Origin of the sequence: Enterobacter cloacae complex sp. P12RS, from assembly GCF_014895875.1 — a bacterium.
In the GTDB taxonomy this organism is placed as follows: domain Bacteria; phylum Pseudomonadota; class Gammaproteobacteria; order Enterobacterales; family Enterobacteriaceae; genus Enterobacter; species Enterobacter bugandensis.
In genome coordinates this window covers 1-53,623 of record NZ_JADBQO010000035.1, presented here as the reverse complement: position 1 = coordinate 53,623, position 53,623 = coordinate 1, and the positions used below count along the sequence as shown (strand labels likewise).

At 55.6% G+C, this 53,623-nt stretch carries 43 protein-coding genes and 1 pseudogene; 20 read left to right on the top strand and 24 right to left on the bottom strand.

Annotated features, from left to right (window positions below):
- Positions 1-307: 307 nt before the first annotated feature.
- Entirely contained in the window at positions 308-2,938 is a 2,631-nt protein-coding gene (gene mngB / locus IM284_RS18560) for a mannosylglycerate hydrolase (RefSeq protein ID WP_047367749.1), read from the bottom strand.
- 24 nt (positions 2,939-2,962) lie between these two features.
- Complete coding sequence (mngA, locus tag IM284_RS18555; RefSeq protein ID WP_047367748.1) at positions 2,963-4,879, bottom strand: PTS 2-O-a-mannosyl-D-glycerate transporter subunit IIABC; 1,917 nt, start codon at positions 4,877-4,879, stop codon at positions 2,963-2,965.
- Positions 4,880-5,050: 171 nt separating this feature from the next.
- Here mngA and IM284_RS18550 point away from each other — a divergent pair, with 171 nt between their 5' ends.
- Complete coding sequence (locus tag IM284_RS18550) at positions 5,051-5,770, top strand: GntR family transcriptional regulator (protein WP_028012382.1); 720 nt, start codon at positions 5,051-5,053, stop codon at positions 5,768-5,770.
- Positions 5,771-5,853: 83 nt separating this feature from the next.
- Here the strand turns inward: IM284_RS18550 and sucD are convergent, their stop codons facing one another.
- The 8 genes from sucD to sdhC form a co-directional block, all read right to left on the bottom strand.
- Complete coding sequence (sucD, locus tag IM284_RS18545; RefSeq protein ID WP_008501094.1) at positions 5,854-6,723, bottom strand: succinate--CoA ligase subunit alpha; 870 nt, start codon at positions 6,721-6,723, stop codon at positions 5,854-5,856.
- Positions 6,723-7,889 (bottom strand): ADP-forming succinate--CoA ligase subunit beta, encoded by a 1,167-nt coding sequence (sucC, locus tag IM284_RS18540; RefSeq protein ID WP_006809579.1) that lies wholly within the window; start codon positions 7,887-7,889, stop codon positions 6,723-6,725. Before sucC ends, sucD begins: the two co-directional genes overlap by 1 nt.
- 95 nt (positions 7,890-7,984) lie before the next feature.
- Positions 7,985-9,205: a 2-oxoglutarate dehydrogenase complex dihydrolipoyllysine-residue succinyltransferase gene (gene odhB, locus IM284_RS18535; protein ID WP_047367747.1), complete on the bottom strand. Its 1,221-nt coding sequence runs from the start codon at positions 9,203-9,205 to the stop codon at positions 7,985-7,987.
- Between the two features lie 14 nt (positions 9,206-9,219).
- On the bottom strand, positions 9,220-12,027 hold the full coding sequence (sucA, locus tag IM284_RS18530) for a 2-oxoglutarate dehydrogenase E1 component (protein WP_193055862.1): 2,808 nt from the start codon (positions 12,025-12,027) through the stop codon (positions 9,220-9,222).
- A gap of 223 nt (positions 12,028-12,250) precedes the next feature.
- A complete protein-coding gene (gene sdhB / locus IM284_RS18525; protein ID WP_008501090.1) occupies positions 12,251-12,967 on the bottom strand; it encodes a succinate dehydrogenase iron-sulfur subunit SdhB in 717 nt (238 codons plus the stop codon).
- A gap of 15 nt (positions 12,968-12,982) precedes the next feature.
- Entirely contained in the window at positions 12,983-14,749 is a 1,767-nt protein-coding gene (gene sdhA, locus IM284_RS18520) for a succinate dehydrogenase flavoprotein subunit (protein WP_041910764.1), read from the bottom strand.
- Positions 14,749-15,096 (bottom strand): succinate dehydrogenase membrane anchor subunit, encoded by a 348-nt coding sequence (sdhD, locus tag IM284_RS18515; RefSeq protein WP_003858621.1) that lies wholly within the window; start codon positions 15,094-15,096, stop codon positions 14,749-14,751. Before sdhD ends, sdhA begins: the two co-directional genes overlap by 1 nt.
- Positions 15,090-15,494: a succinate dehydrogenase cytochrome b556 subunit gene (sdhC, locus tag IM284_RS18510; RefSeq protein ID WP_026080740.1), complete on the bottom strand. Its 405-nt coding sequence runs from the start codon at positions 15,492-15,494 to the stop codon at positions 15,090-15,092. Before sdhC ends, sdhD begins: the two co-directional genes overlap by 7 nt.
- A gap of 638 nt (positions 15,495-16,132) precedes the next feature.
- Between sdhC and IM284_RS18505 the strand changes: the two genes are divergently transcribed.
- Positions 16,133-17,416, top strand: a complete 1,284-nt coding sequence (locus tag IM284_RS18505) for a citrate synthase (protein ID WP_028012378.1) — start codon at positions 16,133-16,135, stop codon at positions 17,414-17,416.
- Positions 17,417-17,535: 119 nt separating this feature from the next.
- On the opposite strand, the gene nei is transcribed toward IM284_RS18505, so the two are convergent.
- From nei to IM284_RS18470, 7 genes are all read right to left on the bottom strand, one after another.
- Positions 17,536-18,327: an endonuclease VIII gene (gene nei, locus IM284_RS18500; RefSeq protein ID WP_047367746.1), complete on the bottom strand. Its 792-nt coding sequence runs from the start codon at positions 18,325-18,327 to the stop codon at positions 17,536-17,538.
- Between the two features lie 18 nt (positions 18,328-18,345).
- Positions 18,346-19,086, bottom strand: coding sequence for a 5-oxoprolinase subunit PxpA (pxpA, locus tag IM284_RS18495; protein WP_047367775.1), 741 nt, complete (start codon positions 19,084-19,086; stop codon positions 18,346-18,348).
- Positions 19,073-20,005 (bottom strand): 5-oxoprolinase subunit PxpC, encoded by a 933-nt coding sequence (pxpC, locus tag IM284_RS18490; RefSeq protein WP_047367745.1) that lies wholly within the window; start codon positions 20,003-20,005, stop codon positions 19,073-19,075. The genes pxpA and pxpC overlap by 14 nt, the downstream gene beginning before the upstream one ends.
- Entirely contained in the window at positions 19,999-20,655 is a 657-nt protein-coding gene (pxpB, locus tag IM284_RS18485; protein WP_047367744.1) for a 5-oxoprolinase subunit PxpB, read from the bottom strand. Before pxpB ends, pxpC begins: the two co-directional genes overlap by 7 nt.
- Before the next feature lie 14 nt (positions 20,656-20,669).
- Positions 20,670-21,413: a type 2 GTP cyclohydrolase I gene (locus tag IM284_RS18480; protein ID WP_047367774.1), complete on the bottom strand. Its 744-nt coding sequence runs from the start codon at positions 21,411-21,413 to the stop codon at positions 20,670-20,672.
- Between the two features lie 10 nt (positions 21,414-21,423).
- On the bottom strand, positions 21,424-22,836 hold the full coding sequence (gene phrB, locus IM284_RS18475) for a deoxyribodipyrimidine photo-lyase (RefSeq protein WP_047367743.1): 1,413 nt from the start codon (positions 22,834-22,836) through the stop codon (positions 21,424-21,426).
- A gap of 599 nt (positions 22,837-23,435) precedes the next feature.
- Positions 23,436-23,642 (bottom strand): YbfA family protein, encoded by a 207-nt coding sequence (locus tag IM284_RS18470; RefSeq protein WP_014069366.1) that lies wholly within the window; start codon positions 23,640-23,642, stop codon positions 23,436-23,438.
- Positions 23,643-23,951: 309 nt separating this feature from the next.
- Between IM284_RS18470 and kdpF the strand changes: the two genes are divergently transcribed.
- From kdpF to potE, 9 genes are all read left to right on the top strand, one after another.
- Complete coding sequence (kdpF, locus tag IM284_RS18465; RefSeq protein WP_014069365.1) at positions 23,952-24,041, top strand: K(+)-transporting ATPase subunit F; 90 nt, start codon at positions 23,952-23,954, stop codon at positions 24,039-24,041.
- Positions 24,041-25,720, top strand: a complete 1,680-nt coding sequence (kdpA, locus tag IM284_RS18460) for a potassium-transporting ATPase subunit KdpA (RefSeq protein ID WP_047367742.1) — start codon at positions 24,041-24,043, stop codon at positions 25,718-25,720. Before kdpF ends, kdpA begins: the two co-directional genes overlap by 1 nt.
- Before the next feature lie 18 nt (positions 25,721-25,738).
- Positions 25,739-27,787 carry a potassium-transporting ATPase subunit KdpB gene (gene kdpB / locus IM284_RS18455; RefSeq protein WP_028012370.1) on the top strand — a complete coding sequence of 683 codons (2,049 nt, stop codon included), beginning with the start codon at positions 25,739-25,741 and terminating at the stop codon, positions 27,785-27,787.
- A 12-nt stretch (positions 27,788-27,799) separates the two neighbouring features.
- Positions 27,800-28,375: a potassium-transporting ATPase subunit KdpC gene (gene kdpC, locus IM284_RS18450; RefSeq protein WP_045261086.1), complete on the top strand. Its 576-nt coding sequence runs from the start codon at positions 27,800-27,802 to the stop codon at positions 28,373-28,375.
- Positions 28,376-31,063, top strand: coding sequence for a two-component system sensor histidine kinase KdpD (gene kdpD, locus IM284_RS18445; protein WP_193055861.1), 2,688 nt, complete (start codon positions 28,376-28,378; stop codon positions 31,061-31,063).
- Complete coding sequence (gene kdpE / locus IM284_RS18440) at positions 31,060-31,737, top strand: two-component system response regulator KdpE (protein WP_047367740.1); 678 nt, start codon at positions 31,060-31,062, stop codon at positions 31,735-31,737. Before kdpD ends, kdpE begins: the two co-directional genes overlap by 4 nt.
- A 278-nt stretch (positions 31,738-32,015) precedes the next feature.
- The gene (gene speFL / locus IM284_RS18435) at positions 32,016-32,120 is read left to right on the top strand and encodes a leader peptide SpeFL (RefSeq protein WP_003858645.1); all 105 of its coding nucleotides are present in this window, start codon (positions 32,016-32,018) and stop codon (positions 32,118-32,120) included.
- Between the two features lie 254 nt (positions 32,121-32,374).
- Positions 32,375-34,573, top strand: a complete 2,199-nt coding sequence (speF, locus tag IM284_RS18430) for an ornithine decarboxylase SpeF (protein WP_047367739.1) — start codon at positions 32,375-32,377, stop codon at positions 34,571-34,573.
- A complete protein-coding gene (gene potE, locus IM284_RS18425) occupies positions 34,570-35,883 on the top strand; it encodes a putrescine-ornithine antiporter (protein ID WP_045630860.1) in 1,314 nt (437 codons plus the stop codon). The genes speF and potE overlap by 4 nt, the downstream gene beginning before the upstream one ends.
- 101 nt (positions 35,884-35,984) lie before the next feature.
- Here the strand turns inward: potE and pgm are convergent, their stop codons facing one another.
- Both pgm and seqA read right to left on the bottom strand, forming a co-directional pair.
- Positions 35,985-37,625 carry a phosphoglucomutase (alpha-D-glucose-1,6-bisphosphate-dependent) gene (gene pgm / locus IM284_RS18420; protein WP_047367738.1) on the bottom strand — a complete coding sequence of 547 codons (1,641 nt, stop codon included), beginning with the start codon at positions 37,623-37,625 and terminating at the stop codon, positions 35,985-35,987.
- Positions 37,626-37,649: 24 nt separating this feature from the next.
- On the bottom strand, positions 37,650-38,198 hold the full coding sequence (gene seqA / locus IM284_RS18415) for a replication initiation negative regulator SeqA (RefSeq protein WP_041910775.1): 549 nt from the start codon (positions 38,196-38,198) through the stop codon (positions 37,650-37,652).
- A 183-nt stretch (positions 38,199-38,381) separates the two neighbouring features.
- Here seqA and ybfF point away from each other — a divergent pair, with 183 nt between their 5' ends.
- From ybfF to fur, 4 genes are all read left to right on the top strand, one after another.
- Positions 38,382-39,155, top strand: a complete 774-nt coding sequence (gene ybfF, locus IM284_RS18410) for an esterase (protein ID WP_047367737.1) — start codon at positions 38,382-38,384, stop codon at positions 39,153-39,155.
- 128 nt (positions 39,156-39,283) lie between these two features.
- Positions 39,284-39,571, top strand: coding sequence for a LexA regulated protein (gene ybfE / locus IM284_RS18405; RefSeq protein ID WP_014883017.1), 288 nt, complete (start codon positions 39,284-39,286; stop codon positions 39,569-39,571).
- Positions 39,572-39,726: 155 nt separating this feature from the next.
- A complete protein-coding gene (gene fldA / locus IM284_RS18400) occupies positions 39,727-40,257 on the top strand; it encodes a flavodoxin FldA (protein ID WP_008501067.1) in 531 nt (176 codons plus the stop codon).
- A 288-nt stretch (positions 40,258-40,545) separates the two neighbouring features.
- On the top strand, positions 40,546-40,992 hold the full coding sequence (fur, locus tag IM284_RS18395; RefSeq protein ID WP_028012361.1) for a ferric iron uptake transcriptional regulator: 447 nt from the start codon (positions 40,546-40,548) through the stop codon (positions 40,990-40,992).
- A 92-nt stretch (positions 40,993-41,084) separates the two neighbouring features.
- On the opposite strand, the gene chiQ is transcribed toward fur, so the two are convergent.
- The 4 genes from chiQ to nagE form a co-directional block, all read right to left on the bottom strand.
- Positions 41,085-41,411 carry a ChiQ/YbfN family lipoprotein gene (gene chiQ / locus IM284_RS18390; RefSeq protein WP_028012360.1) on the bottom strand — a complete coding sequence of 109 codons (327 nt, stop codon included), beginning with the start codon at positions 41,409-41,411 and terminating at the stop codon, positions 41,085-41,087.
- A gap of 47 nt (positions 41,412-41,458) precedes the next feature.
- Positions 41,459-42,856 carry a chitoporin gene (gene chiP / locus IM284_RS18385; RefSeq protein WP_193055860.1) on the bottom strand — a complete coding sequence of 466 codons (1,398 nt, stop codon included), beginning with the start codon at positions 42,854-42,856 and terminating at the stop codon, positions 41,459-41,461.
- A 447-nt stretch (positions 42,857-43,303) separates the two neighbouring features.
- On the bottom strand, positions 43,304-44,971 hold the full coding sequence (glnS, locus tag IM284_RS18380) for a glutamine--tRNA ligase (RefSeq protein WP_041910779.1): 1,668 nt from the start codon (positions 44,969-44,971) through the stop codon (positions 43,304-43,306).
- Positions 44,972-45,149: 178 nt separating this feature from the next.
- Positions 45,150-47,102: a PTS N-acetyl glucosamine transporter subunit IIABC gene (gene nagE / locus IM284_RS18375; RefSeq protein WP_047367736.1), complete on the bottom strand. Its 1,953-nt coding sequence runs from the start codon at positions 47,100-47,102 to the stop codon at positions 45,150-45,152.
- 328 nt (positions 47,103-47,430) lie between these two features.
- Here nagE and nagB point away from each other — a divergent pair, with 328 nt between their 5' ends.
- The 5 genes from nagB to asnB all read left to right on the top strand — a co-directional run bounded on the left by nagB (position 47,431) and on the right by asnB (position 53,377).
- Positions 47,431-48,231, top strand: a complete 801-nt coding sequence (gene nagB, locus IM284_RS18370) for a glucosamine-6-phosphate deaminase (RefSeq protein WP_028012356.1) — start codon at positions 47,431-47,433, stop codon at positions 48,229-48,231.
- Positions 48,232-48,286: 55 nt separating this feature from the next.
- Positions 48,287-49,435: an N-acetylglucosamine-6-phosphate deacetylase gene (gene nagA, locus IM284_RS18365; protein ID WP_193055859.1), complete on the top strand. Its 1,149-nt coding sequence runs from the start codon at positions 48,287-48,289 to the stop codon at positions 49,433-49,435.
- Between the two features lie 8 nt (positions 49,436-49,443).
- Positions 49,444-50,664, top strand: coding sequence for an N-acetylglucosamine repressor (locus tag IM284_RS18360; protein WP_028012354.1), 1,221 nt, complete (start codon positions 49,444-49,446; stop codon positions 50,662-50,664).
- A gap of 45 nt (positions 50,665-50,709) precedes the next feature.
- On the top strand, positions 50,710-51,462 hold the full coding sequence (gene nagD, locus IM284_RS18355; protein WP_028012353.1) for a ribonucleotide monophosphatase NagD: 753 nt from the start codon (positions 50,710-50,712) through the stop codon (positions 51,460-51,462).
- 250 nt (positions 51,463-51,712) lie between these two features.
- Complete coding sequence (gene asnB, locus IM284_RS18350; RefSeq protein WP_028012352.1) at positions 51,713-53,377, top strand: asparagine synthase B; 1,665 nt, start codon at positions 51,713-51,715, stop codon at positions 53,375-53,377.
- A 53-nt stretch (positions 53,378-53,430) separates the two neighbouring features.
- Here asnB and IM284_RS23410 read toward each other — a convergent pair.
- Positions 53,431-53,623 (bottom strand): annotated as a pseudogene (locus IM284_RS23410) (hypothetical protein); the annotation flags it as partial.

Genomic DNA, 53,623 nt, shown 5'->3' with positions numbered 1-53,623 from the left:
TGTTTAGCTGCGGTGAGAATGGTAAAAACCATGTTAATGATATGTGCATGCAAAGATGCGATTGGTTATCGAAGACCAAAAAAAATATAAACAGAAGTGATTTTAATTAACGCGAGAGAAAAATGCCCTGTCGAAGCGGGACAAACAATAAGCGTAGCTGGGCCAGTTTATTTTTCCATTCTGTTTTTGCAACTCTTAGAAATTACATTTGATTTACTTTTATTATCCCGGAAGTTAACACCGAAGCGTGACTATCTAATGAAAAAAGGCCGCAAACTCTGCGGCCTTTTGATCGTGTCAGCGGTTTTCAGGCAAGAAGAATGCTGAAGGTTCGTGACTGTCCCGGTCTGAACGCCCCGACGATGCCCTCTTCTTCACGATTGTCTATTATCCGTTCATTCATGTCCGTTTCGCAGCACCGTTTCACGGTCGGATCCACGGATAACGTCGCGTCACATGCGCTGGATTCGGAAGGGTTAAACAGACGAAGAATGAGCTCGTCTCGATCTTCAGCCTTTTTGAGCGTACTGAGCACGCATCCCGTGGGCGAAAGCGCCAGCAGGCTGTAACTTTCCGGCGTGGTAAACGACGAGCGATTGAGCTTCATCGCGTCCCAGGGAATTTTGTTATAGCACTGCACCGGCGTTAACCACGATTTAGCCTGCTGCGCGACGCCCGCGTTTTCCGGCGTTCCACTGAAGCTGAAGAGGCTAAAGCGACAGCTTAACGAACCGCGCACCTGGGAGTCAGGAACAGGCATTTTGATTCCTGAAGGCCTACCGGGGCGCAACAGCAAATCTTCTTTGCCGAGTAACCCCACGCCGCGCAGCAGGGTCAGGGCAAAGGCTTTTTTATCCTCGCCTACTACTTCAAACTCGCGTAGTCCTTCGGTGAACAGCGCAAGCCCGTTTCGTTTTTCCTGCAGGACGGCATAGTTGAGTAAATTCCAGACGGGAACCGGCGCTTCTTTCCACCCCTCCTCCTGCCAGTTTTCCATCGCCGCGTCCTGCACCGGACGAGTGAGGGTGCCAAACTGGGTATCCGCTAACACGTCCTCTGTCATAAACGGCGTAGGGATCAGCACGCGGACGCGGTGGTCGTCAGCCTGATTATCCAGACGCACCGCCACATCAATACGTCTGCTGTGGTGGCTAAGCGTGATTTCAACCTCAGCGCCGAGAGACCCGCTTCGCTGACGCGCCGCGCGTTCGGCCAGATTAGCCGGTACCGCGATCTGATGGCGAATCACCGCCCTGCTCTGCCAGCCTTCGTGTATAACCTCGACCTGATGCTCGCCCTGCGCTGAAGTGAGTCTCCACTCTTCCCGCGAAGGCGAGTAGTCGTACTCATCGCCATCATCCGAACTCTCTTCGATTTCCAGCACCCGGTCATAAATCAGCCCGGTTTCTTTGTCGCGCAGGCGCAGCGTACCGTCGTTATTTAAATCAATCTGCCAGAAGGCGTTTTCGAGCAAGGATTCGGTGTTTATCACCGGAGAGATCACCTTCCCGGCCACGTTTGGCTCGATAAACAGCGTACGGTAGCCCATCGACGGCAGTATCTGGCTGAGCTGAATATCAAACTCCATAAACGGCTCATAATTACCGTAATGGACAATTTGCCGGTCAATGAGACCAGGGTCCAGCTCGCGCGCGCTGCGAATGAAATACGGGATCTCGTTGCCTTTATCATCCAACAGACGGAACTGGCTGGCGCGCAGTCGAATCGTGGTGTTCATCACCTCTTCACGCGGCCAGGGCATCAGGTTGAACATCACCAGTTTGTCGGCGTCGCTTTGCGGCATGTTGTCGACAATCTTGCGCATATAGAAACGCACCAGGTTATCTGCCATGTCTTCAGCCAGTTCAAAACGAGAGACAATCTCACGATGCACCTTGTCGCTGCAGCAGCAGCCGATGCTGTCGTGAGCGTGGTTTTTAAGAATCTCTTTCCACATCTTCTCCAGCAGGCCGTGGTGATAATCGAAGCCCAGCGTCCATGCAAGCGTCGCCAGCGGTTCGAGGATGTTGACAATTTTGTTCTCAATACGCGCATGGGCAATTTTGATATCCATGCGCGTGGAGCCGATTGTCCGGTGCACGCGCATGTATTTCCCGTCGATAAACTCCCCTTTCAGGGTCGCCAGTTCATCGCGGCGTGCCTCAATGTGGTCAAACACCTCTTCAAAGCGGCTCATTACAAATTGACGCTGCGGATAGATTTCACGCAGCTTATCCATCACGGAGAAAATGTTCTGCTGCAGCGGCATCTGATCGTGACCGTTGGGCAGCAAAATCTCTTTGGTGACAGAGGCCTTTTCCAGAACGTCGAAATAGCTGTCGAGCCGTTTTCGCAGCCCGGCTTCGTCCTCCGGTAAGTACTTACCAATCGCGTAGCCCAGCGGCAGCACCTGTGCCGTGACTTCACTGCCGTCCTGGCTCTGCCAGAGAAATTCGGTTTTATCGGTCCCGTGTCGTTCCGAGCAGCCGCGCCAGAACATCGTCCGGGTAATGCCAAATCCGTTATAGATATGCGGAAGCTGGCCGGACATACCAAACGAATCCGGCAGATAGCCGATCTTCATCGGCTCGCCGAACGCCATACAGTCCCGGATGCCGTACATCAGGTTGCGGACAATCGACTCGCCGCTGACAATCGTGGTATCGGTCTGGGTATACCAGGGGCCGATAATCAGTTTTCCGCGCTCCACAAGCGCCTTTACCCGCGCGCGGTTTTCGGGCACGACGGCAAAATAATCTTCCAGCACCGCCGTCTGGCCATCAAGGACGTAATATTTATACTCGTCGTCCTGCTCCAGGCGGGTCAGGATCTCTTCCATATTATTGACCAGAAGAATGCGCGACTCTTCAGTGGTGAAGTACCACTCACGGTCCCAGTGCATATGCGGCGTGATATGAACGCGAGATACAGCTTTCATCTTCGTTTCCTGTTTTGTGAGTTTTTACGGTATGGCGTCTTCTGTGAGGTACTTGCCCTTTTTTACCGCCTGACGTCGCCAGAGCAGCAGAACAAACGTGGAGACAGCGGTCCCCGCCAGCGCCGCGCCAAACCAGCCCGCCGCCGCAACCACACCGCCCAACCCGGCATCGTGAAGTAAAAAGAGAGAGAAAATCCCGGCCCCCGGGGTAGACAACCCGATCCCCATCGCACCGACAGCCGCGCCTGTTACCATGGAGCCGAGCACAAATGAGCCAATGACGCGAAGCGGATCTTCAATCGCCATCGGGATCGCCCCTTCGGTAATGCCCGCCAGGCCGAGCAGCCACGTTGATTTACCGGTTTCAATTTCAAACGGTTTAAACAGCTTCGGCGCCAGCATCGTCGACGCTGTCACGGTGAAGGCTGAGACCATTTTGACGGAGGCAAAGATTGCGTAAGGACCATAAACGCCGTTCGCCATCGCCCCCAGGCAAAACGCGTAAGAGGCTTTGTTGACCGGGCCACCCAAGTCGAATGAGCACATAAACCCGAGGATTGCCCCCAGAAGCAGCGCATTCGCGCCGGAGAGACCGTTAAGCCAGACGGTGAGCGTGTTATTGAGCCAGGCCACCGGTTCGCCAATCACAAACAGCATCAGGCTGCCCGCGCCCAGCACGCCAATTACCGGATAGAGATAAAAGGTCAGAAAGCCGTTGTAGCGGCTACTGAGCCGGATGTGGTTTTTCACCCAGCGCATCAGATAGCCCGCGATCAGCCCACCGACGATAGCGCCCAGAAAACCGGAGCCGATCATATTGGCAGCAAGACCGGCCGCAAAGCCCGGCGTCAGCGCGGGTTTATCCGCCAGCGAGTAGGCGGTGTAGGCCGACAGGACAGGCACCATCAAAATGCCGAGCATGCCGCCGCCAAGCTTGCGGTACATCCACAGCCACGAGTTTTCCTGGTCAAACAGGTGCTGCAGGCCCAGTATTTGCGCCAGCAGTACCGACACGGCCAGCACCGTACCACCAGCGACGATCAGCGGCACCGCAAAAGAGATACCGCTGAGAAGTGCCTGCTTGAGTTCAGTTTTAACGCTCTTTTTCGTTTCGGTATCGACATGCGCAGGACGCGCATCGGATGCAGGCTGCAGCGCCAGCGCGCGCTCAATCAGCGCATCAGCATGGCGCAGAGGCTCCGCGACGGGCACGGAGATAGCGGGGATCCCCTGAAAACGCTCGCTCTCTTTGATCGCCACTTCTGCGGCAAAAATGCATGCTTTGGCCTCACGAAGCTGCTGCGCGGTGATGCGCCCCTCAATGCCGTTCGCCCCCTGCTTTTCGACCACCACGTTGACGCCAAGCTTGCGTCCCGCTTTTTCCAGGTACTCTGCGGCCATATAGGTATGCGCGATCCCGGCCGGACAGGCGGTCACGCAGACGATTGTCGGGGCATTCAGCGCGACGGCTGCCTCTTCCGTGTCAGGGGCAGCTTCAAGCGCAGCAAGCACGTCTTCCGCCGTGGTAGCAGCCATCACGCGCGCCCTGAGATCGTCATCCGCCAGGCGAGACGTCAGCTCCGTCAGCACCTGAATATGGGTCGAACCCGCTTCTGCTGGCGGAATGGCGAGCAGAAAAACCAGCTCAACCTCTTCCGGCCCGTCCACGCCTTCCCATGCAAGCGGTTCTCGCAGAGTTGCCACGGCAAAAGCCGCCTCCTTCACGACGGCTGATTTACCGTGAGGAACGGCCAGTCCTTCACCCAGCGCGGTCGGCCCAAGCGATTCCCGATGAAACACCTCCTCCAGAAACGCATCGGCATCAGCGATTTTGCCCAGCGCCACCAGCCGCGCCGTAAGCTGACGGATTGCCTCATCCCGGCGGGTAAACTGCGCCTGAACGCAAACAGCACGCGGATCGGTCAGAGTCGTCAGGTTCATAAAGATCCTCACCTATACAGAGTTATTGTCTGGGGAGGATTCTGGCAGACCTGATAATACATTTATGTGATCACTTTCACTAAAAGCCAAATTTGTATTTTAATTGTCTTATTTACAAATCATCAGTTGAATGCATAATTCCCTGAAAAGGTATTAAGCAGGCGCGATAAAATGGGCAACAAACCGATGTACCGGCAGATAGCCGATGCGTTCCGCGAGAAAATCAACGCCGGGGAATTAAAACCCGGAGACGCGCTGCCGACGGAGTCCAGTCTTCAGGAGGCGTTTCGCGTCAGCCGCGTCACCGTGCGGCAGGCCCTGAAACTGCTCGCCGATGAGCAGATCATCGAAAGTATTCAGGGCAGCGGCTCTTATGTAAAAAAAGAGGAGCGCGTTAATTACGATATTTATCAGCTCACCGGCTTTTACGAAAAGCTGGCGGATCGTCATGTCGATACGCACAGTGATGTCAAAATCTTTGAAGTGGTGAAAGCCGATGCGCGGCTGGCGGCAACATTAGCGGTTGGCGTGGAAGATAAGGTCTGGCACGTTAAGCGCGTGCGTTTCATCAAGCAGAAGCCGGTGAACCTGGAGGAGACATGGATGCCGCTGGCCATGTTTCCCGACCTCACCTGGGAAGTGATGGAGAATTCGAAATATCACTACGTTGAGCAGATCAAAAAGCTGGTTATCGATCGCAGCGAGCAGGAGCTGATGCCGATCATGCCGTCAGAGGAGGCGATCGCCGCGCTGTCGCTCGATCCGGCAAAGCCGATCCTGGAAAAAGTCTCCCGTGGGTTCCTGAAAGACGGACGGGTGTTTGAATACAGCCGCAACGTGTTCAATACCGACGACTACAAGTTCACTCTTGTCGCCAGACGCAGGCAATAAAAAAGGCCGCTTTACAGCGGCCAACCATGTCGAAACGGACATTTTTATACTTCATCGCTCCCCGTTCGGGGAGCAGAGAGGACTTACTTAATGATGGATTTCAGTGCTTCGCCGATATCCGCCAGGCTGCGAACGGTCTTCACGCCTGCGGCTTCCAGCGCGGCAAACTTCTCATCAGCCGTACCTTTACCACCGGCGATGATCGCGCCCGCGTGACCCATACGCTTGCCTTTCGGCGCGGTCACGCCCGCGATGTAGCCCACGACTGGCTTGGTCACGTGTTCTTTGATGTAAGCAGCCGCTTCTTCTTCCGCGCTACCGCCGATCTCACCGATCATCACGATCGCTTCGGTCTGCGGATCTTCCTGGAACAGCTTCAGGATGTCGATGAAGTTAGATCCCGGGATTGGGTCACCGCCGATGCCCACGCAGGTGGACTGGCCGAAGCCGTAGTCGGTGGTCTGCTTAACCGCTTCATAGGTCAGGGTACCGGAACGGGAAACGATGCCCACTTTGCCCGGCTTGTGAATGTGGCCAGGCATGATGCCGATTTTGCATTCGCCCGGAGTGATCACGCCTGGGCAGTTCGGGCCGATCATGCGCACGCCTGCTTCGTCCAGCTTCACCTTCACGGTCAGCATATCCAGGGTCGGGATGCCTTCGGTGATGGTGATGATCAGCTTGATGCCTGCGTCGATCGCTTCCAGAATGGAGTCTTTGCAGAACGGTGCCGGAACGTAGATCACGGTCGCGGTTGCGCCCGTCGCTTCTACCGCTTCACGCACGGTGTTGAACACCGGCAGGCCCAGGTGCGTGGTGCCGCCTTTACCTGGCGTTACGCCGCCAACCATCTGCGTGCCGTAGGCAATCGCCTGTTCGGAGTGGAAAGTCCCCTGGCTACCGGTGAAGCCCTGGCAGATAACCTTGGTATCTTTATTAATTAAAACTGACATTATTTCCCCTCCACTGCGGCAACAACCTGCTGAGCTGCATCCGTCAGACTTTTCGCTGCAATAATATTCAGGCCGCTGTCAGCCAGTTTTTTCGCGCCGAGTTCAGCGTTGTTACCTTCCAGACGCACAACCACCGGAACGTTAACACCCACTTCTTCTACCGCACCGATGATGCCGTCAGCAATCAGGTCGCAACGGACGATGCCGCCGAAGATGTTAACCAGTACCGCTTTAACGTTGTCGTCAGAGAGGATGATTTTGAACGCTTCGGTTACGCGCTCTTTGGTTGCGCCACCGCCCACGTCGAGGAAGTTTGCCGGCTCACCGCCGTGCAGCTTAACGATGTCCATGGTGCCCATCGCCAGGCCCGCACCGTTAACCATGCAGCCGATGTTGCCATCCAGCGCCACGTAGTTCAGCTCCCACTGAGCAGCCTGTGCTTCACGCGGATCTTCCTGAGACTGGTCGCGCATTTCGCGCAGATCCGGCTGGCGGAACAGCGCGTTGCCGTCAGCGCCCAGCTTGCCGTCGAGGCAGATCAGGTCGCCCTGGGTGGTGATCACCAGCGGGTTGATCTCGATCAGCGCCAGATCGCGCTCAAGGAAGATAGTCGCCAGGCCCATGAAGATCTTGGTGAACTGCTGAACCAGTTTGCCTTCCAGACCCAGCTTGAACGCCAGCTCGCGACCCTGATAAGGCATTGGGCCCGCCAGCGGATCGATAGCCACTTTGTGGATCAGGTGTGGGGTCTCTTCCGCCACTTTTTCAATTTCCACGCCGCCTTCGGTAGACGCCATGAACACCACGCGACGGGAGCTACGGTCAACCACCGCGCCCAGGTACAGCTCTTTCGCGATGTCGGTCGCCGCTTCGACCAGGATCTGGTTAACCGGCTGGCCGTTCGCATCTGTCTGGTAGGTCACCAGACGCTTGCCGAGCCAATGTTCAGCAAACGCACGAATCTCTTCTTTGCTCTTAACAACCTTCACACCGCCCGCTTTACCACGGCCACCAGCGTGAACCTGACATTTAACTACCCATGGGCCGGAACCGATTTTAGATGCGGCTTCTTCTGCTTCACGCGGGGTAGTACAGGCATAACCCACCGGAGCCGGTAAGCCATACCGGGCAAACAGCTGTTTGGCCTGATATTCATGTAAGTTCATGTGTTCTATCCATCCTTCAGGGTAATCGTTATCTTCAAACCTGTAGACCGGCGCAGCGTGTGCCGGTCCACGGGGCAGGTGATGCTAAATCGTTACTAGACGTCCAGCAGCAGACGCGTTGGATCTTCCAGCAGCTCTTTAATGGCTACCAGGAAGCCCACGGACTCGCGGCCGTCGATCAGGCGGTGGTCGTAAGAGAGCGCCAGGTACATCATCGGCAGGATCTCAACTTTACCGTCAACTGCCATCGGGCGATCTTTAATGGCATGCATACCCAGGATCGCGCTCTGCGGCGGGTTAATGATCGGGGTAGACATCAGCGAGCCGAATACGCCGCCGTTGGTAATGGTGAAGTTACCGCCGGTCAGGTCGTCTACGGTCAGCTTGCCGTCGCGGCCTTTCACGGCCAGCTCTTTGATTTTCTTCTCGATGTCAGCCATACCCAGGGTATCCACATCACGCAGAACCGGGGTCACCAGGCCGCGTGGGGTAGAAACCGCCATGCTGACGTCGAAGTAGTTGTGGTAAACCACGTCATCGCCATCGATAGACGCGTTCACTTCCGGGTAGCGTTTCAGCGCTTCAACCACCGCCTTCACGTAGAAGGACATGAAGCCCAGACGGATACCGTGACGTTTTTCAAACGCGTCACCGTACTGCTTACGCAGATCCATGATTGGCTTCATGTTCACTTCGTTGAAGGTGGTCAGCATCGCGGTGGAGTTTTTCGCTTCCAGCAGACGCTCGGCCACGCGCTTACGCAGGCGCGTCATCGGTACGCGTTTTTCGCTGCGGGCACCCAGAGCAGGCTGAGCTGCCGGCGCGGCCACAGGGGCTTTCGCTTCCGCCTGAGCAGGCGCTTTCGCCAGGTGCTTGTCGATGTCTTCGCGGGTCAGACGACCGCCCACACCAGTGCCTTTGATGGCTGCCGGGTCAAGGCTGTGTTCAGCCAGCAGGCGACGGATCGCCGGGCTGAGGGCGTCGTTAGACTGTTCTTCCAGAGAAGCCTGCTGGCGCTGAGCCGGCGTAGAAGCTTTCTCTTCAGACTTCGCGCTGGACTCTTTGCCCGCGCTGTTGCCTTCACGCAGGCGCCCCAGGATCTGACGAGAGGTGACGGTGGTGCCTTCATCTTCCAGCACCGCGTCCAGAACGCCATCCGCCGAAGCCGGTACTTCCAGTACCACTTTGTCAGTTTCGATTTCTACCAGCACTTCATCGCGCTTAACGGCATCGCCTGGTTTTTTGTGCCAGGTAGCGACGGTCGCATCTGCTACGGATTCAGGCAGGTCGGGAACAAGAATATCTACGCTACTCATTATGTATCCTTTAATTAATCGACGTTCAGCGCGTCATTGACCAGATCATGTTGCTGCTTCTGGTGAACGGACATATACCCTACCGCCGGAGAGGCGGAGGCCGGGCGACCTGCATAGCGCAGGGCTGACCCAAATGGAATCACTTCACGGAAATGATGCTGGCTGCAGTACCATGCGCCCTGGTTGAGCGGCTCTTCCTGGCACCAGACAAAATCATGTACGTGAGCGTACTGTTTCAGCACTTCCTGCATCGCCTGATGCGGGAACGGATAAAGCTGTTCGATACGCACGATGGCGACATCTTTCTGATCGTTCTTACGGCGCTGTTCCAGCAGGTCGTAATAAACCTTACCAGAACACATCACCACACGCTTCACGGCCTGCGGATCCAGCTCGTCAATTTCACCGATGGCCGGCAGGAAGGTACCGTTCGCCAGTTCTTCCAGGCTGGAGACCGCCAGCGGATGACGCAGCAGGGATTTCGGCGACATCACCACCAGCGGACGGCGCATACCGCGCAGCGCCTGACGACGCAGCATGTGGTAGACCTGCGCCGGGGTGGACGGCACGCAGACCTGCATGTTCTGCTCGGCGCAGAGTTGCAGATAACGTTCCAGACGCGCGGAGGAGTGCTCCGGACCCTGACCTTCATAACCGTGCGGCAGGAGCATCACCAGGCCACACATGCGGCCCCACTTCTGCTCGCCGGAGGAGATGAACTGGTCGATAACGACCTGCGCACCGTTGGCGAAGTCGCCGAACTGCGCTTCCCAGATGGTCAGGGTGCGCGGTTCCGCCGTGGCGTAGCCGTATTCGAATGCCAGGACCGCTTCTTCAGACAGCACGGAGTCCCAGACCTTGAACTGGCCCTGACCGTTATGCACGTGCTGCAGCGGAGTGTAGGTTGAACCGTTAGACTGGTTGTGAACCACTGCGTGACGGTGGAAGAAGGTCCCACGGCCCGCATCTTCACCGGACAGACGAACAGGAATGCCTTCGTCAACCAGCGTTGCGTAGGCCAGCGTTTCCGCCCCGCCCCAGTCGAACAGCTTCTCGCCTGCCGCCATGGACTGACGGTCGGCGTAGATTTTCGCCACGCGAGACTGCATCTCGATAGCGTCCGGCACGGTGCTGATGCGTTTAGCCAGCTCCTGCAGGCGCTTCATCTCAACCTTGTTCGGGTAGCTCTCATCCCACTCGTGGTTGAGGTACGGCGACCAGGTAAAGGAGTGCATGTTCATCGGACGCAGCTCTTTCACCACGCATTCACCCGCGTCCAGCGCGTCGCGGTAGAGGTTGACCATTTCGGTCGCATCTTCCAGCGTCGCCACCTTGTCGCTTTCCAGCTTGTCAGCATAGATTTTGCGCGGGGTCGGGTGTTTTTTGATTTTCTGGTACATCAGCGGCTGGGTTGCACTTGGCTCATCCGCTTCGTTGTGGCCGTGACGGCGGTAGCAGAAGAGGTCAATGAACACATCGCGCTTAAAGGTATTACGGAAGTCCAGCGCCAGACGGGTAACGAACGCAACGGCTTCCGGGTCATCCGCGTTAACGTGGAAGATTGGCGCCTGTACCATCTTACCGATGTCGGTGCAATATGGAGTAGAACGGGCATCCAGCGGGTTAGAGGTGGTGAAGCCCACCTGGTTGTTGATCACGATGCGAACGGTACCGCCCACTTCATAACCACGCGCTTTCGACATGTTCAGGGTTTCCTGAACCACGCCCTGCCCTGTGACCGCCGCATCACCGTGAATGGTGATTGGCAGCACTTTATTGCTGCTCGGCTCGTCCAGACGATCCAGACGCGCGCGCACGGAACCGATAACCACCGGGCTGACGATTTCCAGGTGTGACGGGTTGAACGCCAGCGCCAGGTGAACCAGACCGCCTTCGGTTTCGATATCTGACGAGAAGCCCATGTGGTACTTCACGTCGCCGGTGCCGAGGTGTTCTTTATGTTTGCCCGCGAATTCGTCGAACAGGTCCTGCGGTTTTTTACCCAGCACGTTGACCAGCACGTTCAGACGACCACGGTGCGCCATGCCGAGCACCACTTCACGGGTGCCGCTCTTGCCTGCGTGGCGAATCAGCTCTTTCAGCATCGGCACCAGCGCGTCGCCGCCTTCCAGCGAGAAGCGTTTTGCGCCCGGGAACTTCGCGCCCAGATAGCGCTCAAGCCCTTCCGCTGCGGTCAGTTCGCTGAGGAAGCGTTTCTTCTCGTCGGCCGAGAAGGTCGCGTGGCCCGCTACGGATTCGATGCGCTGCTGGATCCAGCGTTTCTCTTCAGTAGAGGTAATGTGCATATATTCCGCGCCGATGGAGCCGCAGTAGGTTTGCTTGAGCGCGTCAATCAGATCGCCCAGCTTCATCGTGTCTTTGCCGATGGCAAAGGAACCTACGTTAAAGCTTTCCTGGAAATCGGCCTCGGTCAGATCGTGATACGCCGGATCGAGATCGGCCACACGTTCCTGCTGCCACAGTCCCAGCGGATCGAGATTCGCATGCTGGTGACCGCGGAAGCGATAAGCGTTGATAAGCTGCAGGACTTTAACCTGCTTCGCATTGGTGTCAGGGTCGGAAATCGCAGAAGAGTAACGTGAGGCATCCTTCGCCAGACGACGGAAATAATCACGTGTTTTGGAATGGAATTGATCCGGTTTGACCCCTGTACCAGGCAACTGCTGGAACATGGAACGCCAGTTTGCGTCCACTGAGTCAGGATCGGTTAAGAAGTCTTCATAGAGCTGTTCTATCCAGCTCTGGTTGGCACCAGAGAGGTAAGAAGAGTCCAGCCAGGCTTTCATTGCGCCGTTCTGCATCGTGATCCCTTAAGCATTTTTATGCTTACTTTCGCCGTAGAAACTACCACGCACACCGCGTGTACGTGCCGGGGTTCACCTGCGAGCTCTTTTCATTTGGCCCGCGAAGGAACCTTTAGAAACTGTCTAGACTTCAGGGCAGTTTTTAAAGGTTTCTGCAATTTATTCCCTCTCCCTTTGGGAGAGGGTTAGGGTGAGGGGAACAGCGCTCCCCTCTCACTACTTACGCACTGCGCTGCAGCAGCATCGACTTAATATGGCCGATGGCGCGCGTCGGGTTCAGCCCCTTCGGACACACACTGACGCAGTTCATGATGCTATGGCAGCGGAATACGCTGAAAGCGTCACTTAATCCTTCCAGACGGCTGTCGGTTTCGGTGTCGCGGCTGTCGATCAGGAAGCGATAGGCAGCCAGCAGACCCGCAGGGCCGATAAACTTGTCCGGGTTCCACCAGAACGACGGGCAGGACGTTGAACAGCATGCGCAGAGAATACACTCGTACAGACCATCGAGTTTTTCACGCTGCTCAGGAGACTGTAAGTGCTCGCGAGCGGGTGGATTTTGCCCATTATTCAATAAGTAAGGCTTAATCTTCTCATATTGTGCATAGAATTGCCCCATGTCTACCACCAAATCACGCACGACCGGCAGGCCTGGCAGAGGACGGATAACAATTTTCTGACCAGGACGCTGCAGCGCTGAAATTGGCGTGATACAGGCCAGGCCGTTTTTGCCGTTCATGTTCACACCGTCAGAGCCACATACCCCTTCACGGCAGGAGCGGCGGAACGACAGCGTAGGATCTTTTTCTTTCAGCTGGATTAAGGCATCCAGCAGCATCATGTCACGACCTTCTTCCGCTTCGAGGGTATAGTCCTGCATGCGCGGAGCGTCATCAACATCCGGGTTATAACGATAAACTGAGAATTCGAGTTTCATTATCCTGTCTCCGCATTAGTAAGTACGAATCTTCGGCGGGAACGCCGGACGCAGTTTCGGTTCCATGTTGACGTTACGACGCGTCATGGTTTCCGACTCTGGCAGATACAGGGAATGGCACAGCCAGTTTTCATCGTCACGATCCGGGAAGTCGAAGCGGCTATGGGCGCCACGGCTTTCGGTACGGAAGTTTGCCGACATCGCGGTTGCGAATGCGGTTTCCATCAGGTTATCCAGCTCCAGGCACTCAACGCGCTGGGTGTTGAACTCGCTGGAGGTGTCGTCCAGACGGGCATTTTTCAGACGCTCGCGGATCGCCTTCAGCTGCTCAAGGCCTTTGGCCATCGCATCGCCTTCACGGAATACCGAGAAGTTGTGCTGCATGCACTCCTGCAGCGCTTTACGGATTTCCACCGGATCTTCGCCATTACGGTTACCGTTCCAGCGGTTGAGGCGTTCAAGAGAGGCGTCGATTTCGTCGTCGGTTGCATCACGCAGCGCGCCCTGCTCGGCAATGGACTCCTGCAGATGCAGACCCACCGCACGACCAAATACCACCAGGTCCAGCAGGGAGTTGCCGCCCAGACGGTTGGCGCCGTGTACGGATACGCAGGCGATTTCGCCTACCGCGAACAGGCCAGGAATGACCACGTCTTCGCCCTGCTCGTTCACGGTCAGCGCCTGACCGGTCACTTTGGTCGGAATACCGCCCATCATATAGTGGCAGGTTGGGATAACCGGAATCGGCTCTTTCACCGGATCGACGTGCGCGAAAGTACGGGACAGTTCCAGGATGCCCGGCAGACGGGATTCCAGCACTTCTTTACCCAGATGGTCGAGCTTCAGCTTCGCGTGTGGACCCCATGGGCCATCGCAGCCGCGGCCTTCACGGATTTCGATCATGATGGAACGCGCCACCACGTCACGACCCGCCAGGTCTTTCGCATTCGGGGCATAACGCTCCATGAAGCGCTCGCCGTGTTTGTTCAGCAGGTAGCCACCTTCACCGCGGCAGCCTTCGGTGACCAGCACGCCCGCACCGGCGATACCGGTTGGGTGGAACTGCCACATCTCCATGTCCTGCACCGGTACGCCGGCGCGAATAGCCATACCGACACCGTCACCGGTGTTGATGTGGGCGTTGGTGGTGGATTGGTAAATACGGCCTGCACCGCCGGTCGCCAGCACGGTCGCGCGGGCTTTGAAGTAAACCACTTCACCGGTTTCGATGCACAGCGCGGTACAGCCAACAATTGCGCCATCGGCGTTTTTCACCAGATCCAGCGCATACCACTCGGAGAAGATGGTGGTGTGGTTTTTCAGGTTCTGCTGATACAGGGTGTGCAGCAGTGCGTGACCGGTACGGTCAGCCGCCGCCGCGGTGCGTGCCGCCTGCTCGCCGCCGAAGTTTTTCGACTGGCCACCAAACGGACGCTGATAGATAGTGCCGTTTTCCAGACGGGAGAACGGCAGACCCATGTGATCCAGCTCCAGAATCGCTTCCGGGCCGGTTTTACACATATATTCGATGGCATCCTGGTCGCCGATATAGTCGGAACCTTTTACCGTGTCGTACATGTGCCATTCCCAGTTATCTTCATGGGAGTTACCCAGCGCAACGGTAATACCGCCCTGCGCGGACACAGTGTGGGAACGGGTCGGGAACACTTTAGAGAGCAGCGCACAGGTCTGGCCGCTCTGGGAAATTTGCAGTGCGGCGCGCATACCTGCGCCACCCGCACCAATCACAACAGCATCAAATTCTCTGACTGGCAGTTTCATTACACACCCCACACCACAACAAATCCATAAATGACGTAAACCAGCAGCGCAACAACAATAATCAGTTGCAGCGGAAGGCGAATCGCCAGCGGTTTAACGTAATCGGTCAACACCTGCCACATGCCGATCCAGGCATGGATAAGGATGGAGAACAGGGCCAGAAGGGTGAACACTTTGGTGAAGGCCGATCCGAAGAAACCACTCCAGATTTCCCACGTCAGCGTGCCGCTGGTCGCGAAGAAACCGATCATATAGATGATGTAAAGCGTGAGGACGATGGCGGTAGCGCGGACCAGAATGAAGTCATGTACGCCGTTGCGTCCTAATGCGGAGGCGTTGCTTACCATACGAGAACTCCTGCGAGAAGTGAAAGCACGACAGTGATCACAAATGAAATGTTCGCGGTACGTTTCCCGGCCTCGAACGTCTCTTCCAGATAGCCAAAGTCCATCAGCATGTGGCGTACGCCGCCAACAACGTGATAGGCCAGCGCGGTGAGAATGCCCCACATGATAAATTTCACGAAGAAGCTATTCATGATGGCCGAGGCCTGGAGGAATCCTTCAGGGGAAGAGAGGCTGGTGCCCAGTAACCACAGCAAAATACCGACCGCCACAAACGTAATCACACCAGAAACACGGTGCAGAATGGACGCTATTGCTGTTACGGGGAACCGGATCGTTTTGAGATCCAGATTGACAGGTCTTTGTTTTTTCACATTTCTTATCATGAATAACGCCCACATGCTGTTCTTATTGTTTCCTTCCTCCGGACTGCGATGCGGGTCAAGCAGCGTTCCTTTTCTATAACTGCGCGTCATGCAAAACATTGCTTCCAAATGCTAAAACGACACGTTACAACGCTGGGTGGCTCGGGATTGCAGGGTGTTCCGGAGACCTGGCGGCAGTATAGGCCGTTCACAAAATCATTACAATTAACCTACATACAGTTTGTTGGGTTTTCTCTGGAACAGTGATCAGGGTCACGATAACAACATCTTTTTAATTTTTAATCATCTGATTTGACAAATGTTAAACATTATTGTTACAAACGTCATCAGAAAAGGCATATAATGCGCAAAAGTTATGAGGTCTCTCTTTCACCTGACAAATAGTTATGTAACAGTGTGATGGTATTGACCGAAGTTATCAGGACAGTTATTAGTGATATACAGGTTTGAATAATTCGGACTGCAAAAACGCTGATTTGCTGTTGTTTCACTGATATTTCATTCGTTTACCTGCAAGGCGCCATAGCTCTGTACCCTGGTTACTCCTCGTGAGCTGAGCGGTAAGCCAAATAACAATCTGGTAACGGTGATTAACAGCTGAAGGCAAATCCGGTAAAAGCAGTCTTAAGCATAAGGCGCTAAGGAGACCGTAAATGGCTGATACAAAGGCAAAACTCACCCTAAATGGTGATGATGCTATTGAACTGGATGTGCTAAAAGGCACGCTCGGTCAGGATGTTATTGATATCCGTACGCTGGGTTCCAAAGGAGTATTTACCTTTGACCCTGGATTTACCTCTACCGCATCTTGCGAATCCAAAATCACCTACATTGACGGTGACGAAGGTATCCTGCTCCATCGCGGCTTCCCCATCGATCAGTTAGCCACCGAATCCAACTATCTGGAAGTGTGCTACATCCTGCTGAACGGCGAAAAGCCGACGCAGGCGCAGTACGATGAATTCAAAACCACCGTAACCCGTCACACCATGATCCATGAGCAGATTACCCGTCTGTTCCATGCGTTCCGTCGTGACTCTCACCCAATGGCGGTGATGTGCGGGATTACCGGTGCGCTGGCGGCGTTCTACCACGACTCACTTGACGTGAATAACCCGCGTCACCGTGATATCGCGGCGTTCCGCCTGCTGTCCAAAATGCCGACCATGGCGGCGATGTGCTACAAATACTCCATCGGCCAGCCGTTTGTGTACCCACGTAACGACCTCTCCTACGCCGGCAACTTCCTGCGCATGATGTTCTCCACACCGTGCGAAGAGTATGAAGTGAATCCGGTGCTGGAACGTGCGATGGACCGTATTCTGATCCTGCACGCTGACCACGAGCAGAACGCCTCTACCTCTACCGTCCGTACCGCAGGCTCTTCAGGCGCGAACCCGTTCGCCTGTATCGCTGCGGGCATCGCCTCCCTGTGGGGACCGGCGCACGGCGGCGCGAACGAAGCGGCGCTGAAGATGCTGGAAGAGATCAGCACCGTTGAGCACATTCCAGAGTTCGTGCGTCGCGCGAAAGACAAGAATGACTCCTTCCGCCTGATGGGCTTCGGTCACCGTGTTTACAAAAACTACGACCCGCGCGCAACCGTTATGCGTGAGACCTGCCATGAAGTGCTGAAAGAGCTGGGCACCAAAGACGATCTGCTGGAAGTGGCGATGGAGCTGGAACACATCGCGCTGAACGACCCGTACTTCATCGAGAAGAAACTCTACCCGAACGTCGATTTCTACTCTGGCATTATTCTGAAAGCGATGGGCATTCCGTCTTCCATGTTCACCGTGATCTTCGCCATGGCGCGTACCGTGGGCTGGATTGCGCACTGGAACGAAATGCACAGCGAAGGCATGAAAATCGCCCGTCCTCGTCAGCTGTACACCGGCTACGAGCAGCGTGATTTTAAGTCTGACCTGAAGCGCTAAAAAACGTTGGGTGCGGCCTGATGCCCTCCCCCCGGCCCTCTCCCACAGGGAGAGGGTGAAAACATTAAAAACGGCAACTTTCGTTGCCGTTTTGCTTTTACCTCCGCCACCCGGCTTTTTTACATCTGGCACCGAGGGCACCAGTAAAACGGTCTGGAAGAGATCGTAGCCTTCTCAATCAACCCACCACAACGCTCGCACTTTTTCCCCGCCCGATGGAATACCTTAAAGCGGAACAGTGCCCCATGATGTTTGTTCTCATCCACCAGGCCGCGCGTGTTGTACGACAGCCGCGGAATATCCAGCAGCGCGTGAGACAGCGCGTCCAGCTGTTCCTCGCTAAGCTGAGAGGCCTTGCGCTGCGGCGCCAGCCCCACTTGCCAAAGGATTTCCACCCGCAGATAGTTGCCTAATCCCGCAAGAAAAGCCTGATCGAGCAACAATCCGGAAAACTGGCGGTTGCGGAATTTGGGCGATAACAGTCGGGCCTTCACGTCGCTCGCCGTCAGGCGCATGTCCAGCACGTCCGGCCCGACGCGCTGTAAGAACGGATGCGTCAGCAGTTGCTCCGGCGTTAACATTTCGATATCAGAGGCGCTGTAGAGCAAGATCGCCTTATCCGCCGTTTGTAACCGGACGCGCAGCACGCGCGTCGTTTGCGGCTGCTCGTCCGCATCGACGACGCACCACACACCGTAGAGCTGGTTATGGCTATATAACGTCAGGTTATGGGAAAAATGCGTGAGCAACGCTTTGCCGCGCGTTTCAATATGGGTCACCGTCTGTCCCACCAGCTCTGTTTCAAACGGCTTAAGTTGAGGAAAGGCAAACCAGACATCGGTCAGGGGTTTGCCCTTTATCGCCGCCTCCAGGCTATCCGCCGCGCGGCGGATCTCCGGACCTTCAGGCATGTCATTGTCCTTTTATAATCAATCTGCGCTGACGAGAATGCCCTCTTCAGAGAACGCCGCCCGCAGGCGTCGCGCAAACTGGAGCGCATGCTCCCCGTCGCCGTGTAAACACACCGTATCGGCCTGAACATTTGCGGATATTCCATCCACGGCGATCACCCGCCCGAAGCGCACCATCTCCAGCGTCTGCGCCAGCGCTTTATTTTCGTCAGTAATCAGCGCACCGGCCTGCGTGCGCGGCACCAGGCTGCCGTCCGGCATGTATCCCCGATCGGCAAAGACTTCCTGCCGCGTCGTCAGCCCCAGCCGTTCTCCGGCACGAATAAGCTCGCTACCCGCCAGGCCAACCAGAATCAGCTGCGGATTGCAGTCCCGCACCGCGCGGGCAATCGCCTCCGCCAGCGCCGGATCTTTCGCTGCCTGGTTATAGAGCATGCCGTGCGGTTTGACGTGACGCAGCACGCCATGCTCAGCGCGCACTATCGCCTCCAGCGCGCCGATCTGGTAGAGCACCTGAGCGTAGACCGTCTCAGGGGGCAGATCCATCGCCGTACGGCCAAAGTTGTCCCGGTCCGGGAAGCTCGGGTGAGCGCCAATCGCCACGCCGTTTTTAATGGCATTACGCACGCTCTCCAGCATGGTTTGCGCATCGCCCGCGTGAAAACCGCAGGCGATGTTGACCGAGGAGACCAGGGTCATCAGTTCCGCATCGGCGCTGCTGCCCTCCCCCAGATCGGCGTTTAAATCAATCTTTACCATCGAGCCTCCACGCCAGCTGTTCGAGATAGCGCTGCCGATCCTGCCGGGCCTTCAGCGCCTCCTCCAGCGTACACTGCACAAAATGTATCGGCTGACCGAGAGGGATTTGCGCCAGATGGTAGCGATCCGCTTCGATAATGCAGGCAATACGCGGATAGCCGCCGGTGGTTTGCGCGTCGTTCATCAGTACGATGGGCTGCCCGTTGCCCGGCACCTGAATCACCCCCGGCAGCAGCCCGTGGGACAGCAGCTCCCGGTCAGTCGTGCGGGTCAGCGGCTGCCCCTGAAGCCGGTAACCCATACGGTTACTCTGCGGGCTGATCTTCCACGGCGAGCGCCAGAAAGACTCTTTTGAGGCTTCATCAAACTCCTGATATTCCGGTCCCGGCAAGGCGCGGATCACGTTCCCCCACAGCAGCTGCTTCACGCCCTGCGTGGTGGTGAAATGGCGCGTTGATGGCTTAATCGCAAGACGATCGCCGTCGCGCAGCAGCCGTCCCTCATGGCCGCCCATTCCCGCTTTCTGGTCAGTGCTAGATGAGCCCAACACCTCCGGCACGTCGATGCCCCCCGCCACGGCAAGATAGCTGCGCACGCCGTGCAGAGGACGATTAAGCGTCAGACGCTGCCCGGCTTTCGCCCGCAATCGCCAGCCGGTCCACACCGCTTTGCCGTCCAGCGTCGCGTCACAGCCCGCGCCGGTTAAGGCGAACCAGGTCTCCTCACAAAATTCAATAACGCACTGACCCAGCGTAATTTCTAACGCCGCCGTGCTGCCCGCGTTGCCTACCAGCAGGTTGGCAATCTCCAGCGAAGGACGATCGAGCGCACCGCAGTAGCTCACGCCGGACTGGCGCATGCCAAAGCGTCCGGCATCCTGAACGGAGGTATAAAGCCCCGCGCGAATAAGCGTTAACATACCCCCTCCTTCTGCGGGATAAAGCGCAGAGTATCACCCGGACGCAGGAGGATCGGTGCCTCCTGCCCCGGTTTAAATAGTGGCATAGAGGTGTGCCCGATAAGCTGCCAGCCGCCCGGTGAAGTAAGCGGATAAATTCCGGTTTGTTCACCGCCAATCGCCACCGTTCCTGCGGATACGCTCAGGCGCGGCTCAGCCCGACGCGGGGTATGCAGCCGGGGAGATAATCCGCCCAGATACGGAAAGCCCGGCTGAAAACCCAGAAACCAGACGACGTAATCCACCGAGCTGTGCAGCTCCACAACCTGCTTTACTGTTAATCCACAGTGTTCGGCCACCACGCCAAGGTCAGGGCCACCTTTGCCGCCATAGACAACCGGGATCTCAATCGCCCGCGATTCCGGCTCCAGCGCCTCGCTCTCCTCCCACCAGCGTTGCAGACGCTCAATGGCATCCAGCGCCCCGGTGTGCGGATCGCGTAGCACCACGGTGATATTATTCATACCCGGAATAGCTTCAACCACGCCGGGTAGCTCGGGCAGCCGCTGAGCCAGGCGCCAGATACGCTTTTGCGTGGCAAGCGTCACGGGAGGCTCAAGCTCCAGAACTACCGCGGTTTCACCCAGAAGATAACAACGCGCTCGCTGCACTTAACTACCTCTCATCAGGCCGGATTAGGGATATCAATAAAGGTCACATCCAGATCGGTATTTTCCGTCAGCCACTCGCTGAGGGCGCGAATACCGCCGCGCTCGGTAGCGTGGTGGCCTGCCGCGTAAAAATGCAGCCCCTGCTCGCGGGCAGAGTGAACCGTCTGTTCGGAGACTTCGCCGGTAATAAACGCATCAACACCAAAGCGCGCGGCGCTGTCGATAAAGCCCTGGCCGCCGCCGGTACACCACGCCACGCGCTTCACGGTATCCGGCCCGGTATCTCCGCACCACAGCGGACGACGCCCCAGCCGCGCTTCGATCCACGATGCCAGCTCCAGCCCCGGTACCGGCATCGACAGTTCGCCCCACGGCACCAGCGGCTCGATTTCACCCATCATGGTAATCCCTAACAGCTGTGCCAGCTGGACGTTATTTCCCAGTTCAGGATGCGCATCCAGCGGCAGATGGTAACCGTACAGGTTGATATCATTCGACAGCAGCGTTTTGAGGCGGTTGCGCTTCATGCCGCGGATAATCGGCGATTCGTTTTTCCAGAAGTAACCGTGATGGACAATCACCGCGTCGGCTTCCTGACGCACCGCCTCATCCAGCAGCGCCTGGCTTGCCGTCACGCCGGTGATGATTTTCTGCACCGTTTCGCGCCCTTCGACCTGCAGGCCATTCGGGCCATAGTCGCTAAAGGAGGCGGTAATAAGTTTTTCGTTAATCAGGCGTTCCAGTTCACTGTTTTTCATCATCATTCTCTCAAACTTTTCGTGCGGCTTCGTACGCCGCCAGCGTGGCGACGCGCGCCTGTTTATGGTCGACAATCGGGCGGGGATAATCGAGCTTTACGCCCTGTTTATCCGCCCATGCCCACGGGTCATGGATCGCTTTTTCAGGAACGTTCCTGAGCGCGGGCAACCAGCGGCGAATAAAGTCGCCGTTGGCATCAAATTTTTGCCCCTGAGTGGTCGGATTAAAAATCCTGAAATAGGGAGCCGCATCGGTGCCGGTAGAGGCCGCCCACTGCCAGCCACCGTTATTCGCAGCCAGATCGCCATCTATCAGATGAGAAATAAAATAGCGCTCTCCGATTCGCCAGTCGATAAGCAGATCTTTCACCAGGAAGCTCGCGGTAATCATTCGCAGACGATTGTGCATCCACCCGGTTTCATTTAGCTGGCGCATAGCGGCGTCCACAATCGGATAGCCCGTCTCCCCTTTTTGCCAGGCCTGTAAAAGTGCCTCATCGTGCTGCCATTTTACGCTGTCGGTCCACGGAATGAACGGACGATGCTTGCAGAGATTGGGATGGTACGTCATCAGATGGCGGTAGAATTCACGCCAGATAAGTTCGTTCAGCCACACCGAGCCCGCACCACCGTCCAGCGCCTGCGGCTGTTCGGCCAGAAGACGATGCAAACACTGGCGAGGAGAGAGCACGCCCAGCGCCAGGCAGGCCGATAACCGGCTTGTCCCTTCAATTGCCGGGAAATCCCTGCGCGCGTCGTATTCTCCCGCGCCCTGCTTGCAAAACTGGCGCAGCTTCGCAATAGCGGCCTTCTCACTGGCAGGGAACAGAAGTTCATCAAATGCCCGTTGGGGATAGTTGAACGTTAATTCGGGGAGATCGGTTATAGCCTCTCCTCTGGCGGCGGGCGCGGGTACGCACTCCGGCAGCGCCTCTTTCAGGCGCTTAACAAAAGCATTTTTAAACGGCGTAAACACTTTATACATTTCGTGACCGCCGGTCATAACGCTGCCCGGAGCCAGCATCACGCTGTCATCAAATCCCTCACAAACCACCTCTTCCAGCATTTTCTCCAGCTGGCGGTCCCGTTGTTGTTCGTTCAATTCGTACTGGTAGTTATAAAAAAGATGCGTGACGCCGTTCTGCTGGCATATCTCCTGCAGCATATGAAGCTGCGCGGTAAAATCGCTGACCTCTTTGTAGATCAGCGGAATGCCTTTCTCGGCAAGCGCGTGCTGCAGTTCGTTCAGGTGTGATTTGAGGTAAGCCGCCTGCCGCGGAGCCATATCATGCTGCTGCCACTGCTCAGGCGTGGCGATAAATAGCGCCAGTACGCTGGCGTCATCAGAGCGGCAGGCTGCCGCGAGAGCGATGTTGTCATGTACGCGCAAATCCGCGCGAAACCAAACCAGATGGGTGGGCATAAAACTCCAGGCTATTGTCCATTATGTCCATAAGGGCATGCCGTACAAGGAAAAAGCATGCATTGAACTACTTTGCCATGAAGTGTAGACGGGATGAAATAAAAAAGGCCGCCCGGGGCGGCCTTAACGCTACTTGTCCTGCGCTATCGTGGTTAAAGCAACAAACGCATTAGGTTCATCACTCTTTACAACGAGTACGCTGGCGACAATGAACGCGATGCATATATAGCGTTTCACTATGCGGTCCCTGCTGCTAACCGCTCCACCGTTCACCACCGGTGATAAGTCGGTGGACACAAGCCCTGACGAGAGCCTGACTTACGGTTGTGGTGACGCCTTTCCCGGGACCGGTGCCCATGTGCGAGATGGCGGAAAGGGACGCTGCATAGTAGTTGGCCCTGGCGTAAAACGTAATCCACCGAAAAGGTTTTTAAGAATATATTTAGGGAGTGGCAGTTTGATTACTTAAGGACCCGAGATATTCTTGGAAGCCTCTGACGAGGGCTTGAAGATCACCCAACGGACCGCGAATCCCGAGGGACAAAAAAACCGCCATATTGCTATTGGCGGTTTTTTTATGGCTACGTGTCCGCGTTGTATCAATAGAAATCGCAGGTCGCTTTCTCTGCCTGATCCATCCACACCGGCTTCTCGCTGGTTTTCGCCCAGACGCGGTGCAGATAGCTGTAAAAACGCGCGCGATCTTTCCAGAACAGCATCACCGGCAGGGCCAGCACGCCAGCCACTACGGCGAAAGTGCGACGCATGAACACGATATGAGCCGGATACTCTTTATAAAGATCCATATTTTTCTCCCCTGTAGTTGGCCGGAAACCTTCTCCGGAAAATGTGAAATCTGTGACCTGGATAAAATAATATCGCTTTGCGTGTAATTTTACTACTCATCCGACCACTTATTTTTATTCATTTAGCGAATATTTACATTCGCGCCGTAATTAAGTTACAAAAAAGTTAACGATTTACTTATCAATAGTTAAATTGTGGGCTTTGCCATTTTTATACTTTTTTTACACCCACCCTTCTGATTTTTGCGAAATCTTTGCGCCATAAATCCTACCGTTAGCACAACAACAAAAGTCACCCGGAGGTGGATTGTGAGTGCAGGTCTTATTGCCGGCATCGTGCTGGTGTTCCTGTTATTGGGTTATCTGGTCTATGCCCTGATTAACGCGGAGGCATTCTGATGGCTGCTCAGGCGTTTTTGCTTATTGCCAGCTTCTTAGTGGTATTGTTCGTTCTGGCAAGACCGCTGGGAACGGGACTGGCGCGATTGATCAACAACGTCCCCCTGCCCGGCACTGGAAGCGTTGAAAAAGGGATCTGGCGCGTACTGGGAATCGACGATCGGGAGATGAGCTGGCGTGAATATCTGTTCGCTATTCTGCTGCTGAATATCGTTGGGCTTTTTGCACTTTTTGCCATGCTGATGCTGCAGGGTAGCCTGCCGCTGAATCCGCAACGGTTACCGGGCCTGTCCTGGCACCTGGCGCTGAATACGGCAGTCAGTTTTGTTACCAACACCAACTGGCAGTCCTATGCCGGTGAAACCACGCTCAGCTATTTCAGCCAGATGGCTGGATTAACCGTGCAGAACTTCCTCTCTGCCGCCAGCGGTATCGCGGTAATTTTCGCGCTGACGCGCGCGTTTGCACGTCAGAAAATCGGTACCCTGGGTAACGCCTGGGTGGATCTGACGCGCATTACGCTGTGGATCCTGCTGCCGATTGCGCTGCTCATCGCGCTGTTCTTTATTCAGCAGGGCGCCCTGCAAAACCTGCTGCCTTACGCCCCGTATACTTCGCTTGAAGGAGCAAAACAGATCCTGCCGATGGGGCCAGTGGCGTCGCAGGAAGCCATCAAGATGCTCGGCACCAACGGCGGCGGCTTCTTCAACGCCAACTCGTCGCATCCGTTTGAAAACCCTACCGCCCTGACCAATTTTGTGCAGATGCTGGCGATCTTCCTGATCCCCGCCGCGCTCTGTTTCGCCTTTGGTGATGTGGTCAACGATCGCCGTCAGGGCCGCACTCTGCTCTGGACGATGTCGCTTATCTTTGTGGTCTGCGTAGCGCTGGTGATGTGGGCTGAATGGAGCGGCAACCCCCATTTCATGCAGCTTGGGGCGAACAGCACTATTAATATGGAAGGCAAAGAGAGCCGCTTCGGCATTCTTGCCAGTAGCCTTTATGCAGTCGTCACCACAGCAGCCTCGTGCGGGGCGGTAAACGCCATGCATGACTCTTTCACCGCGCTGGGTGGCATGATCCCGATGTGGCTGATGCAGATTGGCGAAGTGGTGTTTGGCGGCGTGGGCTCGGGTCTGTACGGCATGCTGCTGTTCGTGCTGCTGGCGGTGTTTATTGCCGGTCTGATGATTGGCCGCACCCCGGAATACCTCGGTAAAAAAATCGACGTTCGCGAGATGAAACTAACCGCGCTGGCGATTCTGGTCACCCCGGCGCTTGTGCTGCTCGGCACCGCGCTGGCGCTGATGACCGAAGCAGGACGCAGCGGCATCTTTAACCCGGGCATTCACGGCTTTAGCGAAGTGCTGTATGCCGTCTCCTCGGCCGCCAACAACAACGGTAGCGCCTTTGCAGGCTTAAGCGCCAACTCTCCGTTCTGGAACTGTCTGCTGGCGTTCTGCATGTTCGTGGGCCGCTTCGGGATCATTGTGCCGGTTATGGCGATTGCCGGATCGCTGGTGAATAAAAAAATCCAACCGACCACCACCGGGACGTTACCGACCCACGGCGCGCTGTTTATCGGCCTGCTGACGGGCACCGTGTTGCTGGTCGGCGCCCTGACCTTTATCCCCGCCCTCGCGTTAGGCCCGGTCGCGGAAACTCTCTCTTTACGCTGATTTTGCGGAGTATTTGTCATGAGTCGTAAACAACTGGCCCTGCTCGAACCGACGTTAGTTCGTCAGGCGCTTATGGATGCGGTCAAAAAGCTGAGCCCGCGCGTGCAATGGCACAACCCGGTGATGTTTATCGTCTGGGCCGGCAGCGTCCTGACCACCGCACTGGCGATTGCCATGGGGACGGGTCACATGCCGGGAAACGCGATGTTCACCGGGGCCATCAGCCTGTGGCTGTGGTTTACCGTGCTATTCGCCAACTTTGCCGAAGCGCTGGCGGAAGGCCGGAGTAAAGCGCAGGCCAACAGCCTGAAAGGGGTGAAAAAAACGGCGTTTGCGCGGAAATTACGTGAACCGAAATACGGCGCGCAGATGGACCACGTTCCGGCGGATGAACTACGTAAAGGTGATGTGGTGCTGGTGGAAGCTGGCGACATCATCCCGTGCGACGGAGAAGTCATTGAAGGTGGCGCATCGGTAGATGAAAGCGCCATTACCGGGGAATCCGCACCTGTGATCCGTGAATCCGGCGGTGATTTTGCCTCCGTAACGGGTGGGACGCGCATTCTTTCCGACTGGCTGGTGATCCAGTGCAGCGTCAACCCGGGCGAAACCTTCCTCGACCGGATGATCGCCATGGTGGAAGGCGCTCAGCGCCGTAAAACACCGAACGAAATTGCCCTGACCATCCTGCTGATAGCTTTGACCATCGTCTTCCTGCTGGCAACCGCGACGCTGTGGCCATTTTCCGCCTATGGCGGCACTCCGGTCACCATCACCGTGCTGGTGGCGCTGCTGGTCTGCCTGATCCCTACCACCATCGGCGGCCTGCTGTCGGCCATCGGCGTGGCCGGCATGAGCCGTATGCTCGGTGCTAACGTTATCGCCACCAGCGGGCGCGCGGTTGAAGCCGCCGGTGACGTGGATGTCTTGCTGCTGGATAAAACCGGGACCATTACCCTCGGTAACCGCCAGGCGTCCGAATTCTTACCCGCCCCGGGCGTGGATGAAAAAACGCTGGCGGATGCGGCACAGCTCTCCTCGCTTGCCGATGAAACCCCGGAAGGCCGAAGCATTGTCGTTCTCGCCAAGCAGCGCTTTAACCTGCGCCAGCGCGACGTTCAGAGCCTGCATGCCACCTTCGTGCCGTTTACGGCGCAAACCCGAATGAGCGGGATTAACATTCAGGATCGCATGATCCGTAAAGGCTCTGTTGACGCCATCCGTCGCCACATTGAGGCCAACAATGGCCACTTCCCGCCTGAAGTGGACAACCTGGTCGAAAGCGTAGCCCGTCAGGGGGCCACGCCGCTGGTGGTGGCAGAAGGCGCGAACGTGCTGGGCGTAATTGCCCTGAAGGATATCGTCAAAGGCGGCATTAAAGAGCGCTTTGCCCAGTTGCGTAAAATGGGCATTAAAACGGTGATGATCACCGGGGATAACCGTCTTACCGCCGCGGCGATTGCCGCCGAAGCGGGCGTGGATGATTTCCTTTCCGAAGCCACGCCGGAAGCGAAACTGGCGTTGATTCGTCAGTATCAGGCGGAAGGTCGTCTGGTGGCGATGACGGGTGACGGTACCAACGATGCCCCTGCCCTGGCGCAGGCCGACGTGGCGGTGGCGATGAACTCCGGTACCCAAGCGGCAAAAGAGGCGGGTAACATGGTCGACCTCGACTCTAACCCGACCAAGCTGATTGAGGTGGTGCACATCGGCAAACAGATGCTGATGACGCGCGGTTCGCTGACCACCTTCAGTATCGCCAACGACGTGGCGAAGTATTTTGCCATTATCCCGGCGGCATTTGCGGCCACCTATCCGCAGCTCAATGCGCTGAACGTGATGCACCTGCACTCTCCGGCATCAGCCATTCTGAGCGCGGTGATTTTCAACGCCCTGATCATTGTCTTTCTTATTCCGCTGGCGCTGAAGGGCGTGAGCTATAAGCCGCTGACCGCCGCCGCCATGCTGCGCCGCAACCTGTGGATTTACGGCCTGGGCGGGCTGGTGGTGCCTTTCATCGGTATCAAGGCTATCGACCTGCTGTTGACCCTGTTCGGGCTGGTTTAAAAGGTGAATCAAATGACGATGTTACGCCCCGCTATACTTTTGTTTATTCTGCTGTCTCTCATTACCGGCGGGCTGTACCCGCTGGTAACCACCGCGCTGGGCCAGTGGTGGTTTAAGGATCAGGCCAACGGCTCGCTGATTATACAAAACGGCGAAAACCGCGGTTCACGCCTGATTGGTCAGAACTTTACGGATGCTCGCTACTTCCAGGGACGCCCTTCCGCCACTGCCGAAAGCCCGTATAATCCGATGGCATCCGGCGGCAGTAACCTGGCGGGCAGCAACCCGGAGCTGGACAAAGCCGTCGCTGAACGCGTGGCAACCCTGCGTGCCGCCAATCCTCAGGCCAGCCGCGAGGTGCCCGTAGAGCTGGTGACCGCCTCGGCCAGCGGGCTGGACTACAGCCTGACGCCGGCAGCGGTGGCCTGGCAGATCCCGCGCGTCGCCGCCGCCCGTCAGTTGACCGTCGAACAGGTGAGCAAGCTGGTGGCAGAGCACACGCAAAAGCCGCTGGTCAGCTTCATCGGCATGCCCGTGGTAAATATTGTTGAGCTGAATCTGGCGCTGGACGCGCTAAGGAAAAACTAAATGACCGACGAGCCCATGCGCCCGGATCCGGACAGGCTGCTTGAACAGACGGCTGAAGCCCATCGCGGCAAAATGAAAATTTTCTTTGGCGCCTGCGCGGGCGTCGGGAAAACCTTCGCCATGCTGACGGAAGCCCAGCGGCTTCGGGCGCAGGGGCTCGATATTCTGATCGGCGTGGTCGAAACCCACGGACGCAAAGAGACGGCGTCGCTGCTGAAGGGGCTGGCTACCCAGCCGCCCCGCCGCATCAGCCACCGTGGTCGTTTAGTTACGGAGTTTGATATTGATGCCGCCCTCGCCCGCCGTCCCGCCCTTATCCTGATGGACGAACTGGCGCACAGCAATGCGCCAGGCTCACGCCATCCCAAACGCTGGCAGGATGTTGAAGAGCTGCTCGAGGCCGGCATTGATGTGTTCACAACGGTTAACGTTCAGCATCTTGAAAGCCTGAACGACGTAGTCAGCGGCGTGACCGGCATTCAGGTGCGCGAGACGGTGCCCGACCCGTTCTTTGATTCTGCCGATGAGGTGGTGCTGGTTGACCTGCCTCCTGACGATTTGCGCCAGCGCCTGCACGAAGGCAAGGTTTATATTGCCGGCCAGGCCGAGCGCGCCATCGAACATTTCTTCCGCAAAGGTAACCTGATTGCCCTGCGCGAGCTGGCCCTGCGTCGCACTGCCGACCGCGTTGACGATCAGATGCGCGCCTGGCGTGACCTGCAAGGACAGGAGCGCGTCTGGCACACGCGGGATGCTATTCTGCTGTGCGTGGGCCACGGCAGCGGCAATGAAAAACTGGTCCGCACCGCTGCGCGCCTGGCGGCCAAATTTGGCAGCGTCTGGCATGCGGTGTATGTCGAAACGCCGCAGCTGCACGCTCTGCCCGAAAACCAGCGCCGCGCGATCCTGAGCTCGCTGCGCCTGGCGCAGGAGCTGGGTGCCGAAACCGCTACCCTTTCCGATCCGCAGGAAGATAAAGCCATTCTGCGCTACGCGCGGGAGCATAACCTGGGGAAAATTGTCATTGGCCGCCGCCAGCATCGCCGCTGGTTTAGCCGCGAATCCTTTGCCGACAAGCTGGCCCGCCGCGCGCCGGATCTGGACCTGGTGATCGTGGCACTGGATGATAAACCTGCGCCCCTCCCCAGCCGCGCGCCGGACAGCCGGGCCTTCAGCGATAAATGGCGCATTCAGCTCCGCGGCTGCCTTGTCGCCGTCGTGCTCTGCGCCCTGATCACTATAATCGCCAGCAAATGGCTGATTGCCTTCGACGCGGCCAACCTGGTGATGATCTACCTGCTGGGCGTGGTAGTGGTGGCGCTCTTTTACGGACGCTGGCCGTCGGTACTGGCGACGGTTATTAACGTCATCAGCTTCGATCTGTTCTTTATTGCCCCCCGCGGGACGCTCGCCGTCTCGGACGTACAGTACATCCTCACCTTCGCCGTGATGCTCACCGTCGGGCTGGTGATAGGTAACTTAACGGCTGGCGTGCGCTACCAGGCGCGTATCGCCCGCTATCGCGAACAGCGCACGCGGCATCTTTATGAGATGTCGAAATCGCTGGCGGTAGGCCGCACGCCGCTGGATATTGTGCAGACCAGCGAGCAGTTTATTCGCTCGACCTTTCATGCCAGCAACCTGATTTTACTCCCGGACGAGCACGGCAAGCTGCGCCCGCTGACGTCGGCCTCGGGCATGACGCCCTGGGACGAAGCCATCGCCCGCTGGAGCTTTGATAAAGGGCTACCGGCGGGTGCAGGGACCGACACCCTGCCCGGCGTGCCCTATCAAATTCTGCCCCTGCGCAGCGCCGATAAAAACCTGGGGCTGGTTATCGTGGAGCCCTCTAATCTGCGCCAACTGATGATCCCCGAACAGCAGCGACTGCTGGAGACCTTTACGCTGCTGGTTGCCAGCGCGCTGGAACGGCTGGCCCTCACCGCCAGCGAAGAGCAGGCCCGGCTGGCAAGCGAGCGCGAAAGCATTCGTAACTCGCTGCTGGCGGCGCTATCACACGACCTGCGCACACCTCTTACCGTCCTGTTTGGCCAGTCGGAAATCCTGACGCTGGACCTGGCAGCGGAAGGTTCAAAACACGCCATGCAGGCCAGCGAAATCCGTCAGCACGTGCTCAATACCACGCGTCTGGTGAATAACCTGCTCGATATGGCGCGGATCCAGTCAGGCGGTTTTAACCTCAAAAAAGAGTGGCTCACGCTTGAAGAGGTGGTGGGCAGCGCGCTGAAAATGCTCGAACCCGGCCTCGGTGGGCGGCATATTGCGCTAAACATGCCCGAGCCCCTGACATTAATTCACGTCGACGGTCCGCTGTTTGAACGAGTGTTGATTAACCTGCTGGAAAACGCCGGCAAATATGCGGGTGCCAGCGCCCGGATTGGGGTGGATGCGACGGTGGACGACGACACGCTTCGTCTTGACGTCTGGGATACCGGGCCGGGCATTCCTGCCGGACAGGAGATGGCTATTTTCGAAAAATTCGCACGCGGCAATAAAGAGTCTGCCATCCCGGGCGTGGGGCTGGGGCTGGCGATTTGTCAGGCAATAATTGATGTTCATGGCGGAACCATTTTCGCGGAGAATCGTCCGGAAGGCGGCGCGCGTTTTTGTGTTACACTTCCTCTGGAAACCCCGCCGGAACTGAATGAATTACCAGAGGATTTGTGATCAACGTTCTGATTGTTGAAGATGAGATCGCCATTAGCCGGTTTCTGCGCGCAGCGCTGGAAGGCGATGGTCTGCGCGTTCATGATGCGGGTACGCTTCAGCGGGGGCTAATTGAAGCCGCGACCCGCAAGCCGGACCTGGTGATCCTCGATCTTGGCCTGCCGGACGGTGACGGCATCGATTTTATCCGCGAGGTACGTCAGTGGAGCCAGATGCCGATTCTGGTGCTCTCCGCCCGTACTGAAGAGACGGATAAAATCGCCGCGCTGGATGCCGGGGCGGACGACTATCTGATAAAACCTTTTGGTATCGGCGAGCTACAGGCTCGCCTGCGCGTGGCCCTGCGCCGCCACAGCGCCACCACGCCTGCTGACCCAACCTATACGTTTGGGGATATCCGGGTTGATCTGGCCGCGCGGCGTATTGCGCGCGGTGAAGAAGAAATCCATCTCACGCCAATCGAGTTTCGCCTGCTCGCCGTGCTGCTCAACAACCACGGCAAGGTTCTCACCCAGCGCCAGCTGTTAAGTCAGGTGTGGGGACCCAACGCGGTGGAGCATAGTCACTATTTACGCATATATATGGGACATCTTCGCCAGAAACTTGAAGTTGACCCCGCGCGCCCCCGTCATTTATTAACTGAAACCGGTATCGGTTATCGGTTTATGCTTTGAATAACTATTCAATTTATTTTTAAATAAAAACGAAACCTCTCAGAAAATATTTCATAAATATCCCAACCGTTATTTTTTTGATTATTTACGCTCGCATCAAACATTCACAACACAATCTATTAACGTGACACTAACAATTCAGAATTTTGATCTGCATTATTCATCAAAAACGACTAATTATTTCTGAAATGATCGGTTAATGGTGATCTGCTTCACGGTTAATCGCCTTTGCCTGGATAAAATGACCATGCTTTCAATTACTGAAAGGAAAATGAAACATGGAAAACAACAATCGCTTAATGCCCCATATAAGGCGGACAACGCATATTATGATGTTTGCCCACCGAAACTGCTTTGACTTTCATCTCTTTAATGCCCGGTAGTCCTTCGACTTCTGGCGCACTCGCTTACAGGTTATCCTGAAAAATCTTAACTTACAGGCAATTGCCTGTGAACTCGTGCGCTCATTCATCTTGATTCAGACTCATCCGCACCGGGCGGACTGAATTTCAATCATCAAAAAAGCAATTCACTGATTTTAATCAGCGGCTACCCATTGCTTTTTTTCCGGAAAATTATCGATTTCTTTCTTGCAAGAAATCGAGGGACGCTTATTACCTAAAATAAAGAGAGAAAGATGAAAAATTTAAAAATCGCAGCCAGCCGTGCATGTCCGGACTGCTTTACTACCCAGCGTGAAGTGGTGGATGTCCGCGCTTCTGATTATATTGATGTTGCCGCCATTGTTCTGGCGGTCACGGATATTGCCAGCGGTATTCTGGAAGAAATAGAAGCTACCGGTTTTGGCATTCCCGTATTTGTGGCGACGCACAAAGAAGAGATCATCCCGGCAGATTATTTATCGCGCATTCACGGCGTATTTGAGCATTCAGACACCAGCAAAGACTTTTATGGACGCCAGCTGGAAGCGGCCGCGCAGAAGTATGAAACCCAGCTGCGCCCGCCGTTTTTCCGGGCCCTGGTCGACTACGTGAAGCAGGGCAACAGCGCGTTTGACTGCCCGGGGCATCAGGGCGGGCAGTTTTTCCGCCGTCATCCTGCCGGCAATCAGTTTGTCGATTTCTTTGGCGAGACGTTATTCCGCTCCGATCTGTGCAACGCCGACGTGGCGATGGGGGATCTGCTGATCCATGAGGGCGCGCCATGCATTGCCCAGCAGCATGCGGCGAAGGTCTTTAACGCCGATAAGACCTACTTCGTGCTGAATGGCACCTCGTCGTCCAACAAAGTGGTGCTTAACGCCCTGCTCACCCCAGGCGACCTGGTGCTGTTTGACCGTAATAACCACAAGTCTAACCATCACGGTGCCCTCCTCCAGGCTGGCGCAACGCCGGTCTATCTGGAAACCGCGCGCAACCCGTACGGCTTTATCGGCGGCATTGACGCGCACTGCTTTGAGGAGAGCTACCTGCGTGAACGGGTGGCAGAGGTGGCGCCTGGCCGTGCACGCGATGCGCGTCCGTTCCGCCTGGCGGTGATCCAGCTGGGCACCTACGATGGCACCATCTACAACGCCCGTCAGGTGGTGGATAAGATTGGGCACCTGTGTGATTACATCCTGTTTGACTCGGCCTGGGTGGGTTACGAGCAGTTTATTCCGATGATGGCCGACTGCTCGCCGCTGCTGCTGGAGCTGAACGAGAACGATCCGGGGATCCTGGTCACCCAGTCCGTGCACAAACAGCAGGCTGGCTTCTCGCAGACCTCGCAAATTCACAAGAAGGACAGCCACATCAAAGGCCAGCAGCGCTATGTCCCACATAAGCGGCTCAACAATGCCTTTATGATGCACGCCTCCACCAGCCCGTTTTATCCGCTGTTTGCCGCGCTGGACATTAACGCCCGCATGCATGAGGGGCAAAGCGGCCGCAACATGTGGATGGACTGCGTGGTGACGGGCATTGAGGCGCGCAAGCTGATCCTGGAGAACTGCCGATTTATTCGTCCATTTGTGCCCGAGACGGTGGATGGCCGCGCGTGGGAAAGCTGGGACACGGCAGAGATTGCAACCGATCTGCGCTTCTTCCATTTCGTACCGGGTGAACGCTGGCACGCTTTTGAAGGCTACGCTGAGCATCAGTATTTTATCGACCCGTGCAAGCTGCTGCTGACCACGCCGGGCATTAACGCCCGCACCGGGGAGTATGACGACTTCGGTGTGCCCGCCACCATTCTCGCCAACTTCCTGCGTGAAAACGGCATCGTGCCGGAAAAATGCGATCTCAACTCGATCCTGTTCCTGCTCACCCCTGCGGAGGACATGGGCAAGCTGCAGCAGCTGGTCGCCCAGCTGGTGCGCTTCGAAAAACTGCTTGAGAGCGATGTGCCGCTGAAAGACGTCCTGCCCTCCCTCTACAAACAGCATCCGGAACGTTACGCGGGTTACACCCTGCGCCAGATCTGCCAGGAGATGCACGACCTGTACGCCCGTCACAACGTGAAGCAGCTGCAAAAAGAGATGTTCCGCAAGTCTCACTTCCCGCGCGTGATGATGAACCCGCAAGAGGCGAACTACGCCTACCTGCGCGGTGAGGTCGAACTGGTCTCCCTGCGCGACGCGGAAGGCCGCATCGCCGCCGAAGGCGCTCTCCCTTACCCGCCGGGGGTACTGTGCGTGGTTCCAGGGGAAGTCTGGGGCGGTTCCGTGCTGCGCTACTTTGCCGCGCTGGAAGAAGGCATCAACCTGCTGCCGGGCTTCGCGCCGGAGCTGCAGGGCGTGTACGTCGAGGAGTGTGAGGGTCGTAAACAGGTTCGCTGCTACGTCATCAAACAATCCGCTGCTCAGCCATCGCTGCTGAAAGGAGAAAAATTATGAGCAAGTCCAATAAGATGGGCGTGGTGCAGCTGACTATCCTCACCATGGTTAACATGATGGGCTCCGGGATTATCATGCTGCCCACCAAGCTTGCCGAGGTGGGGACCATCTCTATCATCTCCTGGCTGGTGACGGCTGTCGGATCGATGGCGCTGGCGTGGGCGTTTGCCAAGTGCGGGATGTTCAGCCGCAAGTCAGGCGGCATGGGCGGCTATGCCGAGTACGCCTTCGGCAAGTCCGGAAACTTTATGGCGAACTATACCTATGGGGTGTCGCTGCTGATCGCCAACGTGGCGATTGCCATCTCCGCCGTGGGCTACGGTACGGAGCTGTTTGGCGCGACGCTCAGCCCGGTGCAAATTGGGCTGGCGACCATCGGCGTGCTGTGGATCTGTACCGTCGCCAACTTTGGCGGCGCGCGCATCACCGGACAGCTCAGCAGCATCACCGTCTGGGGCGTGATCATCCCGGTGGTCGGTCTGTGCATCATCGGCTGGTTCTGGTTTAGCCCGACGCTGTACGCCAACTCCTGGAACCCGCACCATGTGCCGTTCTTCACCGCCGTGGGCTCGTCTATCGCCATGACGCTCTGGGCTTTCCTGGGCCTGGAATCCGCCTGCGCAAATGCGGAAGTGGTGGAAAATCCGGAGAAGAACGTGCCGATTGCGGTTCTCGGCGGGACGCTGGGCGCGGCGGTGATCTATATCGTTTCAACCAACGTGATAGCGGGGATCGTGCCAAACATGGATCTGGCTAACTCCACGGCACCGTTCGGACTGGCCTTTGCGCAGATGTTCACCCCGGAAGTCGGGAAAGTGATCATGGGGTTGATGGTGATGTCCTGCTGCGGATCGCTGCTTGGCTGGCAGTTCACCATTGCACAGGTTTTTAAATCTTCGGCAGATGAAGGCTATTTCCCGAAAATCTTCTCCCGCGTGACCAAAGCCGATGCGCCAGTGCAGGGTATGCTGGCAATTGTCATCTTCCAGAGCGGATTATCGCTAATGACCATCAGCCCGTCGCTGAACAGCCAGTTCAACGTGCTGGTCAACCTGGCGGTGGTGACGAACATCATCCCGTATATTCTGTCGATGGCGGCGCTGGCGATCATTCAGAAGGTGGCGAAGGTGGATCCGCACAAAGCGCGAGTAGCGAATATCGTGGCGCTGGTTGGGGCGATATACAGCTTCTATGCGCTCTACTCGTCCGGCCAGGAAGCGATGCTGTACGGGGCGATAGTGACCTTTATGGGCTGGACGCTGTACGGTCTGGTGTCGCCGAGATTTGAATTGAAGAACAAACACAGTTAGGTAAAAGCAAAACGGCAACCCTGAGGTTGCCGTTTTTAGTGTTTTCTCCCTCTCCCCGTGGGAGAGCGGGGTGAGGGCATCAGCCCGCACCAGAACACGACTTATGCGTTTTTCAGCACTTCGCTGACAATCTCTACCGCTTCTTTCTCAATCTGCTGGCGATGCTCAGCGCCGAGGAAGCTTTCGCAATAGATCTTGTACGCATCTTCCGTACCGGACGGACGCGCGGCGAACCAGCCATTTTCGGTCATCACTTTCAGGCCGCCGATAGACGCACCGTTACCCGGTGCCGCCGTCAGACGCGCGGTGATCGGATCGCCTGCCAGGGTGCTTGCGCTGACCATCTCCGGAGAGAGTTTGGACAGAGCCGCTTTCTGGGCAGAGGTCGCGCCAGCCTGAATACGGTTATAGCTTGGTGCACCAAAGCGTGCAGCCAGCTCGTTGTAGTGTTCCTGCGGGTTTTTACCGGTGACCGCGGTGATTTCCGCCGCCAGCAGGCACATGATGATGCCGTCTTTATCGGTTGACCACGGGGTGCCGTCGAAACGCAGGAAGGACGCGCCTGCGCTCTCTTCGCCGCCGAAGCCAAAGCTGCCGTCGTGCAGACCGTCAACGAACCACTTGAAGCCTACCGGCACTTCCACCAGCTTGCGGCCCAGCGCGTCCACCACGCGGTCGATCATCGCAGAAGAGACCAGCGTTTTACCGACAGCCACCTCTTTGCCCCACTGCGGACGGTGCTGGAACAGGTAGTTGATTGCAACAGCCAGATAGTGGTTCGGATTCATCAGCCCGGCAGGGGTGACGATGCCGTGACGGTCATAGTCCGGGTCGTTAGCAAACGCCAGGTCGAATTTATCGCGCAGCGCCAGCAGGCCCGCCATCGCGCATTCGGAGGAGCAGTCCATACGGATCGCGCCGTCTTTGTCCAGGTGCATAAAGCGGAAGGTCTGATCGACGTGATCGTTCACGATGGTCAGATCCAGCTTGTAGTGCTCGGCGATGAGCTTCCAGTACTCAATACCGGAGCCGCCCAGCGGATCCACGCCCAGCTTCAGGCCGGCTTTCTGAATCGCCGCCATATCGACGATATCCGCCAGCCCTTCCACAAACGGCTGAACCAGATCCTGCTCTTTCACGTGGCCGGAGGCCATCGCCTCATCAAGAGAAATACGTTTAACGCCTTTCAGACCGTCGGCCAGCAGCGCGTTTGCACGATCTTCCACCACTTTGGTGACGTTAGTGTCAGCCGGGCCGCCGTTAGGCGGGTTGTATTTGATACCACCGTCTTCCGGCGGGTTGTGGGATGGCGTGATGACGATACCGTCAGCCTGCGCGCCACCTTTTTTATTGTGCACAAGGATCGCGTTTGATACCGCCGGTGTTGGAGTAAACCCATTGTTCTCCTGAACAATCACGTCCACACCGTTCGCCGCCAGCACTTCCAGCACGGAAATAAACGCCGGTTCAGACAGCGCATGGGTATCTTTGCCCACGTAGCACGGACCGGTAACGCCGTTTTTAGCGCGCTCTTCCGCAATGGCCTGAGCAATGGCCAGAATGTGCGGTTCGTTAAAGCTGTGGCGCGCCGCGCTGCCGCGGTGACCAGATGTACCAAACTTCACTGCGTGTTCTGCGTTGCCCACGACCGGTTTCAGCACGTAATACTGCGCGGTCAGCTGAGCGACGTTAATCAAATCGCTTTGTTGTGCAGGTTGGCCTGCACGGCTGTGATTTGCCATTACCGGGTCCTTATGATGCAAGGGTTAAATTGTACCGCAAACCTTTTCAATCAATTCCGCCGGGAACTGCATGGACTGCATGATGTGTTCAATCATGCTGCACTTGCGGCCCGTATTGGTATTGGTGATCACCCAGTACGGAGTGCCAGGGACATGTTTAGGTTTGGTTTGATTGCCATTTTGCAGCAGCGTCTGCTCGTCGCCCGCGAAATAGACGCGGGTACGGCCGTGCAGCGACTCGGTCGCTTCAGCAAACGCTTTGTTATCCAGGGAGTAAAGTGTAGACAGCACCAGCATAAAACGGTTAACCGCCTTTTTCTGCTCCGCATATTCGTCGGAGAGCAGCAGTTCGCGCATCGCGCGCACTTTATCTTTTACCGGCGTCACGGCAGGTTTTGCTTGTACAGCAACGCTCGGCTGAGACACGACATCTTTGGTAACTGGGGTGGCAGGCTGTGAAGCGGCGGAAATTTTAAGCATGCGCCGTAAAATGTCGGACGCGCTCTCCCCGATATGCCGCGTCTGGCTGGCAATATACTGATAGAGTTCGTCATCAACTTCGATTGTTTTCATCTTAATCCAGTGCGATATCTTATCTGAATACAAGTCATTGGGATTATAAGGTCAAATCCCAACAGCGGATAGCGTCAAACCAGGTTGGCGGCAAAAGTCAGATTAAACTGGAACCTTGCAGCCGGGCGGCAGAATGGTCAACATGATACCCTAACCTGACATACGTAAAAAAAGAACTTTGCCATGAAATTGAATACCCGAGCGCAAACTGCACAATCGCCGAACAATAATTCCCCCATCGTGCTGGTTCATGGACTTTTTGGCAGCCTGGATAACCTGGGCGTGCTGGCCCGCGATTTGGTTACCGATCACGATATTTTACAGGTCGATATGCGCAACCACGGGCTTTCCGGTCGCTCAGACGAGATGACCTATGCGGCAATGGCGCAGGATCTGCTGGATACGCTGGACGCGCACAACCTGCAGAAGGTGACCCTCATCGGGCATTCAATGGGCGGTAAAGCGGTTATGGCCCTCACCGCGCTGGCACCAGAGCGAATTTCCGGGCTTGTCGTGATTGACGTTGCGCCTGTGGATTACGACGTTCGCCGTCACGATGAGATTTTCGCGGCGATCAATGCCGTAACCGAAGCTGGCGTTTCCACTCGTCAGCAGGCGGCAGCGGTTATGCGTGAGCATCTTGATGAAGAAGGCGTGGTGCAGTTCCTTTTGAAGTCGTTTGTTGACGGGCTGTGGCGTTTTAACGTGCCGGTGCTGTGGGACCAGTACAACAATATCGTGGGCTGGGAAACCGTTCCCGCCTGGCCGCATCCTGCCCTCTTTATTCGCGGCGGTAACTCTCCTTATATTACCGACGCGTACCGCGACACGCTGCTGGCACAATTCCCGCAGGCGCGCGCCCACGTCATTGCCGGTGCCGGACACTGGGTGCATGCGGAAAAACCGGATGCTGTACTGCGCGCCATTCGCCGCTATCTCGCTGATACTGCAAATTGATTAAAAAGAGAGCGACTGGAAGATGACGGGCTTCCAGTCGTTGGCGTGCCGTTTTTGGTGATGTATGATGGCGCGCTTATCGCCCGGGCTTTAGCAGGGCGGCGTGTTTCCCCCGAAGTCTCATAATCATGGCCAAAGAACAAACGGACCGTACGACACTAGATCTGTTCGCGAATGAGCGTCGACCGGGACGACCGAAAACGAATCCGCTTTCGCGCGATGAACAGCTGCGTATCAATAAACGCAATCAGCTTAAACGCGATAAAAATCGTGGGCTTAAGCGTGTCGAACTGAAGCTCAACGCCGACGCGGTCGATGCGCTTAACGAGCTGGCAGAGGCGCGTAATATCAGCCGCAGCGAGCTTATTGAAGAGATGCTCATCGCCCAACTTGAGACGCTGCGCAGCCAGGCATAAGTCTGAAAAACCCCTTTATCGCCCTTTTCATGTAGCACAGAGTGCAGTCCTGCGCGATAGCGGTTTCCGCAGGGTTGCCAGTTCTGCTATTATTGCCCTTATCCGTGGCCGAATTGCGCCACCATACCATTAAGTTTCAAGAGGTTATTTTACTCATGGCAATCATCGGCATTTTCTTCGGCAGTGATACCGGCAATACCGAAAATATCGCAAAAAACATTCAGAAACAGCTCGGTAAAGACGTTGCTGATGTGCATGACATCGCCAAGAGCAGCAAAGAAGATCTCGAGGGCTATGACATTCTGCTGCTGGGTATTCCAACCTGGTACTATGGTGAAGCCCAGTGCGACTGGGACGATTTCTTCCCGACGCTGGAAGAGGTGGACTTCAACGGCAAGCTGGTTGCCCTGTTCGGTTGTGGCGATCAGGAAGATTACGCCGAGTACTTCTGTGATGCGCTGGGGACGATTCGCGACATCATTGAGCCTAATGGCGCGGTTATTGTTGGCCACTGGCCGACTGCCGGTTACCACTTCGAAGCCTCTAAAGGCCTGGCCGATGACGATCATTTTGTCGGACTTGCCATTGACGAAGACCGTCAGCCAGAACTGACCGCAGAGCGTGTAGAGAAGTGGGTTAAGCAGATCCGCGAAGAACTGCATCTGGACGATATTCTCAACGCCTGATTTTTTACGGCGCAACGCGGGTTGCGCCCCTTTTCCAGGTAAAACCGATTAAATTAATTGCTACAAACTTTTAACTTTTTCGCCCAGACCTGTACAATGTCTCCCTGGCAAAATGTGGTTTCCATTGAGCAAGTTTGTAGGTGATACCACGTTTTTATAAGCATACTTTGCCTGAGACTTGCAGTTTTCATTTAGGCATGGCAGTTCTATAATGAGACGCATTATCCCAGGTGCATTTTCTGTCACTTCCCAGAGAAGTGAATCGTTTAGCAACAGGACAGATTCCGCATGACTGACAACAATACCGCATTAAAGAAGGCTGGCCTGAAAGTAACGCTTCCTCGGTTAAAAATCCTGGAAGTGCTTCAGGGTCCAGACAATCACCATGTCAGTGCGGAAGACCTTTATAAACGTCTTATCGACATGGGTGAAGAGATTGGGCTGGCCACCGTATATCGCGTGCTGAACCAGTTTGATGACGCGGGCATTGTTACCCGTCATAATTTCGAAGGCGGTAAATCTGTATTCGAACTGACCCAGCAGCATCACCACGATCACCTGATCTGCCTCGATTGCGGCAAGGTCATTGAATTTAGCGATGATTCCATCGAAGCGCGTCAGCGTGAAATCGCAGCTCGTCATGGCATTCGCCTGACCAACCACAGCCTGTACCTTTACGGTCACTGCGCTGAAGGGGATTGCCGCGAGAATGAACACGCTCACGACACAAAATAAGTTAGCGTTCATACTCTGAGCCAGCCGTAAGGTTGGCTTTTTTTTGCCTGAAAAAAGCCCGGTAAGCAAAGTGCCACCGGGCGTAGATCAACTCATTTGTTGTTATTGCGTATCTCGTTCCAGATTTTATCGCAACGCTTCGCCACTTCCTGATCGTTACCGGTTTTACGTGCCTGGATGCAGGCTTGATAATCCATCACGCGAACATTCTCCTGCGTCGCGAACGCCTCATGCGCTTTCTCTTTCTTTAACACATTTAGCACGCTCTGGCAGGCTTCAATCTTCTCAGGCGATCCTTCCGCGGTATTAATACAGGCGCTATACGCCTCCTTCAGACGGGCGTCCTCTTTCGGCGCCTGAGTCTGAACACACGCCACCAGCCCTGATGCCATCAGCGCGACGATTACGATTTTTTTCATCATGTGCAGTCTCCAGACCGGCGGGACTCAGCCCGCCGGTGTGCTCATCAGAAGATGGTGAATGGGGCGATAACCATGAATTTGACGTCACGTTCATCCTGGAAGATGTTGCCGTAACCGCCCGCATAGCTTGGGATATCGGAGTGGTTGTCATACTGCGTGAAGTGCAGCTTGAACATCGTGCCTTTCGCGCGGCCATCCTGCAGGGTGTAGATAGCATCCAGGCTGTAGGAGGACTCTTTCAGGCGATAGTTTGGATCGTAGTACGCATCCGGCGTCGCCATGTCTGCTGGTTTTGCATCCCAGGCGTAAGCGTAAGAAGCGCCCACCGCCCAGCCCGGCAGGTTCCAGTTTTTCAGGTCATACATGGCGCCGAAGAAGACCGCTTTCTCGCCGTCGGCGTTGAAGTCTGAGCGGTTATCCCACCAGATATCCAGACGACCGTTGGATGAGGCATAGGTCGGCGTCATACGCTGCAGGAAGTAGCCCTGCTGCCCTTCCGCCTTCACCCACGTGCCTTCCAGACGCAAATCAACCTGACCGACCTTGTAGCCGAAGGTTAACGCCTGCAGCCACGCGGTGCCGTTATAAATGTCATTTACGCTGCCATCGCTGACCTTATCGCGCGTACCGTAGAACTGGTAGCTGGTGCTCAGCGGACTACCGGCGATATCAAATTTGTAGCTGGCTTTAGCAAAATACTGATCGATATAGCCTTCCGCCTGACCAAATGCGGCTTCCAGAACCAGATCGTTTTTGAAATCGTACTTCGCGCCCAGCGAGTGGAGGTAATCGACTTTGGTTTTCTTATCGTTCTGGTAGAACTTGTCCATCTCAATGTGCCACGGTGCTTTGTACTCGTTGGTCCACATATAGGAGAAGCTCAACGCACCTGCATCACCATAGTCAAAGTTAGCCCCGGCTTCTGCCCCCTGATAGGTACCAGGCATAAAGCTCCAGTGCGGCGCTAACAGCGTCTGGCCGGTTGGCTGAATATAGCCCCCACGCGCCCATACCGGGCCGTATTTGAATTTCGCTGCGGCCTTATAAAGGCTGATACCGCTTTTATCCCCTGACCAGTCTTCGTCATAGGCTTTATTGCTGGAGGAGAAGGCAATTTCGTTCGGGTGGCCGCTGTCGCCATTTTCAGCCATTTCAATCGCCGTAAACGCGGCAATATCCAGACCGAACATATCGGCGGCGTAGCCTGACTGGAAGTCCAGGTTGGCGTTCCAGGTAGAGTGAGAGAGGTTGGTTTTGTATTTATCTTCTGTGACATCTTTACGGTCACGTTCACGCTGCCAGTAATAAATACCACCAGTGAGGGTAGAATCTTCGATGAAACCTGCTGCTTTTGCCTCTGGTGTCACCACCAGGCCCGACATTGCTGTCACACCGGCAATAGCCAGCGCCGGCGCACTACGTTTGCCACTGAACGTACGCATAGATTATTCCTCTTTGACGAATTAAAACGCCTTAAACGGCGAAAATATAAAAGACCAAAAGGCCAGGGGTAGTTATAAATACCCTCGAATTAACTACCGTCTTTAGGTTATTTTTCGCGACGCGAATTATCAATGCTTTTCATTGGGCAAAAGTCAGGATTATGACGAAGTGCACATAATTGGTAGTGCTTTGTAACATTTGGCCGGATGCGAGGTGTGGCGGGGGTAGAGCAGGTAATTTCGGCGTATCAGATCGTAATAAAACCCGTATTTGTCTTAATTCTCTTTTTTATGAAACAGACAAACTTTTTTTAGAAAAATAAGTAGCACAGCATTGACCAAAAATTTTAGCTGGCCTAATTACGGGCCTACTTTAACGATATGATCATTAAATAAAAAAACGCCGCTATAAGCGGCGTTTGTTTCTCATTGACCAGTGCAACGTTATTATTCGCCGATCTTGGTCCAGGTATCACGCAGACCTACGGTACGGTTAAATACCGGTTTTTCTGCCGTGCTGTAACGGCTGTCCAGGCAGAAGTAACCTTCACGTTCGAACTGGAACGCTTTGCCCGCTTCAGCGGCTTTAAGCGATGGCTCCGCATAACCTTGCTTGATCACCAGAGATTCCGGGTTGATGGTCGCCAGGAAGTCTTCAGCCGCACCCGGGTTAGGTACGCTAAACAGACGATCGTACAGACGAATTTCTACCGGCAGCGCGTGGGAAGCGCTCACCCAGTGGATCACGCCTTTCACCTTGCGGCCGTCTGCCGGATCTTTGCTCAGCGTCTCAGCATCGTACGAACAGAAGATGGTGGTAATGTTACCTTCAGCATCTTTCTCTACGCGCTCGGCTTTGATGACGTAGGCGTTACGCAGACGAACTTCTTTACCCAACACCAGACGCTTGTACTGCTTATTGGCTTCTTCACGGAAGTCAGCACGGTCGATCCAGATCTCACCGCTGAACGGCACGTCGCGGCTTCCCATTTCCGGTTTATTCGGATGGTTAGGCATAGAGACCAGCTCGCTTCCACCCTGCGGGTAATTTTCAATAACCAGTTTCACCGGATCGATAACAGCCATCGCGCGCGGGGCGTTTTCGTTAAGATCTTCACGAATGCAGGATTCCAGAGACGCCATTTCGATGGTGTTGTCCTGCTTGGTCACGCCGATACGTTTGCAGAACTCACGAATAGAAGCGGCAGTGTAACCACGACGACGCAGGCCGGAGATGGTCGGCATGCGCGGGTCGTCCCAGCCTTCAACGTGCTTGTCGGTCACCAGCAGGTTCAGCTTACGCTTGGACATCACGGTGTATTCCAGATTCAGACGAGAGAACTCGTACTGACGCGGATGCACAGGAATGGTGATGTTATCCAGCACCCAGTCGTACAGACGACGGTTATCCTGGAACTCCAGCGTACACAGCGAGTGCGTAATCCCTTCCAGCGCATCGCTGATGCAGTGGGTGAAGTCGTACATCGGGTAGATGCACCACTTGTTGCCGGTCTGGTGGTGTTCTGCGAACTTAATGCGGTACAGCACCGGATCGCGCATCACGATAAACGGCGACGCCATATCGATTTTGGCACGCAGGCACGCTTTACCTTCTTCGAAGCCACCGGCACGCATTTTTTCAAACAGCGCCAGGTTCTCTTCCACGCTGCGATCGCGGAACGGGCTGTTTTTGCCTGGTGCAGTCAGCGTACCGCGATACTCGCGGATTTCGTCCGCAGACAGCTCGTCAACGTATGCCAGACCTTTGTTGATCAGCTCCACCGCGTAGGCATACAGCTGATCAAAATAGTCAGAGGAGTAGCAGATATCGCCAGACCAGTTGAAGCCCAGCCATTGCACGTCGTTTTTAATGGACTCAACGTATTCGATGTCTTCTTTTACTGGGTTGGTGTCATCGAAACGCAGGTTGCACTGCCCCTGGTAGTCTTGCGCAATGCCAAAGTTCAGGCAGATCGATTTCGCGTGGCCAATGTGCAGGTAGCCGTTCGGCTCCGGCGGGAAACGCGTATGTACCGTGGTGTGCTTACCACTGGCCAGATCTTCATCGATGATCTGACGAATAAAGTTACTCGGGCGGGCTTCTGCCTCACTCATCGTGGATTCCTCAAAGCGTAAACAACGTATAACGGCGTATGATCTTATAAGCCGGACGTAGTGACAACCCTTAGTTACGGAAAATACGTATCAGATGAAAATAATGGGGGCGTTTGCTGTAAAAAAAGCGGCGGAGGATATCCCCCGCCGCTTAAGGCATGACTCTACTCAGGAGCGATTACTTGCCTTTAATCTCATACAGCGGTGTCTGACCCGCAACCACCTGACCTTTCGCCTGGAGTACCAGACCGCTAAAGTCGTCGATGTTGCTGCACACGACCGGACTAATCATCGAGCGCGCGTTGGCGTTCAGGAAGTCCAGATCCATTTCCAGAATCGGCTGACCTGCCACCACTTCGGCCCCCTCTTCCACCAGGCGAGTAAAGCCCTGACCGTTCAGCGCTACGGTATCGATCCCCATATGGACAACGATCTCCGCGCCTTTTTCGGTTTCGAGGCAGAACGCGTGGTTGGTGTTGAAGATTTTCACGATGGTGCCTGCCGCCGGAGACACAACGGTTTTGTCCGTTGGTTTCACCGCCACGCCGTCACCGACCGCTTTGCTGGCGAACGCTTCGTCAGGCACCTGCTCAAGGTCAACCACGTCACCCGTTACCGGAGAGACCAGCGTGGCCACCGTCACGGCGTTCGGCACGGCCTGCGGCTTAGCAACTGGCGCAGCCGTCGACGCAGGCGCGCTGTCGGCTGATGCCGCCGCGACCGGGCCACGGGCAACCACTTTCTTCATTTCGTCGCCAATGGATTCCGCTTTGGCGCCTACGATAACCTGGATAGTTTGTTTGTTCAGTTTAACCACGCCCGATGCACCAAGGCGTTTACACATTGCGTCGCTTACGCGCGCCGAGTCACCCACCGTCAGACGCAGACGGGTGATACAGGCATCAATCGCTTTCAGGTTGTCAGTCCCACCGACGGCAGCGATATAGCTGGTCGCCAGCTGAGTCAGACCCTCTTCGGTATTGCTGTTGGCTTCGTTGGTGACCACTTCGTCTTTGGTATCTTCGCGGCCTGGTGTTTTGAGGTTAAACATACGAATAACCGCAGTGAACAGCACGAAGTAGATGACGAAGAAGACCAGACCCATTACCACCAGCATCCAGACGTTCTTGCTTGCCGCCGGCAGGTTGTACATCAACACGTAGTCGATCGCGCCTGCAGAGAAGGAGAAGCCAGCATGGATGCCCAGCAGGGTCGCCACAAACAGGCTGATACCGGTAAGCACCGCATGCATGAGGTACAGCACCGGCGCCAGGAACATGAACAGGAATTCCAGCGGCTCGGTTACACCGGTCAGGAAGGCGGTAATCGCAACGGACAGCAGCATGCCGCCAACCATTGGGCGACGCGCTTTTGGCGCAGCCAGGTACATTGCCAGTGCAGCGCCCGGCAGACCAAACATCATGATTGGGAAGAAGCCAGACATGAACATACCCGCGGTGCCGTCACCCGCATAGAAGCGGTTGATGTCGCCGTGGAATACAGTGCCCGCAGCATTGGTGAACTCACCAATCTGGAACCAGGCGATGGTGTTCAGCACCTGATGCAGACCGGTTGGGATCAGCAGACGGTTGATAAAACCAAAGATACCTGAGCCCACTGCACCCGCTGAAACAATCCACTCGCCGCCCGCATGGATAGCATGCTGCACCGGCGGCCAGACGTAGCCAAAGATAGCTGCCAGGATCAGACAGAAAAAGCCCGTCGCAATTGGCACAAAACGTTTACCGCCGAAGAAGCTCAGGAAGTCAGGCAGTTTGATACCCGCCCAGCGGTTGTACACGGCACCACCGACCAGACCGGTAATGATACCCGCCAGTACACCCATGTTGATTTCCGGGTTGATGGTTACCATCGCTTTCGTGAGGATGAAGTAACCTACCGCCCCTGCCAGTGCCGCAGCACCGGCGCTGTCTTTTGACCAGCTTGACGCCACGCCGATGGCGAAAATCAGCGCAAGGTTGTCAAAAATGGCGCCGCCTGCCTGGGCAATAAACGGCACGTTAAGAAGATCGGGTTGCCCGAATCGCAGCAGCAACGCTGCAACCGGTAGCACGGCGATAGGGAGCTGCAAAGCCCTACCGAGGCGCTGGAAAAAACCTAAAATATTCATCCTATTCCCCCTACGAGACCCATTATTAAGACTCGCGCATAAACTATGTTTTTATTGTGTCACGAACGATAGATACAGTTGATGATTCACTGGCAGTCTGAGTGTGTGAAAAATTAATTCGTATCGCAAATTAAACACCTATTTTTTGTGATTATTGTCACCAAATATCGTATTCCCTCCTCCCTTTCACTGGCTAACAGCCAAAACTTATTTTATCATTCAAAAAATCAAGACGGATTGATCCGGCCTGAAAGGTTCCAGGTTACGCTTAAGCATCAGGTTCCGATACCCATCCGCCCACTCTTCTACTTAAACTTTGAGGTGAACAATGAGACTGATTCCCCTGGCAACTGCTGAACAAGTCGGTAAATGGGCCGCTCGCCATATCGTTAACCGTATTAATGCCTTCAAGCCTACTGCCGATCGTCCCTTCGTTCTTGGCCTTCCAACCGGTGGTACCCCACTGACCGCGTACAAAGCGCTGGTTGAAATGCATAAAGCGGGCCAGGTTAGCTTTAAACACGTTGTGACCTTCAACATGGACGAATATGTCGGCCTGCCAAAGGAGCATCCTGAAAGCTACCATAGCTTCATGCACCGCAATTTCTTTGATCACGTTGATATCCCAGCTGAAAATATTAACCTGCTGAATGGAAATGCGCCTGATATTGACGCAGAATGCCGTCAGTACGAAGAAAAAATCCGTTCTTACGGTAAAATCCACCTGTTCATGGGTGGCGTGGGCAACGATGGTCATATCGCGTTTAACGAACCAGCCTCTTCTCTGGCTTCCCGTACCCGTATTAAAACGCTGACCCATGACACTCGCGTGGCAAACTCCCGCTTCTTTGACGGTGACGTGAACCAGGTTCCAAAATACGCCCTGACCGTTGGCGTAGGCACCCTGCTGGATGCCGAAGAGGTGATGATTCTGGTACTGGGCGGCGTGAAAGCGCAGGCGCTCCAGGCAGCCGTTGAAGGCAACGTTAACCACATGTGGACCATCAGCTGCCTGCAGCTGCATCCAAAATCAGTCATCGTCTGCGACGAACCGTCCACGATGGAGCTGAAGGTGAAAACGCTGAAATACTTCAACGAGTTAGAAGCTGAGAACATCAAAGGTCTGTAATTGAATAACCGCCTCTTCTGTCAGAGGCGGTCGCTTTTTTTAACCGGGGGTCGATATGTACGCTTTAACCCACGGTCGGATTTATACCGGCCATGAAATTCTGGATGACCATGCGATTGTTATCGCCAATGGCCTGATTGAACGTGTTTGCCCGCTGGCGGAACTGCCGCCGGAGATAGAACAGCGCTCACTCAATGGAGCAGTAATCTCCCCCGGTTTCATCGACGTACAGCTTAACGGCTGCGGCGGTGTGCAGTTCAATGACACCGCCGAGGCGGTGACGGTTGAAACGCTGGAAATCATGCAGAAAGCTAACGAGAAATCAGGCTGCACCAGCTATCTGCCGACGCTCATCACCAGCAGTGATGACCTGATGAAACAGGGTATCCGCGTGATGCGCGAATACCTCGCCAAACACCCGAACCAGGCGCTGGGTCTGCATCTGGAAGGGCCATGGCTGAACATAGTGAAAAAAGGCACGCATAACCCGGATTACGTGCGCAAGCCGGATGCTGAACTGGTCGACTACATGTGTGCCAATGCTGATGTGATCGCTAAAGTGACGCTGGCGCCTGAAATGACCGGTACTGAGGTCATCAGCAAACTGGCTGCCGCCGGGATTGTGGTTTCAGCAGGTCACTCAAACGCCACGCTGAAAGAAGCCAAAGCGGGCTTCCGTGCCGGCATTACCTTTGCGACCCACCTTTACAACGCCATGCCGTATATTACCGGCCGTGAACCGGGTCTGGTCGGGGCGATTCTCGACGAACCAGACGTCTACTGCGGCATTATCGCTGATGGCATGCACGTTGATTACACCAACATTCGCAACGCCAAACGGCTGAAAGGTGACAAGCTCTGCCTGGTCACCGATGCCACCGCGCCAGCAGGTGCAAATATTGAGCAGTTCATTTTTGCTGGTAAAACAATATACTACCGCAATGGACTGTGTGTGGATGAAAACGGTACGCTGAGTGGCTCCTCTTTGACCATGATTGAAGGGGTGCGTAATCTGGTGGAGCATTGTGGGATTGCGCTTGATGAAGTCCTGCGTATGGCCACCCTTTATCCAGCTCGCGCTATCGGCGTGGATAAACAGCTCGGCGGAATTGCACTAGGTATGGTTGCAAACCTGACGGCATTCACACACGATTATAAAATTATTAAGACCATCGTTAATGGTAACGAGGTCGTCACTGAGTAAGTAAAAGTATGACACCAGGCGGACAAGCTCAAATCGGTAATGTCGATCTCGTTAAACAACTTAACAGTGCGGCGGTTTATCGCCTGATTGACCAACATGGTCCAATCTCGCGGATCCAGATAGCCGAACAAAGCCAGCTTGCTCCCGCCAGCGTGACAAAAATTACCCGCCAGCTCATTGAGCGCGGTTTGATCAAAGAAGTCGATCAGCAGGCCTCCACCGGGGGCCGCCGCGCCATCTCCATCATTACCGAAACCCGCAACTTTCAGGCCATTGGCGTCCGGCTTGGTCGTCATGACACCACGCTCACGCTGTACGATTTGAGCAGCAAAGCCATTGCGGAAGAGCACTACCCACTGCCCGAGCGCACCCAGGAGACGCTGGAACACGCGCTGCTGAATACTATCGCGCACTTTATTGAAAGCTGTCAGCGCAAGATCCGCGAACTGATCGCCATCTCCGTCATTCTGCCGGGCCTGGTCGACCCGGAAAGCGGTGTGATCCGATACATGCCGCATATTCAGGTTGAGAACTGGGCGCTGGTCGACGCGCTGGAAAAACGCTTTAAGGTGACCTGCTTTGTCGGCCATGATATTCGATCTTTAGCGCTGGCTGAGCACTACTTTGGTGCGAGTCAGGACTGTGAAGACTCTATTCTGGTGCGCGTACACCGCGGTACGGGCGCAGGCATTATCTCCAATGGCCGTATTTTTATTGGTCGTAACGGTAACGTTGGCGAGATCGGCCACATCCAGGTTGAACCGCTCGGCGAACGCTGCCACTGCGGCAACTTCGGCTGCCTTGAAACCATCGCCGCCAACACGGCCATCGAGCAGCGCGTTCGCCACCTGCTTGAGCAGGGTTATCAAAGCCGCGTCACGCTGGACGATTGCAAGATAGGCACCATCTGCAAAGCCGCCAATAAAGGCGACGCGCTGGCCTGTGAGGTGATCGAGCAGGTAGGTCGCCATCTGGGGAAAACCATCGCCATCGCCATTAACCTGTTTAACCCGCAGAAAGTGGTGATCGCCGGAGAGATTGTTGAAGCGGAAAAGGTGCTGCTGCCCGCCATCGAAGGCTGTATCAACACCCAGGCGCTGAAAGCATTCCGACAGAACCTCCCGGTGGTTCGTTCGAAGCTTGACCATCGCTCGGCGATTGGCGCGTTTGCGCTGGTCAAGCGCGCCATGCTCAACGGGATCCTGCTCCAGCATTTGCTGGAATCCTGATCGGACCTTATAGTAACGCCTTCTTTTTTTGATGTCGGAATGTCCATGACCATTAAGAATGTAATTTGTGATATCGACGGCGTGCTGATGCACGACAACGTTGCCGTGCCGGGTGCTGCGGAGTTTCTTCACCGCATCATCGACAAAGGAATGCCACTGGTTCTACTCACGAACTACCCTTCCCAAACCGGTCAGGATCTGGCGAATCGCTTTGCCACCGCAGGCGTCGACGTGCCGGACAGCGTGTTTTATACCTCCGCAATGGCAACGGCGGATTTCCTGAAGCGTCAGGAAGGAAAAAAAGCCTACGTGGTCGGTGAAGGCGCGCTGATCCACGAACTGTATAAAGCAGGCTTTACCATTACCGATGTGAACCCGGACTTTGTGATCGTGGGTGAAACGCGCTCCTTTAACTGGGAGATGATGCATAAAGCAGCCTACTTTGTCGCCAATGGTGCGCGTTTTATTGCCACCAACCCGGATACGCACGGCCGTGGTTTCTATCCGGCCTGCGGCGCGCTGTGCGCCGGTATTGAAAAAATCTCGGGCCGTAAGCCTTTTGTTGTCGGCAAACCGAGCCCGTGGATCATCCGCGCCGCGCTGAATACGATGCAGGCACACTCAGAAGAAACCGTCATTGTTGGCGACAACCTGCGCACCGATATTCTGGCTGGCTTCCAGGCGGGGCTTGAAACCATCCTGGTACTTTCTGGCGTCTCGCAGCTTGATGACATCGATACGATGCCCTTCCGACCAAGCTGGATTTACCCCTCTGTCGACGAAATCGACGTTATTTGATTCTGAACCACGTCCCAGGGCGTGGTTTTTCATTTTCAGCTTATACAAACAAAACACCATCTAACAAAAAAACCTTTTCGTTGCATAATCATCAATAAAAGGATGTGTGTCGTACTCTTTTTTCACTATTCCGCAATCACTATTGCACTTTTTCCGTTTTGGCCCGTAAAACCCTTGCGCCCCTCCCCCCTTTTGCGGCATTTTCATAAGCAAGCAACATCACAATGCAACAGGGTTAACGGAGAAGGTTATGTGTTCAATTTTTGGCGTACTGGATATTAAAACTGACGCGGGCGAACTGCGTAAAAAAGCACTCGAATTGTCCCGCCTGATGCGCCATCGCGGCCCGGACTGGTCAGGCGTTTACGCCAGCGACAAAGCGATTCTGGCTCACGAACGTCTGTCTATTGTTGACGTCAACGCCGGTGCACAGCCGCTGTATAACGAGAAAAAAACGCACGCGCTGGCTGTCAACGGTGAGATCTACAACCATCAGGCGCTGCGCGCCGAGTACGGCGACCGTTACGCGTTCCAGACCGGCTCTGACTGTGAAGTGATCCTGGCGCTGTATCAGGAGAAAGGCCCCGAGTTCCTGGACGACCTGCAGGGTATGTTTGCCTTTGCCCTGTACGACAGCGAAAAAGACGCTTACCTGATTGGCCGTGACCATATCGGTATTATCCCGCTGTACATGGGGCACGATGAACACGGCAACTTCTATGTCGCGTCCGAAATGAAAGCCCTGGTTCCGGTCTGCCGCACCATTAAAGAGTTCCCGGCGGGCAGCTATCTGTGGAGCAAAGACGGTGAAATTCGTCCGTACTACCAGCGCGACTGGTTTGACTATGACGCGGTGAAAGACAACGTGACGGATAAAGCCGAGCTGCGTCAGGCGCTGGAAGATTCCGTGAAAAGCCACCTGATGTCAGACGTGCCTTACGGCGTACTGCTCTCCGGCGGTCTGGACTCCTCCGTGATCTCCGCGATCACCAAGAAGTTCGCGGCTCGTCGCGTGGAAGATCAGGAGCGCTCCGAGGCCTGGTGGCCGCAGTTGCACTCCTTTGCCGTGGGCCTGGAAGGGGCACCGGATCTGAAAGCCGCGCAGGAAGTGGCAAACCACCTCGGCACCGTGCACCATGAAATTCACTTCACCGTGCAGGAAGGCCTGGATGCGATCCGCGATGTGATCTATCACATTGAAACCTATGACGTGACCACCATTCGCGCCTCCACGCCGATGTACCTGATGTCGCGTAAGATCAAGGCGATGGGCATCAAGATGGTGCTCTCCGGCGAAGGTTCTGACGAAGTGTTTGGCGGCTACCTGTACTTCCATAAAGCGCCAAACGCCAAAGAGCTGCATGAAGAGACCGTGCGTAAGCTGCAGGCGCTGCATATGTTCGACTGTGCCCGTGCCAACAAAGCGATGTCGGCCTGGGGCGTGGAAGCGCGCGTGCCGTTCCTGGATAAGAAATTCCTCGACGTGGCGATGCGCATCAACCCGCAGGATAAAATGTGCGGCAACGGCAAAATGGAAAAACATATCCTGCGTGAATGTTTTGAATCTTACCTGCCGGCGAGCGTGGCATGGCGTCAGAAAGAGCAGTTCTCTGATGGCGTTGGCTACAGCTGGATCGACACCCTGAAAGAGGTGGCAGCGAAGCAGGTTTCTGACCAACAGCTGGAAACCGCAAGCTTCCGCTTCCCGTACAACACGCCGGGCTCGAAAGAAGCGTACCTCTACCGTGAGATCTTTGAAGAGCTGTTCCCGGTGCCGAGCGCTGCCGAGTGTGTTCCTGGCGGTCCGTCAGTAGCCTGTTCATCCGCAAAAGCCATTGAATGGGATGAATCTTTCAAGGCGATGAACGATCCATCGGGGCGTGCGGTAGGCGTTCACCAGTCCGCCTACAAATAATCACAACGATTTCAAACAGGCCCCTCAGGGGCCTGTTTTTTTTGCCTCACATTTCACCACCAAAAACCGATTAATAACCAATAATTGCCGAATATTCGGCCACGCTGTTCGCAACCTAACCAAACAGTCACATTCCGGCTATTTTCGTTGAAAAAGGTGTTGACGCTGCAAGGGTCTATACGCATAATGCGCCCCGCAACGCCGATAAGGTAACGCGAAAAAAAGATGGCTACGTAGCTCAGTTGG

What these genes read in the sequence shown, in the direction of transcription:
- mngB (WP_047367749.1), bottom strand. Translation starts at nt 2,938, where the DNA reads ATGAAAGCTGTATCTCGCGTTCATATCACGCCGCATATGCACTGGGAC.
- mngA (WP_047367748.1), bottom strand. Translation starts at nt 4,879, where the DNA reads ATGAACCTGACGACTCTGACCGATCCGCGTGCTGTTTGCGTTCAGGCG.
- IM284_RS18550 (WP_028012382.1), top strand. Translation starts at nt 5,051, where the DNA reads ATGGGCAACAAACCGATGTACCGGCAGATAGCCGATGCGTTCCGCGAG.
- sucD (WP_008501094.1), bottom strand. Translation starts at nt 6,723, where the DNA reads ATGTCAGTTTTAATTAATAAAGATACCAAGGTTATCTGCCAGGGCTTC.
- sucC (WP_006809579.1), bottom strand. Translation starts at nt 7,889, where the DNA reads ATGAACTTACATGAATATCAGGCCAAACAGCTGTTTGCCCGGTATGGC.
- odhB (WP_047367747.1), bottom strand. Translation starts at nt 9,205, where the DNA reads ATGAGTAGCGTAGATATTCTTGTTCCCGACCTGCCTGAATCCGTAGCA.
- sucA (WP_193055862.1), bottom strand. Translation starts at nt 12,027, where the DNA reads ATGCAGAACGGCGCAATGAAAGCCTGGCTGGACTCTTCTTACCTCTCT.
- sdhB (WP_008501090.1), bottom strand. Translation starts at nt 12,967, where the DNA reads ATGAAACTCGAATTCTCAGTTTATCGTTATAACCCGGATGTTGATGAC.
- sdhA (WP_041910764.1), bottom strand. Translation starts at nt 14,749, where the DNA reads ATGAAACTGCCAGTCAGAGAATTTGATGCTGTTGTGATTGGTGCGGGT.
- sdhD (WP_003858621.1), bottom strand. Translation starts at nt 15,096, where the DNA reads ATGGTAAGCAACGCCTCCGCATTAGGACGCAACGGCGTACATGACTTC.
- sdhC (WP_026080740.1), bottom strand. Translation starts at nt 15,494, where the DNA reads ATGTGGGCGTTATTCATGATAAGAAATGTGAAAAAACAAAGACCTGTC.
- IM284_RS18505 (WP_028012378.1), top strand. Translation starts at nt 16,133, where the DNA reads ATGGCTGATACAAAGGCAAAACTCACCCTAAATGGTGATGATGCTATT.
- nei (WP_047367746.1), bottom strand. Translation starts at nt 18,327, where the DNA reads ATGCCTGAAGGTCCGGAGATCCGCCGCGCGGCGGATAGCCTGGAGGCG.
- pxpA (WP_047367775.1), bottom strand. Translation starts at nt 19,086, where the DNA reads ATGGTAAAGATTGATTTAAACGCCGATCTGGGGGAGGGCAGCAGCGCC.
- pxpC (WP_047367745.1), bottom strand. Translation starts at nt 20,005, where the DNA reads ATGTTAACGCTTATTCGCGCGGGGCTTTATACCTCCGTTCAGGATGCC.
- IM284_RS18480 (WP_047367774.1), bottom strand. Translation starts at nt 21,413, where the DNA reads ATGAAAAACAGTGAACTGGAACGCCTGATTAACGAAAAACTTATTACC.
- phrB (WP_047367743.1), bottom strand. Translation starts at nt 22,836, where the DNA reads ATGCCCACCCATCTGGTTTGGTTTCGCGCGGATTTGCGCGTACATGAC.
- IM284_RS18470 (WP_014069366.1), bottom strand. Translation starts at nt 23,642, where the DNA reads ATGGATCTTTATAAAGAGTATCCGGCTCATATCGTGTTCATGCGTCGC.
- kdpA (WP_047367742.1), top strand. Translation starts at nt 24,041, where the DNA reads ATGGCTGCTCAGGCGTTTTTGCTTATTGCCAGCTTCTTAGTGGTATTG.
- kdpB (WP_028012370.1), top strand. Translation starts at nt 25,739, where the DNA reads ATGAGTCGTAAACAACTGGCCCTGCTCGAACCGACGTTAGTTCGTCAG.
- kdpC (WP_045261086.1), top strand. Translation starts at nt 27,800, where the DNA reads ATGACGATGTTACGCCCCGCTATACTTTTGTTTATTCTGCTGTCTCTC.
- kdpD (WP_193055861.1), top strand. Translation starts at nt 28,376, where the DNA reads ATGACCGACGAGCCCATGCGCCCGGATCCGGACAGGCTGCTTGAACAG.
- speFL (WP_003858645.1), top strand. Translation starts at nt 32,016, where the DNA reads ATGGAAAACAACAATCGCTTAATGCCCCATATAAGGCGGACAACGCAT.
- speF (WP_047367739.1), top strand. Translation starts at nt 32,375, where the DNA reads ATGAAAAATTTAAAAATCGCAGCCAGCCGTGCATGTCCGGACTGCTTT.
- potE (WP_045630860.1), top strand. Translation starts at nt 34,570, where the DNA reads ATGAGCAAGTCCAATAAGATGGGCGTGGTGCAGCTGACTATCCTCACC.
- pgm (WP_047367738.1), bottom strand. Translation starts at nt 37,625, where the DNA reads ATGGCAAATCACAGCCGTGCAGGCCAACCTGCACAACAAAGCGATTTG.
- seqA (WP_041910775.1), bottom strand. Translation starts at nt 38,198, where the DNA reads ATGAAAACAATCGAAGTTGATGACGAACTCTATCAGTATATTGCCAGC.
- ybfF (WP_047367737.1), top strand. Translation starts at nt 38,382, where the DNA reads ATGAAATTGAATACCCGAGCGCAAACTGCACAATCGCCGAACAATAAT.
- ybfE (WP_014883017.1), top strand. Translation starts at nt 39,284, where the DNA reads ATGGCCAAAGAACAAACGGACCGTACGACACTAGATCTGTTCGCGAAT.
- fldA (WP_008501067.1), top strand. Translation starts at nt 39,727, where the DNA reads ATGGCAATCATCGGCATTTTCTTCGGCAGTGATACCGGCAATACCGAA.
- fur (WP_028012361.1), top strand. Translation starts at nt 40,546, where the DNA reads ATGACTGACAACAATACCGCATTAAAGAAGGCTGGCCTGAAAGTAACG.
- chiQ (WP_028012360.1), bottom strand. Translation starts at nt 41,411, where the DNA reads ATGAAAAAAATCGTAATCGTCGCGCTGATGGCATCAGGGCTGGTGGCG.
- chiP (WP_193055860.1), bottom strand. Translation starts at nt 42,856, where the DNA reads ATGCGTACGTTCAGTGGCAAACGTAGTGCGCCGGCGCTGGCTATTGCC.
- glnS (WP_041910779.1), bottom strand. Translation starts at nt 44,971, where the DNA reads ATGAGTGAGGCAGAAGCCCGCCCGAGTAACTTTATTCGTCAGATCATC.
- nagE (WP_047367736.1), bottom strand. Translation starts at nt 47,102, where the DNA reads ATGAATATTTTAGGTTTTTTCCAGCGCCTCGGTAGGGCTTTGCAGCTC.
- nagB (WP_028012356.1), top strand. Translation starts at nt 47,431, where the DNA reads ATGAGACTGATTCCCCTGGCAACTGCTGAACAAGTCGGTAAATGGGCC.
- nagA (WP_193055859.1), top strand. Translation starts at nt 48,287, where the DNA reads ATGTACGCTTTAACCCACGGTCGGATTTATACCGGCCATGAAATTCTG.
- IM284_RS18360 (WP_028012354.1), top strand. Translation starts at nt 49,444, where the DNA reads ATGACACCAGGCGGACAAGCTCAAATCGGTAATGTCGATCTCGTTAAA.
- nagD (WP_028012353.1), top strand. Translation starts at nt 50,710, where the DNA reads ATGACCATTAAGAATGTAATTTGTGATATCGACGGCGTGCTGATGCAC.
- asnB (WP_028012352.1), top strand. Translation starts at nt 51,713, where the DNA reads ATGTGTTCAATTTTTGGCGTACTGGATATTAAAACTGACGCGGGCGAA.